This window comes from Variovorax sp. MPBD4-3, from assembly GCF_058809745.1.
The window spans coordinates 1-54212 of sequence record NZ_JBXASW010000032.1 but is presented as its reverse complement, the minus strand read 5'-3'; the positions used below and the strand labels follow the sequence as shown (position 1 = coordinate 54212).

Annotated in this window: 55 protein-coding genes (1 of these 55 running past the window's edge); 31 read left to right on the top strand and 24 right to left on the bottom strand. The window is 68.2% G+C overall.

Translation table 11 applies throughout. The features are described 5' to 3' along the window. The 4 genes from holA to AC1RVW_RS18690 all read left to right on the top strand — a co-directional run. On the top strand, window positions 1–896 hold the 3' portion of the coding sequence (gene holA, locus AC1RVW_RS18705) for a DNA polymerase III subunit delta (RefSeq protein ID WP_493201694.1). Its footprint begins 178 nt before the window's first position; the window shows 896 of its 1074 coding nt (coding positions 179–1074); its start codon lies beyond the left edge, outside the window; the stop codon is at window positions 894–896. Window positions 897–988: 92 nt separating this feature from the next. Further along, on the top strand, window positions 989–2281 hold the full coding sequence (locus tag AC1RVW_RS18700) for a glutamate-5-semialdehyde dehydrogenase (protein ID WP_493201692.1): 1293 nt from the start codon (window positions 989–991) through the stop codon (window positions 2279–2281). Window positions 2282–2404: 123 nt separating this feature from the next. Continuing rightward, window positions 2405–3733 (top strand): glutamate--cysteine ligase, encoded by a 1329-nt coding sequence (gene gshA / locus AC1RVW_RS18695; protein WP_106935969.1) that lies wholly within the window; start codon window positions 2405–2407, stop codon window positions 3731–3733. Window positions 3734–3898: 165 nt separating this feature from the next. Further along, the gene (locus AC1RVW_RS18690) at window positions 3899–5767 is read left to right on the top strand and encodes a potassium transporter Kup (protein ID WP_493201690.1); all 1869 of its coding nucleotides are present in this window, start codon (window positions 3899–3901) and stop codon (window positions 5765–5767) included. A 17-nt stretch (window positions 5768–5784) separates the two neighbouring features. Here the strand turns inward: AC1RVW_RS18690 and AC1RVW_RS18685 are convergent, their stop codons facing one another. Together AC1RVW_RS18685 and AC1RVW_RS18680 are read right to left on the bottom strand one after the other, a co-directional pair. Continuing rightward, window positions 5785–6711, bottom strand: a complete 927-nt coding sequence (locus AC1RVW_RS18685; RefSeq protein WP_493201688.1) for a polysaccharide deacetylase family protein — start codon at window positions 6709–6711, stop codon at window positions 5785–5787. Between the two features lie 13 nt (window positions 6712–6724). Continuing rightward, on the bottom strand, window positions 6725–7156 hold the full coding sequence (locus tag AC1RVW_RS18680) for a hypothetical protein (RefSeq protein WP_081270099.1): 432 nt from the start codon (window positions 7154–7156) through the stop codon (window positions 6725–6727). 144 nt (window positions 7157–7300) lie between these two features. Between AC1RVW_RS18680 and AC1RVW_RS18675 the strand changes: the two genes are divergently transcribed. Beyond that, the gene (locus AC1RVW_RS18675) at window positions 7301–7435 is read left to right on the top strand and encodes a hypothetical protein (protein WP_301335862.1); all 135 of its coding nucleotides are present in this window, start codon (window positions 7301–7303) and stop codon (window positions 7433–7435) included. Further along, on the top strand, window positions 7435–8394 hold the full coding sequence (gene gshB / locus AC1RVW_RS18670) for a glutathione synthase (RefSeq protein ID WP_081270082.1): 960 nt from the start codon (window positions 7435–7437) through the stop codon (window positions 8392–8394). The genes AC1RVW_RS18675 and gshB overlap by 1 nt, the downstream gene beginning before the upstream one ends. A 9-nt stretch (window positions 8395–8403) precedes the next feature. On the opposite strand, the gene AC1RVW_RS18665 is transcribed toward gshB, so the two are convergent. The 4 genes from AC1RVW_RS18665 to AC1RVW_RS18650 all read right to left on the bottom strand — a co-directional run bounded on the left by AC1RVW_RS18665 (window position 8404) and on the right by AC1RVW_RS18650 (window position 14275). Next, window positions 8404–10623: a TonB-dependent receptor gene (locus AC1RVW_RS18665; protein WP_493201685.1), complete on the bottom strand. Its 2220-nt coding sequence runs from the start codon at window positions 10621–10623 to the stop codon at window positions 8404–8406. A 115-nt stretch (window positions 10624–10738) separates the two neighbouring features. Continuing rightward, window positions 10739–11506, bottom strand: a complete 768-nt coding sequence (locus AC1RVW_RS18660) for a class II glutamine amidotransferase (protein WP_493201683.1) — start codon at window positions 11504–11506, stop codon at window positions 10739–10741. A 39-nt stretch (window positions 11507–11545) separates the two neighbouring features. Next, entirely contained in the window at window positions 11546–12691 is a 1146-nt protein-coding gene (locus tag AC1RVW_RS18655; protein WP_493201681.1) for an ABC transporter substrate-binding protein, read from the bottom strand. A 78-nt stretch (window positions 12692–12769) separates the two neighbouring features. Continuing rightward, complete coding sequence (locus AC1RVW_RS18650) at window positions 12770–14275, bottom strand: MFS transporter (RefSeq protein WP_081270078.1); 1506 nt, start codon at window positions 14273–14275, stop codon at window positions 12770–12772. 145 nt (window positions 14276–14420) lie between these two features. On the opposite strand from AC1RVW_RS18650, the gene AC1RVW_RS18645 reads away from it, so the two are divergent. Continuing rightward, on the top strand, window positions 14421–15758 hold the full coding sequence (locus AC1RVW_RS18645; RefSeq protein ID WP_493201680.1) for a zinc-binding metallopeptidase family protein: 1338 nt from the start codon (window positions 14421–14423) through the stop codon (window positions 15756–15758). Here AC1RVW_RS18645 and AC1RVW_RS18640 read toward each other — a convergent pair. From AC1RVW_RS18640 to AC1RVW_RS18620, 5 genes are all read right to left on the bottom strand, one after another. Then, window positions 15749–15979 (bottom strand): cysteine-rich CWC family protein, encoded by a 231-nt coding sequence (locus AC1RVW_RS18640; RefSeq protein ID WP_493201679.1) that lies wholly within the window; start codon window positions 15977–15979, stop codon window positions 15749–15751. The two genes, AC1RVW_RS18645 and AC1RVW_RS18640, sit on opposite strands and share 10 nt — an antisense overlap. Next, window positions 15979–17235 carry a 6-phosphofructokinase gene (locus AC1RVW_RS18635; RefSeq protein WP_493201678.1) on the bottom strand — a complete coding sequence of 419 codons (1257 nt, stop codon included), beginning with the start codon at window positions 17233–17235 and terminating at the stop codon, window positions 15979–15981. Before AC1RVW_RS18635 ends, AC1RVW_RS18640 begins: the two co-directional genes overlap by 1 nt. A gap of 57 nt (window positions 17236–17292) precedes the next feature. Next, window positions 17293–18096, bottom strand: coding sequence for an enoyl-CoA hydratase-related protein (locus AC1RVW_RS18630; RefSeq protein WP_493201676.1), 804 nt, complete (start codon window positions 18094–18096; stop codon window positions 17293–17295). 5 nt (window positions 18097–18101) lie between these two features. Then, window positions 18102–19280 carry an acetyl-CoA C-acetyltransferase gene (locus tag AC1RVW_RS18625; protein ID WP_493201674.1) on the bottom strand — a complete coding sequence of 393 codons (1179 nt, stop codon included), beginning with the start codon at window positions 19278–19280 and terminating at the stop codon, window positions 18102–18104. 134 nt (window positions 19281–19414) lie between these two features. Beyond that, complete coding sequence (locus AC1RVW_RS18620) at window positions 19415–19747, bottom strand: DUF2917 domain-containing protein (RefSeq protein ID WP_493201672.1); 333 nt, start codon at window positions 19745–19747, stop codon at window positions 19415–19417. Window positions 19748–19829: 82 nt separating this feature from the next. On the opposite strand from AC1RVW_RS18620, the gene AC1RVW_RS18615 reads away from it, so the two are divergent. Then, the gene (locus AC1RVW_RS18615; RefSeq protein ID WP_285411501.1) at window positions 19830–20756 is read left to right on the top strand and encodes a LysR substrate-binding domain-containing protein; all 927 of its coding nucleotides are present in this window, start codon (window positions 19830–19832) and stop codon (window positions 20754–20756) included. Window positions 20757–20763: 7 nt separating this feature from the next. Here AC1RVW_RS18615 and AC1RVW_RS18610 read toward each other — a convergent pair whose 3' ends face one another. Next, a complete protein-coding gene (locus AC1RVW_RS18610) occupies window positions 20764–21342 on the bottom strand; it encodes a fasciclin domain-containing protein (protein WP_106935962.1) in 579 nt (192 codons plus the stop codon). On the opposite strand from AC1RVW_RS18610, the gene AC1RVW_RS18605 reads away from it, so the two are divergent. Both AC1RVW_RS18605 and AC1RVW_RS18600 read left to right on the top strand, forming a co-directional pair. Beyond that, a complete protein-coding gene (locus AC1RVW_RS18605) occupies window positions 21329–21586 on the top strand; it encodes a hypothetical protein (RefSeq protein ID WP_409194728.1) in 258 nt (85 codons plus the stop codon). The genes AC1RVW_RS18610 and AC1RVW_RS18605 overlap by 14 nt on opposite strands. A 168-nt stretch (window positions 21587–21754) precedes the next feature. Next, complete coding sequence (locus AC1RVW_RS18600; RefSeq protein WP_106935961.1) at window positions 21755–21970, top strand: hypothetical protein; 216 nt, start codon at window positions 21755–21757, stop codon at window positions 21968–21970. On the opposite strand, the gene AC1RVW_RS18595 is transcribed toward AC1RVW_RS18600, so the two are convergent. Further along, complete coding sequence (locus AC1RVW_RS18595; protein ID WP_493201669.1) at window positions 21949–23259, bottom strand: MFS transporter; 1311 nt, start codon at window positions 23257–23259, stop codon at window positions 21949–21951. The genes AC1RVW_RS18600 and AC1RVW_RS18595 overlap by 22 nt on opposite strands. A gap of 162 nt (window positions 23260–23421) precedes the next feature. Between AC1RVW_RS18595 and AC1RVW_RS18590 the strand changes: the two genes are divergently transcribed. After that, window positions 23422–24624 carry a PDDEXK nuclease domain-containing protein gene (locus tag AC1RVW_RS18590; protein ID WP_493201667.1) on the top strand — a complete coding sequence of 401 codons (1203 nt, stop codon included), beginning with the start codon at window positions 23422–23424 and terminating at the stop codon, window positions 24622–24624. A 48-nt stretch (window positions 24625–24672) separates the two neighbouring features. Here the strand turns inward: AC1RVW_RS18590 and AC1RVW_RS18585 are convergent, their stop codons facing one another. Continuing rightward, window positions 24673–26847: a malate synthase G gene (locus tag AC1RVW_RS18585; protein ID WP_493201665.1), complete on the bottom strand. Its 2175-nt coding sequence runs from the start codon at window positions 26845–26847 to the stop codon at window positions 24673–24675. A gap of 204 nt (window positions 26848–27051) precedes the next feature. Here AC1RVW_RS18585 and hisC point away from each other — a divergent pair, with 204 nt between their 5' ends. Then, on the top strand, window positions 27052–28029 hold the full coding sequence (gene hisC / locus AC1RVW_RS18580; RefSeq protein ID WP_493201663.1) for a histidinol-phosphate transaminase: 978 nt from the start codon (window positions 27052–27054) through the stop codon (window positions 28027–28029). 44 nt (window positions 28030–28073) lie between these two features. On the opposite strand, the gene AC1RVW_RS18575 is transcribed toward hisC, so the two are convergent. After that, window positions 28074–28814 (bottom strand): IclR family transcriptional regulator, encoded by a 741-nt coding sequence (locus tag AC1RVW_RS18575; RefSeq protein WP_081270067.1) that lies wholly within the window; start codon window positions 28812–28814, stop codon window positions 28074–28076. Between the two features lie 116 nt (window positions 28815–28930). Between AC1RVW_RS18575 and AC1RVW_RS18570 the strand changes: the two genes are divergently transcribed. The 5 genes from AC1RVW_RS18570 to AC1RVW_RS18550 all read left to right on the top strand — a co-directional run bounded on the left by AC1RVW_RS18570 (window position 28931) and on the right by AC1RVW_RS18550 (window position 33661). Beyond that, a complete protein-coding gene (locus AC1RVW_RS18570; protein ID WP_493201661.1) occupies window positions 28931–29869 on the top strand; it encodes a hydroxymethylglutaryl-CoA lyase in 939 nt (312 codons plus the stop codon). Beyond that, window positions 29862–31052, top strand: a complete 1191-nt coding sequence (locus AC1RVW_RS18565; RefSeq protein ID WP_493201660.1) for a CaiB/BaiF CoA transferase family protein — start codon at window positions 29862–29864, stop codon at window positions 31050–31052. The genes AC1RVW_RS18570 and AC1RVW_RS18565 overlap by 8 nt, the downstream gene beginning before the upstream one ends. A 4-nt stretch (window positions 31053–31056) precedes the next feature. Next, window positions 31057–32037: a Bug family tripartite tricarboxylate transporter substrate binding protein gene (locus tag AC1RVW_RS18560; RefSeq protein WP_493201658.1), complete on the top strand. Its 981-nt coding sequence runs from the start codon at window positions 31057–31059 to the stop codon at window positions 32035–32037. 43 nt (window positions 32038–32080) lie between these two features. Next, a complete protein-coding gene (locus AC1RVW_RS18555) occupies window positions 32081–33007 on the top strand; it encodes a LysR family transcriptional regulator (RefSeq protein ID WP_081270063.1) in 927 nt (308 codons plus the stop codon). 201 nt (window positions 33008–33208) lie between these two features. Continuing rightward, on the top strand, window positions 33209–33661 hold the full coding sequence (locus AC1RVW_RS18550; RefSeq protein WP_106935953.1) for a DUF2214 family protein: 453 nt from the start codon (window positions 33209–33211) through the stop codon (window positions 33659–33661). Window positions 33662–33719: 58 nt separating this feature from the next. Here AC1RVW_RS18550 and AC1RVW_RS18545 read toward each other — a convergent pair whose 3' ends face one another. Then, window positions 33720–34052 (bottom strand): hypothetical protein, encoded by a 333-nt coding sequence (locus AC1RVW_RS18545; protein ID WP_106935952.1) that lies wholly within the window; start codon window positions 34050–34052, stop codon window positions 33720–33722. A 130-nt stretch (window positions 34053–34182) separates the two neighbouring features. Between AC1RVW_RS18545 and argS the strand changes: the two genes are divergently transcribed. The 7 genes from argS (at window position 34183) to AC1RVW_RS18510 (ending at window position 42307) form a co-directional block, all read left to right on the top strand. Beyond that, complete coding sequence (gene argS / locus AC1RVW_RS18540; RefSeq protein WP_081270061.1) at window positions 34183–35868, top strand: arginine--tRNA ligase; 1686 nt, start codon at window positions 34183–34185, stop codon at window positions 35866–35868. An 11-nt stretch (window positions 35869–35879) separates the two neighbouring features. After that, on the top strand, window positions 35880–36644 hold the full coding sequence (locus AC1RVW_RS18535; RefSeq protein ID WP_285411492.1) for an SPOR domain-containing protein: 765 nt from the start codon (window positions 35880–35882) through the stop codon (window positions 36642–36644). A 149-nt stretch (window positions 36645–36793) separates the two neighbouring features. Beyond that, on the top strand, window positions 36794–37441 hold the full coding sequence (locus AC1RVW_RS18530; protein WP_106935950.1) for a thiol:disulfide interchange protein DsbA/DsbL: 648 nt from the start codon (window positions 36794–36796) through the stop codon (window positions 37439–37441). A 124-nt stretch (window positions 37442–37565) separates the two neighbouring features. Continuing rightward, window positions 37566–38276 carry a lipopolysaccharide transport periplasmic protein LptA gene (gene lptA, locus AC1RVW_RS18525; protein WP_106935949.1) on the top strand — a complete coding sequence of 237 codons (711 nt, stop codon included), beginning with the start codon at window positions 37566–37568 and terminating at the stop codon, window positions 38274–38276. Continuing rightward, a complete protein-coding gene (gene lptB, locus AC1RVW_RS18520; protein ID WP_106935948.1) occupies window positions 38273–39067 on the top strand; it encodes an LPS export ABC transporter ATP-binding protein in 795 nt (264 codons plus the stop codon). The genes lptA and lptB overlap by 4 nt, the downstream gene beginning before the upstream one ends. Window positions 39068–39087: 20 nt before the next feature. Then, window positions 39088–40695: an RNA polymerase factor sigma-54 gene (locus AC1RVW_RS18515; RefSeq protein WP_493201654.1), complete on the top strand. Its 1608-nt coding sequence runs from the start codon at window positions 39088–39090 to the stop codon at window positions 40693–40695. 10 nt (window positions 40696–40705) lie between these two features. Next, window positions 40706–42307, top strand: a complete 1602-nt coding sequence (locus AC1RVW_RS18510; protein WP_493201652.1) for a phospholipase D family protein — start codon at window positions 40706–40708, stop codon at window positions 42305–42307. 28 nt (window positions 42308–42335) lie between these two features. On the opposite strand, the gene AC1RVW_RS18505 is transcribed toward AC1RVW_RS18510, so the two are convergent. Continuing rightward, a complete protein-coding gene (locus tag AC1RVW_RS18505; protein WP_493201650.1) occupies window positions 42336–42980 on the bottom strand; it encodes a LysE family translocator in 645 nt (214 codons plus the stop codon). Window positions 42981–43125: 145 nt separating this feature from the next. Here AC1RVW_RS18505 and AC1RVW_RS18500 point away from each other — a divergent pair, with 145 nt between their 5' ends. After that, window positions 43126–43383, top strand: a complete 258-nt coding sequence (locus AC1RVW_RS18500; RefSeq protein WP_081267820.1) for a hypothetical protein — start codon at window positions 43126–43128, stop codon at window positions 43381–43383. A gap of 38 nt (window positions 43384–43421) precedes the next feature. Here AC1RVW_RS18500 and AC1RVW_RS18495 read toward each other — a convergent pair whose 3' ends face one another. The 4 genes from AC1RVW_RS18495 to AC1RVW_RS18480 form a co-directional block, all read right to left on the bottom strand. After that, window positions 43422–44078, bottom strand: coding sequence for a YceI family protein (locus tag AC1RVW_RS18495; RefSeq protein WP_493201648.1), 657 nt, complete (start codon window positions 44076–44078; stop codon window positions 43422–43424). 43 nt (window positions 44079–44121) lie between these two features. Continuing rightward, window positions 44122–44703: a YceI family protein gene (locus AC1RVW_RS18490; protein ID WP_493201646.1), complete on the bottom strand. Its 582-nt coding sequence runs from the start codon at window positions 44701–44703 to the stop codon at window positions 44122–44124. After that, a complete protein-coding gene (locus tag AC1RVW_RS18485; RefSeq protein ID WP_081267823.1) occupies window positions 44700–45293 on the bottom strand; it encodes a cytochrome b in 594 nt (197 codons plus the stop codon). The genes AC1RVW_RS18490 and AC1RVW_RS18485 overlap by 4 nt, the downstream gene beginning before the upstream one ends. A 113-nt stretch (window positions 45294–45406) precedes the next feature. Continuing rightward, window positions 45407–47206, bottom strand: coding sequence for an ATP-binding response regulator (locus tag AC1RVW_RS18480; RefSeq protein ID WP_493201644.1), 1800 nt, complete (start codon window positions 47204–47206; stop codon window positions 45407–45409). Between the two features lie 82 nt (window positions 47207–47288). On the opposite strand from AC1RVW_RS18480, the gene AC1RVW_RS18475 reads away from it, so the two are divergent. After that, entirely contained in the window at window positions 47289–48518 is a 1230-nt protein-coding gene (locus AC1RVW_RS18475; RefSeq protein ID WP_106935941.1) for a THUMP domain-containing class I SAM-dependent RNA methyltransferase, read from the top strand. On the opposite strand, the gene AC1RVW_RS18470 is transcribed toward AC1RVW_RS18475, so the two are convergent. Next, the gene (locus AC1RVW_RS18470; RefSeq protein WP_493201642.1) at window positions 48504–48968 is read right to left on the bottom strand and encodes a surface-adhesin E family protein; all 465 of its coding nucleotides are present in this window, start codon (window positions 48966–48968) and stop codon (window positions 48504–48506) included. The two genes, AC1RVW_RS18475 and AC1RVW_RS18470, sit on opposite strands and share 15 nt — an antisense overlap. A 117-nt stretch (window positions 48969–49085) precedes the next feature. Here AC1RVW_RS18470 and AC1RVW_RS18465 point away from each other — a divergent pair, with 117 nt between their 5' ends. The 4 genes from AC1RVW_RS18465 (at window position 49086) to AC1RVW_RS18450 (ending at window position 50625) form a co-directional block, all read left to right on the top strand. Then, entirely contained in the window at window positions 49086–49514 is a 429-nt protein-coding gene (locus tag AC1RVW_RS18465) for a PIN domain-containing protein (protein WP_493201640.1), read from the top strand. A 116-nt stretch (window positions 49515–49630) separates the two neighbouring features. Continuing rightward, on the top strand, window positions 49631–50113 hold the full coding sequence (locus AC1RVW_RS18460) for a type VI secretion system amidase effector protein Tae4 (protein WP_493201639.1): 483 nt from the start codon (window positions 49631–49633) through the stop codon (window positions 50111–50113). Continuing rightward, entirely contained in the window at window positions 50110–50355 is a 246-nt protein-coding gene (locus AC1RVW_RS18455) for a hypothetical protein (RefSeq protein WP_081267829.1), read from the top strand. The genes AC1RVW_RS18460 and AC1RVW_RS18455 overlap by 4 nt, the downstream gene beginning before the upstream one ends. A gap of 18 nt (window positions 50356–50373) precedes the next feature. Then, complete coding sequence (locus AC1RVW_RS18450) at window positions 50374–50625, top strand: hypothetical protein (protein ID WP_493201637.1); 252 nt, start codon at window positions 50374–50376, stop codon at window positions 50623–50625. 16 nt (window positions 50626–50641) lie between these two features. Here AC1RVW_RS18450 and AC1RVW_RS18445 read toward each other — a convergent pair whose 3' ends face one another. Next, a complete protein-coding gene (locus AC1RVW_RS18445) occupies window positions 50642–51559 on the bottom strand; it encodes a BUD32 family EKC/KEOPS complex subunit (RefSeq protein WP_081267831.1) in 918 nt (305 codons plus the stop codon). Next, window positions 51556–53253: an FMN-binding glutamate synthase family protein gene (locus AC1RVW_RS18440; RefSeq protein ID WP_285411475.1), complete on the bottom strand. Its 1698-nt coding sequence runs from the start codon at window positions 53251–53253 to the stop codon at window positions 51556–51558. The genes AC1RVW_RS18445 and AC1RVW_RS18440 overlap by 4 nt, the downstream gene beginning before the upstream one ends. A gap of 56 nt (window positions 53254–53309) precedes the next feature. Between AC1RVW_RS18440 and AC1RVW_RS18435 the strand changes: the two genes are divergently transcribed. After that, window positions 53310–54092 carry a YecA/YgfB family protein gene (locus AC1RVW_RS18435; RefSeq protein ID WP_493201636.1) on the top strand — a complete coding sequence of 261 codons (783 nt, stop codon included), beginning with the start codon at window positions 53310–53312 and terminating at the stop codon, window positions 54090–54092. The last annotated feature ends 120 nt before the right edge of the window (window positions 54093–54212 follow it).

The following is a 54212-nucleotide window of genomic DNA, read 5'->3' as shown; positions in this document are numbered from 1 at the left end:
ACTGGAGCGCGGTGCTCGCGGCCGGCGGCTCGCTCTCGCTGTTCGCCGACAAGCAGATCGTGGAGATCCGCATTCCGTCGGGCAAGCCCGGCAAGGACGGCAGCGCGGCGCTGCAGCAGCTGGCCGAGTCGGCGCCCGGCAACGACAGCACGCTCACGCTGGTGATGCTTCCGCGGCTGGACAAGGCCACGCGCACCGGCGCCTGGTTCTCGGCGCTGGAGAATAACGGCGCGAGCATCCAGGTCGACCCGATCGAGCGCAATGCGCTGCCGCAGTGGATCGCGCAGCGACTGGGCCAGCAGGGCCAGCGCGTGATGCCCGGCGACGAAGGCCAGCGCACGCTGCAGTTCTTTGCCGACCGCGTCGAGGGCAACCTGCTCGCGGCGCACCAGGAAATCCAGAAGCTCGCGTTGCTGCACCCGGCGGGCGAACTCAGCTGGGAACAGGTGGAGGGCGCGGTCAACAACGTGGCGCGCTACGACGTGTTCAAGCTGTCCGAAGCCGTGCTGGCCGGCAACCCGCAGCGCGTGGCGCGCATGCTCGACGGCCTGCAGGCCGAGGGCGAGGCCGAGGTGCTGGTGCACTACACGATCGCCGAGGACATCCGCGCACTCAAGCGCGTGAAGGACGCGATGGCCTCGGGCCGTCCGCTGCCGATGGCGCTGCGCGAGAACCGCATCTGGGGTCCGCGCGAGCGTGCCTTCGAGCGCGTGCTGCCCCGGCTGGACGACCGCATGCTGACCCGCCTGCTGCGCGCCGCGCACGTGGTCGACGGCATCGTGAAGGGCCTGAAGCAGCCCGACTGGCCCGCCAGCGGCTGGCAGGCGCTGCAGCGGCTGGCGTTGATGCTGTGCCGCGCCTGCAGCAGCGCAGCGGCAGGCGCCAGGCGCGCTTGACCGGCACTTGATCCGCGCCTGATCCGCGATGGCTCCAGCCATCAAAAAGCCCGCCGCAGCCCGGCCGCGGATCGGCGTGGGAAAATAGGGGCATGAACGCGTTCAACGTCAGCGAGCACATGCAGACCCTGGGTCTGCAAGCCAAAGCCGCTGCATTCCTCATGGCCCGTGCGGATGCAGCTACCAAAAACATAGCACTGAAGGCGCTGGCCCGGCGCCTGCGCGAAGCCGGCCCGGTGCTGGCCACGGCCAACCAGAAAGACCTGGAGCGCGCCACGGCCGCCGGCCTCTCGGCGCCGATGGTCGACCGCCTCAAGCTCACGCCCAAGGTCATCGAGACCGTCGCCCAGGGCTGCGAGCAGCTGGCCGGCATGGCCGACGTGATCGGCGAAATCATCGGCATGAAGCAGCAGCCCAGCGGCATCCGCGTGGGCCAGATGCGCGTGCCGATCGGCGTCTTCGGCATGATCTACGAGAGCCGGCCCAACGTGACCATCGAGGCCGCGAGCCTGGCCATCAAGAGCGGCAACGCGGCCATCCTGCGCGGCGGCTCGGAAGCCATCGAATCGAACAAGGCGCTGGCGCTGCTGGTGTCCGAGGCGCTGGCCGAAGCCGGCCTGCCGGTCGAGGCGGTGCAGCTGGTGCAGACCACCGACCGCGAAGCCGTCGGCCAGCTGATCGCCATGCCGGAGTTCGTGGACGTGATCATCCCGCGCGGCGGCAAGGGCCTGATCGAGCGCATCAGCCGCGACGCCAAGGTGCCGGTCATCAAGCACCTGGACGGCAACTGCCACGTGTACGTGGACGACACGGCCGAGTTCGACATGGCGCTGCGCATCGTCGACAACGCCAAGACCCAGAAGTACAGCCCCTGCAACGCCGCCGAAGGCCTGCTGGTGTCGGCCACGGTCGCCGAAGACTTCCTGCCCGAGATCGCCGCCATCTTCGCGGCCAAGGGCGTGGAAATGCGTTGCGACCCGGAAGCCGCCCGCATCCTGCGCGCCGACGGCGCCATCGATCCGCAGGCCCGGGTGGTCGATGCTGTCGAGTCGGACTGGTCCGAGGAATACCTGGCCGCCGTGATCAGCATCAAGGTGGTGGCCGGCGTGGACGAGGCCATCGCCCACATCAACCGCTATTCGAGCCATCACACCGACGCCATCGTCACGCGCGACCATGTGCATGCGCAGCGCTTCCTGCGCGAGGTCGACTCGGCCAGCGTCATGGTCAATGCGAGCACCCGCTTCGCGGACGGGTTCGAGTTCGGGCTGGGTGCCGAAATCGGCATCAGCACCGACAAGTTCCACGCCCGCGGACCGGTCGGCATCGAAGGACTGACCTCGCTCAAGTACGTCGTGCTCGGGCAGGGCGAAGTCCGGAGTTGAGAAGCCGTGGAGAGCGGATCGGCTGAGGCAAGTCCGCTTACTCCCGTCTTGTCATTGGGGCGGCCATCCCCAAATCCTACAATTCCGCTCTACCTTTAAGCACAAAACCAACAAGGCCGCCGCATGGTTCCGCATCTCGTCACCGCCCTGACCGGCCCGATCAACGAACTGGAGCAGCGGGTGCTCGACTCGATGCCCGCCATCGAGCGCTGGTTCAGGCTCGAATGGATGGAACACACGCCGCCGTTCTACAGCGCCGTGGACATCCGCAACGCCGGCTTCAAGCTCGCCCCGGTCGACACCAACCTGTTCCCCGGCGGCTGGAACAACCTGACCAAGGAAATGCTGCCGCTGGCCGTGCAGGCGGCGCAGGCAGCCATCGAGAAGATCTGTCCGGAGGCGCGCAACCTGCTCGTCATTCCGGAAAATCACTCGAAGAACACGTTTTATCTTGCCAACGTCGCGCAACTGGTGCGCATCTTCCACATGGCGGGGCTCAACGTGCGCGTAGGGTCGATCGACCCGGCCATCAAGTCGCCCAAGAAGATCGAATTGCCCGGCGGCGACGTCGTCACGCTGGAGCCGGTGGTGCGCACCAAGCGCCGCCTGGGGCTGAAGAACTTCGATCCCTGCACAATTCTGCTCAACAACGAGCTTTCTGCGGGAACGCCCGGCATCCTCGAGGATCTGCACGAGCAATACCTGCTGCCGCCGCTGCACGCGGGCTGGTCGGTTCGCCGCAAGAGCAATCACCTGCACAGCTACGAAGAGCTTTCCAAGCGCTTCGGCAAGCTGCTGGGCATCGACCCGTGGCTCATCAACCCGATCTACGCGCGCGCCGAGGGCGTCGACGTGGCCGAGGGCCGCGGCATCGACGTGCTGACCAGCCACGTGGACGCGGTGCTGACCAAGGTGCGCCGCAAATACAAGGAGTACGGCATCAACGAGAAGCCGTTCGTGGTCGTCAAGGGCGGCCACAGCGACAGCGGCAGCCCGGGCGTGGTGACGGTGCGCGACGTGAAAGACGTCGAGGCGCTGATCGGCAAGCCGCGCGGCGCGTCGGCCGCCAAGGCCGCCAACAGCCGGGAAGCACGCGAGTTGCGCGAGCTGCGCGAACCCACCGAGCTGATCGTCCAGGAAGGCGTGCTCACCAACGAGCGCGTGCACAACGGCGTGGCCGAACCGGTCGTCTACATGATGGACCGCTACGTGGTCGGGGGCTTCTACCGCGTGCATGCCGAGCAGGCGCCCGACGAGAACCTCAAGCTGCCGGGCGCGAGCTTCGTGCCGCTGGCCTTCTCCGAGAGCGCACACCTGCCGCAGCCCGGCGCCAAGCCCGGCGCCAGTGCGCCGAACCGCTTCTACATGTACGGCGTGGTCGGCCGGCTGGCCATGGTGGCCGCCAGCTACGAGATGGAAGCCACCAACCCGGACGCCGAAATCTACGAATGATTGCGGGGGCCGGCTTGCGGCGGCGGCGGGCGGCGGCAAAATAGCGGCCCCACATCAACGGAACCCAAAGGGCGGAGGGGATGCATGGCGCGGAATCCGCCGCCATCGCTCCCCCGCGTGTCTGACACGTCGATTGATACAGCCAGCCCTTTTCCCATCGACTTCGTGTCAGCCCCCAAAACCATCTCCGCCGGCCTGATCGTCGGCGCCATCGGCGTCGTCTACGGCGACATCGGCACCAGCGTCCTGTATGCCGTCAAGGAAGTCTTCGGCCACGGCCACGTGCCGTTCACGGTCGAGAACGTCTACGGCATCCTGTCGATGTTCTTCTGGACGCTCACCGTCATCGTCTCCATCAAGTACGTGGTGCTGGTGCTGCGCGCCGACAACGAAGGCGAGGGCGGGCTGGTCGCGATGCTCGCGCTGGCCTCGCGCGCGGTGGCGGACAAGCCCAGGCTGCGCCAGCTGCTGCTGGTGGTGGGCATCTTCGGCACATCGCTGTTCTATGGCGACGGGGTCATCACGCCGGCCATCTCCGTGCTGTCGGCCGTGGAAGGCCTGGAAGTGGTGTCGCCGCACTTCACGCACTACGTCATTCCGCTGACGCTGGTCGTGCTGTTCTGCCTGTTCGTGGTGCAGAAGCGCGGCACGGCGGGCATCGGCAAGTTCTTCGGGCCGGTCACGCTGGTGTGGTTCCTGTCGATCGCGGTGCTGGGTGTGTCGCAGATCGTGCACCACCCTGAAATCCTGAAGGCGCTGAACCCGTTCTACGCGCTCAAGTTCATCTGGGACAACCCCGGCACCAGCTTCATCCTGCTGGGCGCCACCGTGCTGTGCGTGACCGGTGCCGAGGCGCTCTATGCCGACCTGGGCCACTTCGGCAAGAGCCCGATCCGCATCGCGTGGTTCTCGGTGGTGATGCCGGCGCTCACGCTCAACTACTTCGGCCAGGGCGCGCTGCTGCTGGAGAACCCCGAGGCGGTGAAGAACCCGTTCTTCATGATGGCACCCGAATGGGCGCTCATTCCGCTGGTGCTGCTGGCCACGCTGGCCACGGTGATCGCGTCGCAGGCGCTCATCACCGGTGCCTTCAGCGTCACGCGCCAGGTCATCCAGCTGGGCTACCTGCCGCGCCTGAACATCGAGCACACCAGCGTGCGCACGGCCGGGCAGATCTACATTCCGCTGGTCAACTGGGGCCTGTTCGTGGCCATCGTGCTGGCGGTGGTCATGTTCCGCTCGTCGAGCAGCCTGGCCGCGGCCTACGGCATTGCCGTGACCACCGACATGCTGATCACCACGGTGCTGACCTTCTTCGTGATCCGCTATGCGTGGAAGCTGCCGCTGCTGCTGTGCATCGGCTCGACGGCGGTGTTCTTCTTCGTCGACTTCATGTTCTTCGCCTCGAACCTGCTCAAGCTGTTCGAGGGCGGCTGGTTCCCGCTGATGATCGGCGGCTTCGTCTTCACGCTGATGATCACCTGGAAGGAAGGCCGCCGCCTCATGGGCGAGGCGCAGCATGCCGACGCCATCGACCTGAAGTCCTTCCTCGACTCGGTGTTCGTGAGCCCGCCGGTGCGCGTGGACGGCACGGCGGTGTTCCTCACGGCCGAGCCGGGCGTGGTGCCCAATGCGCTGCTGCACAACCTCAAGCACAACAAGGTGCTGCACGAGCAGAACATGTTCGTCACGGTGCGCAACCACGAGGTGCCCTGGATCCCCATGGACAAGCGCATCGAGATCGAGCCGCTGGGCCACCACTGCTGGCAGATCATCGTGCACTACGGTTTCAAGAACGACATCGACCTGCCGCGTGCGCTAGAGAACGCGCGCATGCGCGGCTGCCAGCTGGAGGCGATGACGACCAGCTACTTCCTGTCGCGCGACGTGGTGATTCCCACGCTCGGCAGCGGCATGGCGCCGTGGCGCGAGAAGCTGTTCGCGCAGATGCACCACAACGCGAGCGGGGCGGCGGCGTTCCTGGGGCTGCCGAACAACGCGGTGGTGGAGCTGGGCTCGAAGATCGAGATCTGAGGCCTGGGCGGAGCGCCTCAGGCGAACTCCCCCGGCCGTTCCTTCGCAATCTGTTCCACGTGCGAGGCGATCGCGCCCGGCGTGGTGAACCAGATGCCGCCCCGGTCGCGCGCACGCGCCAGATGCGCGAGCGCGGTGCGCAGATGCCGCAGCCGGTAGGGCTGCCCCACGATGTAGGGGTGCAGCGCCAGGCCCATCACCAGCGGCTGCGTGCGCGACTGTTCGAGCATTTCCTCGAAGTTGTCGATCACCATCGCGCTGAAGTCCTTCGCGTCCATCAGGCGGCCGACGATCATCGGGATGTCGTTGAGCTCCTGCGGGTACGGCACCGACCACAGCGAGCCTTCTCCACCGCGCGTGCGCATGCGCAGCGGCTGGTCGTCGTGGCACCAATTGAGCGTGTAGCGGTAGCCGGTCTCGGCCAGCAGGTCGGGCGTCACGGCGCTTTCCGAGATCCATGGCGAGAGCCACCCGGCCGGCGCCTGCCCGCTCTCGCGCAGCATGCGTTCGCGGCAGCGCTGCAGCAGCGCGCGTTCGTGCGCCTCGTCGAGCACGCCCTGGCGTTCGGCGTTGCTGTGGCCGTGGCCGATCAGTTCGTCGCCGCGCGCCACCAGCGCCTGGACCAGTTCGGGGCAGTGGTCGTACAGCGCGGTGTTGACGAGCGCGCCTGTGGGCAGCGCGAGCGCGTCGAACAGCTCGAGGCAGCGCCAGGCGCCGACGCGGTTGCCGTATTCGCGCCAGCCGTGGTTGAGCACGTCGGGCTGCGGCGAGGCGGGGCCGATGCATGCGCCCAGCCCGTCGCCGAAGGCGAAGTGCTCGACATTGAAGCCGATGTACACCGCCAGCCGCGCGCCGTTCGGCCACACGTAGCCGGGCCGCCGCGTGATGGGCAGGTAGTCGAAGCGGTCGTGCGTGGGGAGCCGGTCGGGCCAGCGCGTCGTCATGCCGGCGGCCTCGTCACAGCACGGCGAGGCCGGCGCGCACCAGCAGCCATTCGGCGCTGTCGTTCCACACGTCCATCTGCACGATCAGGCCGTGGCGCACCACGTAGCGGTCGACGTATCGATTGCCTTCGAAGGCCGTGCCGTCGGGCCATGCGCCGTAGAGCGTGCCGAGGCTGTAGACCACCGTTTCCTCGGGCGTGCCGCCGGCCACCGTCTCGGTGCGCTCGATCTTCTTCTTGACCCAGGCATAGCGCTTCGCATTGAAGGCCGAGGTGTCGCCGGGTGCCTGCATCGGCCGGTTGCCGGTGAAGCGGATGCGGATGTCCGGTGCGGTGAAGCGGGAGGCCGACTGCGGGTCGGGAATCATCACCAGGCGAAGGAACTCGTCCACCACGGCGGCGGGGTCGAGCGCGGGATGGCTCTGCTGCGAAACGGATGCTTCCACGGGGTTCTCCAATCTTGCTGGGCCATGGCGGTGCACGGCGGGATGTCGCAAGCGGGTTCGTGCAAGTCCCGTGCCCGATGGTTGACATTGTGTCGATCAGATTGTTGACAATCTGGCGCTGACGGCTCCCGGCACAATCGCGCGATGCGATTGCTCCAGACCGGCCGCGCGCATGGAGAAAAAGCCCCGGCCGGCAAGGACATCGCCGCTTCCGGCAACATCGCGCCCCGATACCCGGCGGCGCCCGCCGTTCGTGGCACCGCAAGAAAGAACGCCTGATGAAAAACATCCTCTTCGTCGCCGACCCGCTCGATCATTTCAAGATCTACAAGGACACCACCTTCTCGATGATGCGCGAGGCCCAGCGCCGCGGCCACCGCATCGCGGCCTGCCTGCCGCAGGACATCCAGTGGAAGTCGGGCGGTTTCGTCACCGCCACGGTGCAGCAGATCACGCTGACGGGCGACGCGAAGGACTGGTACCGCGTCGACATCACCGAGTCGAAGGCGCTGAAGGACTTCGACGCGGTGCTGATGCGCAAGGACCCGCCCTTCGACGCCGAGTACATCTACGCGACGCACCTGCTGGAGCAGGCCGAGCGCGAGGGCGGCCGGGTGGTCAACTCGCCGCGCGCGCTGCGAGACCACCCCGAGAAGCTCGCGATCATGGAGTTTCCGCAGTTCGTCACGCCAACGCTGGTCACGCGCAGCGCGCAGGCGGTGCGCGACTTCCATGCGGAGCACGGCGACATCATCCTGAAGCCGCTCGACGGCATGGGCGGCATGGGCATCTTCCGCGTGAAGCAGGACGCGCTGAACCTCGGCTCCATCGTCGAGACGCTCAACAAGGACGGCGCCGAGACCATCATGGTGCAGCGCTTCGTGCCCGAAGTCGTCCAGGGCGACAAGCGCATCCTGATCATCGCGGGCGAGCCGGCGCCCTTCGTGCTGGCGCGCATTCCGCAAGGCACCGAGGTGCGCGGCAACCTCGCTGCCGGTGGCAAGGGCGTGGCGCAGCCGCTGACCGCGCGCAACCGCGAGATCGCGGAAACCATCGGCCGTGTGCTCGCGCCGCGCGGGCTGCTGCTGATCGGGCTCGACGTGATCGGCGACTCGGTCACCGAAATCAACGTGACCAGCCCGACCTGCTTCCAGGAAATCACCGAGCAGACCGGCTTCGACGTGCCGGCCATGTTCATCGATGCGCTGGAAGCGACCCTGCAGCCGCAGGGCCGCTGAGCTCCAGCGTCAGAAGTCGATGGTGCCGCTCAGCGAGAAGGTGCGCGGCGCGCCCAGCACCAGGTAGTTGCTGCCCTGCGTGCCGCCCACCGAGGCCCAGTACGACTTGTTGAACAGGTTGTCGATGCGCGCACGCAGCGTGAGCGCACGGCCGTTGCCCAGGTCGACCAGGTAGCGCGCGCCGATGTCGAAGCGCGTCCACGACGGCACCGACTGGGTGTTGGCGGCGTTGGCGTATTGCTTCGAGGTGTAGAGCACGCGGGCGTTCAGCGACAGGTTGCGCAGGCCCGGCACGTCCCATTCGGCGCCCAGGTTGGCTTGCTGCTTGGCCACGCCGATGGCGGTGAGGCCGTCGGTGGCGCCGCCTTGGGTGTTCTTCTGCTTGGCGTCGAGCAGCGTCAGGCCGCCGAGCAGGCGCAGGCCCTTGGTCGGCTGGCCGAACACAGAGAACTCCAGGCCCTGGTTGCGCTGCTTGCCGTACAGGCCGTAGGTCTGGCCCGAGTAGTAGTACGTCGGCTGGTCGGTGGTGAAGAACGCGGCACTGGCGCCGAGCGTGCCGCCGTCGTACTTGACGCCGACTTCCTTCTGCTTGGCCTGGTAGGGCGCGAAGATTTCGCCGGCATTGGTGACGGGGCGGTTGTTCACCGTGGTGCCCGCCACGTTGCCCTTGACCAGGCCTTCGATGTAGTTGGCGTAGGCCGAGACGGTCGGCGTGATCTTGAACACGACGCCGGCCACCGGGGTGGTCTTGCTCTTGTCGTAGTCGCTGGTCTGCTTGAGCGTGTTGTAGGCGTAGCTGGTCTGCTTGATGGTCTGGCGGCGCGCGCCGAGGGTGACGAGCAGGCGGTCGTCCATGAACGCCATGGTGTCGGCGACGGCCACGCTCGATGTTTCGATGCGGTCGGTCAGGCGCGGGTCGTCGAGCGTGTTGGCTGTGACATTGTTCAGGACGGGATAAGGAGATGCGTAAGGCGCATAGATATTGTTAAGCAATGGGGCGCGAGGCGACGAGGTGGTGTACGCGTTGTCGCGGTCGTTGCTGTACTTGGCGGCCGAGGCCACCAGCGTGTGCTTCACCGGGCCGGTGGTGAAGTTGCCGCGCACGCCGATTTCGCCGGTGCCGATGCGGTCTTCGCGGGTGTTGCTGAAGCGCGTGTTGCTGGTGTTGCCGAAGGCGTCGGTGAGCGTCGGGTTCGACAGCACGTTGTCTTCGCTGCTGCGACGCACGCCGCCGGCGGCCCAGGCGGTGATGTTGTCGGTGATGTCGACTTCGCCGCGGAAGGTGGCGAACTTGTCCTTTTCCTTCGAATACGTCCAGGGCTGGGCGAAGTTGGTGCGGGCGTCGGGCGCTCGCGGGATCGGCAGCGTGGACGAGGGCGTCAGGCTCGGGCGGCCGTCTTTCAGGTCGTAGTCCTGGTAGCCGAAGTCGGCCGACAGGCGCACGTTGCGGTTGTGCCAGTCGAGGCCGACGCCGAAGGCGCTGAGCTGCTGGCTTTCCTTGTTCACGCCGGTGCCGCCTTCACGGCGCACCGCGTTCACGCGCACGCCCAGGCTGTCGTCGGGACCGAAGCGGCGGGCCAGGTCGAGATTGACGAAGCCCTGGCCGCCGCTCTGCACGCCGAAGCCGACACGCGTGAGCGCTTCGTTGGGCGCGCGCTTGGGCAGCAGGTTGATCGCGCCGCCGATGCCGCTGCCGCCGGGGGCAGCGCCGTTCAGGAAGGTGTTGGCGCCGCGGAACACTTCCACGCGCTCGAAGAATTCGGAGGCGATGTACTGGCGCGGCAGCATGCCGTAGAGGCCGTTGTACGACACGTCGTCCGAGTACACGGGGAAGCCGCGCACCACGTACAGCTCCTGGAAGTTGCCGAAGCCGCGCGCCTGGCGCACCGACGGGTCGTTCAGCAGCACGTCGGCCACGCTCTTGGCCTGCTGGTCCTGGATCAGCTCGTTGGTGTAGTTGGTGCTGGAGAAGGGCGTGCTCATCATGTCCTGGGTGCCCAGGATGCCGACGCGCCCGCCGCGTGCCACCTGGCCGCCGGCATAGGGCTTGGCCAGGCCCTCGGCCGATGCGTCGGCGCTGGCTTCCACGTTCACCGTGGCCAGCGTGCCGCTCGACGCCGTTGCGGCGGCGGGTTCGGCCGCGTTGTTCTGGGCCAGTGCCGCCACGGCATGGAGCGCGAGCAGCGTTGCGGCCACGACAGGCCGAAGATGGAAATGAGATGCGGGCATGGACGGTTCGAAAGATGCAAATGAGAACAGTTATTGTTCTCGCACTTTCGTCCGTCCGCTGATACTTTATTGCACTGTTGCGAAAATGTGTCAGTAGAAAGGTTGCAACCTCGGCTCAGTACCCCGAAAGCCGTCCATCCACGAACACATGAAGCTCGCCGGGCGCGAACTGCGTCCAGGTTTCGTTGGTCGTGAGCGGCGCCGTCACCACCACCGCCACGCAGTCGCTGGGGGTGGTGTGCTGCGCGAAGTCGATCGCCAGGTCTTCGTCGGAGAGCTGCGCGGTGACGAACGGATGCTGCCGCTCCACGTACCAGAGGTTGGTCGACGCGTGGGCCCACAGCGCCTGCCCGTTGGACAGCATGAAGTTGAAGGTGCCGTGGCTCGCCAGTTGCGGCGCCAGTTCGCGCAGCGTGAGCGTCAGCTCCTCGATGCTCGGCACTCCCGCGTGCGACTTGGCCAGCTCCTGCATGATCCAGCAGAAGGCATGCTCGCTGTCGGTATTGCCCACCGGGTGGAAGTTGCCGTGCAGGCGCGGGCGGAATTCCTTCAGGTCGCCGTTATGGGCGAACACCCAGTAGCGCCCCCACAGCTCGCGCACGAACGGGTGGCAGTTCTGCAGGTTGACCTCGCCCTGCGTCGCCTTGCGGATGTGCGCGATGACGTTGCGGCTCTGGATGGGATAGCGCCGGATCAGCTCGGCCACCGGCGATTCGCACGCCGGCTGGTGGTCCACGAAGTGGCGCAGCCCGCGGTCCTCGAAGAACGCGATGCCCCAGCCGTCGGCATGGTGATCGGTGCGGCCGCCGCGCTGCGCGAACCCCGTGAAGCTGAAGGTCACGTCGGTCGGCGTGTTGCAGTTCATCCCTAGCAATTGACACATGCCCGCAATTAGACCGCGATTCGCGCGGCCGGGCGTCCGCTAGCGCAGGAACTTGCCTTCCTTCGTCACCCGCACCATCTCGATGAAGCGCGAGCCGGTGTTGCTGGCGCCGGTGAAATCGATCTCCATGTTGTTCACCCGCAGCTTCATCGCCTTGAGCGTGGCATGCAGCCTGGCGCGCGTCAGGTCGCGCCCGGTGCGGCGCAGCGCCTCGATCATCACCAGCGCGTTCACGTAGCCTTCGTAGCTCAGATAGCCCACGTCGACCTTGGCGCGCTCGGCCAGCTGCCGATACTCTCTTGCGCCGGTGTCCACCTCGCTCCACGGGTAGGGCACGATCTGCGAGATGGCCAGCCCGCTGGTCTTGTCGCCCACCAGCCGCGCCGTGACGTCGCCCGGCACGATCGACATGCCATAGAACATCTGGCGCCCGCCCGCGGCCCAGGCGCTCTTCATCACCTCGCCGCCGATGCCGCCGCCCAGGTACATGATGACCGCCTGCGCCTTGCTGTCCGCCAGCGCCTTGCCCGAGGCCTCGTTGGCCGAGCCGTCGCCCTTCACCGGCACGGCGGCCACGGGCTTGAGCTGCAGCGTGGCGAGCGCGGCCTCGACCAGCCTGGCCACTTCGGCGCCGCCGGGGTTGTCGAGGTAGGCCACCGCGATCCGCGAGACTCCGATGGTCGTCAGGTGCTGCACCAGCGCCTGCGCCTCGCGCGCGAAGGTGGCGCGCACGAAGTAGCCGGAGCCCGCCACCTTCTCGCGCGCCGAATCCGACACCGCATACCCGCCGACCATCGGCGCGCCGCTCTGGTTCAGCACCTTGGCCGCCGCCGCGGTGGTGCCCGAGCCCACGCAGCCGAAGAAGGCGAAGGCGCGGTGCTCGGCGAGCAGCTTCTCGTAGTTGGCCACCGCCTTCTCGGGCACCAGTTCGTCGTCGAGCGACACCAGCCGGATCTTGCGGCCCGACAGGCCGCCCTGCGCATTCACCGCGTCGAAAGCCAGCCCCGCGCCGGCCACCACGACCTTGATCGGCGCCCCGAGCGGCCCGCTCAGGATGCCGGTGAGGCCGAGCACGATTTCGGTGTCCGCCGCGCCGCTTTCGGCGGCCTGGGCGGAAGACATGAGCCCGAGCGCGGGCACGGCGACGGCCGCCGCCGAAGCGGCAATGAAATTTCTGCGATGCATGGGAAATGGGGCTCGCTGGCGAGTTCGATACAACTGATAACAATTGAAATCGAAAGCCCCGTCTTCCGCCGCCGGGGTTTACCCAGGCTTGCGCACAGTCTCCGCCGGCCCCTGCCGCAGCTGCCAAGCCGCGCAGATCGCCAGCGCGCACAGCCCCGCGAGCATCGCGAACACCTCGTCGAAGGCCGCCAGCCGCGCCGGGCTGCTCATCGGGTTGGCGAGCGAATCGCCGTGCGCCGCCAGCCGCCACTCGAGCACGATGGCGCACAGGCTCACGCCGGCCGCGCCGCCCAGCATGCGCACGAAGTTGATGGCGCTGGCGCCCTGCGGAATCAGCGGCTTGGCCAGCGGCCGCATCGAGCCCAGGTTGAGCGAGGGCAGGATGAAACCCAGCCCGATGCGCCCGATGATCGCGAACGCCACCAGCAGCCACAGCGCGCTGTCCAGCCGCAGCACCATCATCAGCGCGAACGACGCGGCCAGCAGCGCCAGCCCGATGGTCACCAGCACCCAGGTCGGATGCCTGTCGGCCAGCCGGCCCACGCCGGCGATGGTCAGCGCCAGCACGATGCCCGCCGGCAGCAGGATGGTGCCCACGTGCGAGGCCGACAGGTGCAGCCCGACCTGCATGTAAACCGGCAGCAGGTAGGTCGAGCCGAACAGCGCCGTGCCGTAGATGAACGCCACCACGCTGCCCATCGCGAACTGCCGGTACTGGAACAGCGCCAGGTTCATCAGCGGTGTGCCGCCCGAAGCCGCCAGCCGCCGCTGCCACCACACGAAGGCGCCGAACGCCGCCAGCGCGCCGGCCAGCAGCAGCCCTGCCTGCAGGGGCGAATCGCCGCGCAGCGCCACCAGCCCGTTGAGCAGGCACAGCGTGCCGATGGTGCCCAGCGCCAGCCCGCGCCCGTCGAGCCCGCCGCCGCGCACCGCCGCCACGCCGCCGGGCGCCGTGGTCGGCACGAACTTGTAGGCCAGCCAGAGCGAGGCCAGGCAGAACGGCACCACCATGAAGAAGATCGAGCGCCAGCCGAACAGGTCGACCAGCACACCGCCGATGCTCGGCCCGATGGCCGGCGCCAGCACCACGCCCATGCCGAAGATGCCGCTCGCGCGCCCCTGCTCGTGCGGCTCGAAGGCGCGCAGGATGATGATGGCCGGAATCGGCTGCACCACCCCCGCCGCCAGCCCTTCGGCCACGCGCGCGAACAGCACCAGCGAGAAGTCGTTGGCCACCCCGCCCACGATGCCGCCCAGCAGGAGCAGCACCATCGTGCCGACATAGGTGCGCCGGTAGCCGTAGCGCGACAGCAGCCACGGCGTGGTGAGCATCGAGACCGTCATCGCCACCATGAAGCCCGAGCTCACCCACTGCGCGCGCTCCTGCCCGAGCGAAAAGTGATGGCTCATGCCCGGAATGGCCACGTTGACGATGGTCGAGGACATGATCGACGCCATCGTCCCCACCATGACCGACAGCAGGAGGTACCAGCGATAGCGTTCGCCATAGCGCTGGCGCAGCGTGCCGATGGAGGGCGGGGCCGGCGTGCTCGCGGCTTCTTCGGGTGTCTGTGGGGAGGTCATGGGGCGGCGGAATGTCTCGGGGTCCGTCGTCCTACAAGCATATCGGTGTTTGCGCGATGAGGGCCGTGCCCGCGGGTCGCACAATGGCCCGGCTGTCCCCTCCGCGTCTTCCAGAAGACGTCTTCCAGAAGATCAAGACAACCACATGGATTCCCTGACCGAAGCCCAAGATCCGCAAGGCGGCGCCCCGGCCGCCGCCGAACCCGAAGGCGCGTCCACGCTCGCCACCGAACTCGCCGCGCCCACCGTGAGCCGGGCCTACCGCTGCCAGTGCGGGCGCCCCGTGTTCCTGCGCAACAGCGAATGCCTGGCCTGCCACACGCCGCTGGGCTACGTGGTCGACCGCCTCGGCGTCGTGCCGCTCGCGCCGGCGCAAGGCGAAGGCGCGCAGCCCGACACCTTCACCGTGTTCGGCGACCCGCACGGCCCCACCTACCACCGCTGCGCCAACCTCATGACGCCCGCCGCCTGCAGCTGGATGGTGCCGGCCGCGCGCGAAGGCGAGCAGCCGCCCGCCGACCCGCACGGCCTGGCGCCGGGCTACTGCCTGGCGTGCAGCGTCACCCGCACCATTCCCGACCTGTCGGTGGAGAGCAACGGCGAGCTCTGGCGCAAGCTGGAAACCGCCAAGCGCCGGCTCATTTCGCAGCTGCTCGCGCTCGGCCTGCCCGTGGTGAGCCGCCACGTCGATCCGGTGCACGGCATGACCTTCGACTTCCTGAGCAACGTGCCGGGCGGCCCGCACGTCATGACCGGCCACGACAACGGCGTGATCACCCTCAACGCCGAAGAGGCCGAGGACGCCGTGCGCGAGCGCATCCGCGCCGAGATGCGCGAGCCCTACCGCACGCTGCTCGGCCATTTCCGCCACGAGATCGGCCACTACTACTGGGACCTGCTGGTGCAGCCCACGCCGTGGATCGACGACTTCCGCGCGCTCTTCGGCGACGAGCGCGCCGACTACGCGGCCGCGCTCCAGACCCACTACGAACAGGGCCCGCCGCCCGACTGGACCGACCGCTACGTCAGCAGCTACGCCAGCACGCACCCGTGGGAAGACTGGGCCGAGACCTGGGCGCACTACCTGCACATGGCCGACACGGCGGACACCGCGATGAGCTTCGGCGTGGATGCGGCCAACGTCGAGCTCACGAACGACCTGTTCACCCTCGACGACCTGTGGCAGCCGGACCACCCCGATGCCGGCCAGTTCCTCGACTTCATCAACGGCTGGGTGCTGCTCACCAACGTGCTCAACGAGCTGTCGCGCAGCATGGGCCAGCCCGACTACTACCCCTTCGTGCTGCCGCGCACGGCCGTGGGCAAGCTGCAGTTCATCCACCAGGTGATCACGCAGCAGCGGCAGGGCGATACGCCGTCGATGGTGATGTCGGGCGAGGTGGCCGCGCCGGAGGCTGTGCAGTCCCAGACGCAATCACAGACGCAGGCCCAGTCGCAGTCCCAGGACGCCGCTCAGTCCTGACGCTGCGGCGCGGCGCCCGTCGCGCAGCGCATGCAGATGCACGCCAGCCCGCGCATTTCTTCCGGCAGGTTGGTCAGCGGCGCATTGCTGAAGTCGACCTGCATGCACCAGCAGGGCGGCTGCGCCTGGCCGGTCTCGCGTTCGATCTCCATCGCGCAGCGGTTCGGCCCGCCGCACAGCGGGCAGCGCGTGGCGTCGATGACCGCCGTGCCGGTTGCCATCATGCGATCTCGAAGGCCGGCAGCTTCTTCGGCACGGCCAGGTTGCGCAGCGTGGTGTACACCGGCAGGCCGCCGCTGTAGGCGGGGTAGTCCTCGCCCTCGATCAGCGGCAGCAGGTAGCGGCGGCACTTCTCGGTGATGCCGTAGCCGTCGTCCGAGATGAAGTCGCGCGGCATCGGCTTCTCGACATTCGCCACCGCCTCCAGCGGTGCGCTGCCGATGCGGTAGGTGTACGGCACGTCGGACATGCGCTCGATGGTCGGCATCACCGCGTTGCGGCCTTCCAGCGCAAGCTCCACCGCGCGCTGGCCCAGTTCGTAGGCCTGCTTCACGTCGGTGGCCGAGGCGATGTGGCGCGCCGCGCGCTGCAGGTAGTCGGCCACGGCCCAGTGGAACTTGTGGCCCAGCGCGTCCTTGACCATCTGCGCCACCACCGGCGCCGCGCCGCCGAGCTGCGCATGGCCGAAGGCATCGCGCGTGCCCTGTTCGGCGAGGAAGGTGCCGTCGGGGTGGTGGCAGCCCTCGGACACCACCACCGAGCAATAGCCGTGCTGCTTCACCAGTTCGTCGACACGCGCCAGGAAGCGCACCTTGTCGAACTCGATCTCCGGGAACAGCACCACCACCGGAATGCCCTGGTCCGCGGCGAGCCCGCCGGCCGCGGCGATCCATCCCGCGTGCCGCCCCATCACTTCGAGCACGAATACCTTGGTCGATGTCGCCGCCATCGAGCGCACGTCGAACGAGGCCTCGATGGTCGACACCGCCACGTATTTCGCGACCGAGCCGAAGCCCGGGCAGCAGTCGGTCAGCGGCAGGTCGTTGTCGATGGTCTTGGGCACGTGGATGGCCTGCAGCGCATAGCCCATCGACTGCGACAGCTGGCTCACCTTGAAGCAGGTGTCGGCCGAATCGCCGCCGCCGTTGTAGAAGAAGTAGCCGATGCCGTGCGCCTTGAACACCTCGATCAGCCGCTCGTACTCGCGCCGGTTCTTCTCCAGCGACTTGAGCTTGTAGCGGCACGAGCCGAAGGCGCCGGAAGGCGTGGTGCGCAGCGCCGCGATGGCTTCGGCCGGTTCGGCGCCGGTGTCGATCAGGTCCTCGGTCAGCGCGCCGATGATGCCGTTGCGCCCGGCGTAGAGCTTGCCGATGCGTTCCGGGTGCCGGCGCGCCGTCTCGATCACGCCGCAGGCCGACGCATTGATGACCGAGGTGACGCCGCCTGATTGGGCGTAGAAGGCATTGGGGATGGGCATGCGCGGCATTGTCACGCAGCCCCCGGGCCGGCGCCAGCGGGCGCCGGTGTCGGAATGTCAGCGGCTCTCGAAGACCGGCGGGCGCTTCTGCAGGAACGCGCTCACGCCTTCGCGGAAGCTGGGCCGGTCGATCAGATCGCGCTGGCGTTCGCTCTCGTAGTGCAGCTGTTCCCCCAGCGAGTGGCGCTCCGCGGCGTCGAAAGCCTCGCGCGCCTCGACCACCGCATGCGCCGGCAGCCGGGCGAGGCGCTGCGCGACGCCGGTGGCTTCTTCCATCAGCTGCGCGTCGTCCACGCAGGACCAGATCAGGCCCCACTGCACCGCGCGCTCCGCCTCCACGCGCTCGTCGAGCAGCGCCATGCCCATGGCGCGCGCCCGTCCGGCGCGGCGCGGAATGGCCCAGGTGCAACCGAGGTCGGGCACGATGCCGAGCTTGGGCAGGAAGGGCAGGTAGAAGTAGGCGCTGCGCGCCGCGATGGTCACGTCGGCCGCGAGCGCCAGGCCCACGCCCGCGCCGGCCGCCGGGCCGTTCACTGCGGCCACCACCGGCACCGGCAGGGTGCGCAGCGTCTCGATCAGCGGATTGCTGAGTTCCTGCATCCACTCGGCGGTTTGCGTGCCGAGCGACTTGCCGGTTTCGCCGGGCGCCATCGCGCTCAGGTCCGCGCCCACGCAGAAAGCCTTGCCGGCGCCGGTGAGGATCACGGCGCGCACCGCGCGGTCGTCGCGGATGCGCTCCAGCGCGTCGCGCAGCTCGACCTGCAGCTCGCGCGCGATCGGGTTCAGCTTGGCCGGCAGGTTCAGCGTGAGCGTGGCGATGCCGTCGTTCAGCGCGTGGAGGATGAAAGCCTGGTCGCTCATTGCCGTCAAAGCCTTTCCACGATGGTCACGTTGGCCATGCCGCCGCCTTCGCACATGGTCTGCAGGCCGTAGCGCTTGCCGCGCTTCGCCAGCGCGTGGATCAGCGTGGTCATGAGCTTGGTGCCCGAGGCGCCCAGCGGATGCCCCAGCGCGATGGCGCCGCCGTTCACGTTGAGCCGCGCCGGGTCGGCGTCGAGCGCCTGCAGCCATGCGATGGGCACCGGCGCGAAGGCTTCGTTCACTTCGTACAGGTCGATGTCGCCGATCTTCATGCCGGCCTTCTTCAGCGCGCGCTGCGTCGCGGGCAGCGGGGCTTCCAGCATGATGACCGGGTCGTGCCCCATCACGCTCATGTGGTGGATGCGCGCCAGCGGCTTCACGCCCAGCGCCTTCAGGCCGCGCTCGTTCACCACCAGCACGCCGCTCGCGCCGTCGCAGATCTGGCTCGCGGTGGCGGCGGTGCAGCGCCCGCCCTCGGCGATCAGCTTCACGCCTGCGATGCCTTCGAGCGTCGCATCGAAGCGGATGCCTTCGTCCACCGTGTGCGCCTCGCCGCTGCGGGTGCCGTCGGCCAGCAGCACGTCGACCGGCACGATCTCGTCGTCGAACGCGCCCACGCGGGTCGCGGCGATCGCGCGGTGGTGGCTCTCCAGCGCATAGCGGTCGAGCGCGCTTTTCTCGATGCCGTAGTTCCTGGCGATCATTTCCGCGCCGGTGAACTGGCTGAATTCAACCCCGGGGTAGCGCGCCTTCATCGCGGGGCTCATGTAGGTGCCCAGCCCCGCCTTCGCGGGCAGCACGTTGGGCGTGAACATCGGCACGCGCGTCATGCTCTCGACGCCGCCCGCGATCACCGCGTCCATGCTGCCCGACATCACGGCCTGTGCCGCGAAGTGCAGCGCCTGCTGCGACGAGCCGCATTGCCGGTCGACCGATGTGCCCGGCACCGATTCAGGCAGCTTCGACGCCAGCACCGCATTGCGCGCGATGTTGGTGGCCTGCTCGCCCACCTGGCTCACGCAGCCGAGGATCACGTCCTCCACCGCCGCCGGGTCGATGCCGCTGCGCGCCACCAGCGCGTTTATCACCTGCGCCGCCAGGTCCGCCGGGTGCCAGCCCGCGAGCTTGCCGCCGCGCCGGCCGCCGGCCGTGCGCGCCGCGGCAACGATGTATGCCTCTGCCATGTCATGTCCTTCGTTCAGGAAGCCTGTGGAATGCCGGACGCCCCAAAGCAAAAAAGCCGCCCGTCAGACAGCGGCGGCAATCGGGATGCATCGGGGCTCATGGGCATCGATGGTTCGACGCCCATGGTGCCCGGTCAAGCCGGGGACAACCCGTGGGGCAGGAGTCGCCAAGGCGACCGCGCGCCGGTGCGCTTGGCGAGGGGAATCGCGGCCGGCTGCGCATCCGACACGGTGATGCACGACGGCTCCAGCGCCGACACCAGCACGCGCCGGTGTTCGGTGCTCTCGAAGCGCTCGCCGGGCGCGAGCACGATGTCGCGCGTGTCGCGGTCCAACGTGACCCAGACCGAGCCGCTGCGGCATTCGATGCCCACGCCGGCGCCGTCGGGCACGGCAAAGACGGAACGCGTCGGCAGGCTGACGTGAAAGCGCGGGGTGGCGCCGGATTTGGTGGGAGAGGTGCTCATGGCAAGCTCCATTGCATTCGTGATACGAATGAATATAGTGAGCCGGCCCCGCACTTACACGCGGTCATTCGGAACTCGTTGCATGCATCCAGAGAATGCGAAAGCCCCGGCCGGCGAGCTGCCGCCACTGGAGTTGCTCCGTACCTTCGAGGCCGCGGCGCGGCGCCTGAGCTTCACGCTCGCGGCCGGCGAACTGCACCTGACGCAATCGGCGGTGAGCCGGCAGATCCAGCAGCTGGAGGCCAGCCTGGGCGTGCTGCTGTTCGAGCGGCGCCACCGCGCGCTGTCGCTCACCGAGGCCGGCGGCGTCATGCAGCGCGCCGTCACCGACAGCCTTGAGCGCCTGCGCGACGCCACCGCGCGCGTGCGCGCCAACTCCGCGCCGCGCCAGGTGGCGATCACCACCACGCCGGGTTTCGCGTCGCTCTGGCTCATTCCCAAGCTGGCGCGCTTCACCGGCACCCATCCGCAGGTGGACGTGCGCGTGTCGGCCACGCTCGATGTGCTCGACCTGGAAAGCAGCCGCATCGACATCGCCGTGCGCTTCGCGCCGATCAGCCGTGGCGTGGGGCCGGCGCTGTTCGAGGAATCGGTGGTGCCGCTGTGCGCGCCCAGGCTCGCCGATGCGCTGCATGCGCCGTCGGACCTGTCGGGCCTCACGCTGCTCACGGTCGACTACGCCGACCCCAGCGAAACGGCGACGACCGACTGGGAACCCTGGCTGCGCGTGATGGGCCTGGCCGACCTGCGCATGAAGAGCACGCTGCGCTTCACCCACTATGCCGACGCGGTGGCGGCGGCGGTGGCGGGGCAGGGCGTGGTGATCGGCCGGATGCCGCTGCTGCGCGAACTCGTGAGAGACGGCCGCCTGGTGGCGCCGCTGGGCGAAGGCGCCGTGTCGCGCCGCGCCTACTTCGTCGAGATGTCGAAGCGCGCCGCGGGCAACCGCGACGCGCAGGACTTCGCCCAATGGCTGCGCGACGAGGCGGACGCCGCGCAGCGGACCTGAAGGAGGATCAACCCGGCAGCAGCACCTTGTTGATCACGTGGATCACGCCGTTCGACTGGTACACGTTGGCGATGGTGACCATCGCGGTGCCGCCCTTGGCATCGGTCACCCAGATGTTGCCGCCGTTCATCGTCGCGGTCAGCGTGCCGCCGCTGGCGGTCTTCAGCACGGCCTTGCCGCCGCCCGCGTTGATCGCGCTCATCAGCGCGGGGCCGTCCATGCGGCCGGGCACCACGTGGTACGTCAGCACCTTGGTCAGCGTGGGCTTGTTCTCGGGCTTGAGCAGCGTGTCGACGGTGCCTGCCGGCAGCGCGGCGAAGGCCTGGTTGGTGGGCGCGAACACGGTGAACGGGCCGGGGCTCTTCAGCGTGTCGACCAGGCCTGCGGCCTTGACAGCGGCGACCAGGGTCGTGTGATCCTTCGAGTTGACGGCGTTGTCGACGATGTCCTTCGTCGGGTACATCGCGGCGCCGCCGACCATCGGGTTCGACGACATGCCGCTGCTGCCACTGCCGCTCATGCCCATGCCGCCAGCGCAAGCGCCGAGCAGGACCGAAACGCCGACTGCAATCATGAGTTTTTTCATTGAAGGCTCCTGGAAAGAATGGTTCTTGAAGGTGTCTGTGGAAACCGCCAACAGCTCGGAGGCGCGATGCGCTTGGATCGGATACGGGGCCGCTTCGCTTTTGGATTCGCACCCGGTTGCAGATTTGTGCCGCGTCGGCTTTGCGCCACAGCCGCGCATGCCGGCCTTGCGGTTCGTGCAGGCGCTCGCCAGAATCCGCCCTTCGTTTTTCGGCAACAGTTTCTTTTCTCACCGCGCCCGGTGACGACCGACCTCCCGGGCGACAACACCAATCAATGAAGCTTTTCCTGAACACCTGACACGCACACCGACCGCCCCGGCCGGACGTGCATCCATGAACCCGCCGAGGCCCATCGACAAAGGCCCCGCGCAGCCATTCGCCGGGGCTTTCTGTTTTTCGGAGTGTGCGCACATGAGTGCTCAACGAAAGGCCCGTGACGACGACAAGCGTCTGGGCCGGTTCTACTTTTCGGTGCCGGCGACGGCACCTCGCAATCCCGTGGTGGCCGCGATGGCGCGCGGCGAATCCAACCAGAAGGCCGGGCGCCACCTGCGCACGCATCGCGCGGAACGGCGCGCGCAGAAGGTGGCCCTGCGGAAGGCCGACTATCGCTTCACGGAGGACTGACCGCCATGCGAGCGCGGCAGCACGAGGAACGCGAGCGTTCCCAGAGCCAGCATGCCGGCCACCGTGAGGAACACCGCGCGGAACGGCTCCGCGCCGTGCGCCACCGCCCACGATGCGGCCACGCCGGTGGTCCACTGCATCAGCGACACGCCGAGGAACATCGCCATGTTCAGCAGCGCCATCGCGCGGCCGGTCATCTCCGCCGGGTAGGCGTTCTTGGTATACGCGTACTGCAGCACGCTGTAGCCCGAGAGCAGGCCGTAGATGACCGGCAGGCCGATGTCGACGACCGCCGAATGCGTCAGCGCCATCGCACCGAACATCAGCGCGCCGGCGACGGCGCAGCTCATCATCCAGCGGCCGCGCCGCGCGCCGCCCGGGTCCATGCGGCCGAACAGCGCGGGGCTGATCATGCCGGCCACCGTCATCACCAGCGCCACGTTGCCGCTGGCCACCAGCGACAGGCCGTGCCGTTCATGCAGCACCGGCCCGAGCCACAAGCCGCGCAGCGTGATGAATGCCGCGTAAGACACGCAGGCAAAGCACAGCAGCCCCAGCGTGTGCGGCATGGCGAACAGCGGCAGCAGTTCGCGCACCGCCTTGCGCAACGACTGGCGTTCAGCCGGCACTTGCTGCCCGCCGCCATGCACTACCGCCGCGCGCGCGGGCTCGCGCACGCGCCAGAAGATGACCAGCCACGAGAGCACCGCGAACCCGGCCAGCGCCGCGTAGCCGGCACGCCAGGATGCGGCTTCGATCAGCAATGCCAGCGGCGTGCCGGTGAACAGAATGCCCATGCCGGCCATGCTCATCACCAGCCCCGACATGGCGGTGAAGCGCGCCGCATCGAAGTGCCGCGCGATGAACACCGTGCACGCCAGGAACGCGGGCGCGCAGCCCACGCCGATCAGCGCCTGCCCCAGCAGCAGCGCATGGAAGCTCGGCGCCATCGCGCACAGCACCGCGCCCGCAATGGCCAGCGGAAAGGCGCTCAGCACCGTGCGGCGCACGCCGAACATGTCGATCGACACGCCCATGCCGAGCTGCATCACGCCGAACGTGAAATGGAAGGTGCCGGCCCACATGCCGAGCTGCTGCGGCGTCAGCCCAAAGTTCTGGGAGAGCGGCGTGGCCATCATCGCGCCCACGGTGCGGAAGGCCTGGCTCAGGGCGAAGGCCGTGGCAAGCGCGACCAACATCGCTGTCGTGGAGGCGGACCAGTGTGAGAAGCGTGCGATGCGGGAGAGGCGTGAGCGCTCCGCGGGCTGGGGTGCCGCGTTCGGATTCATGAGGAGAGAAGGGCCGGAAGGATGAGGCGGCCTGAATGCTAATGGATCGCCATGCAGGCGCGGTCACCGCCGCGACGCGGCTTTCCATGCGGCGCATGATGGAAGGCGCTATAGCGTCGACCATGCCCCCATAATTTCTCACCACCCCTCCAGAGCAGCGCATTGCCCACCCCACCTACCACCCACGCCCGTGCGGCCAAGCCTCCTGGAGCAAAAGCCGTTTCGATTTTCAGCCGCGTTCGCGGGATCCTGGAGGCTGCGCGTGTCGGCGTGACGCGTACGGTCAATACGACGCAGGTTGCGGCCAACTGGTTGATCGGCCGCGAGATCGTCGAAGAAGAGCAGCGTGGGCAGCGCAGGGCAGGCTACGGCGTCAAGCTTCTTGCCGATCTGTCGGCACGGTTGAATGCCGAGTTCGGCCGAGGCTATTCCGTGGACAACCTCGAGGCGTTTCGGCAGTTCTATTTGAATTACCCCATGCTGATTTCCGAGACGGTGTATCGGAAATCGGCCGAGCCCATGGTGCTGCCTCCGGAGGCAAGTTCCGAGGCGACGTCTCGGAAATCCAAGGGCGACAAGGGATGGCAGCCCGGAGCTTTGCATTCGTCTCTGTCATGGAGCCACTATCGGCAGCTCCTGGGTGTGTCGAGGCCGCAGGCGCGTGCCTTCTACGAAATTGAGGCAATCCGCAACGCTTGGTCAGTGCGTGAACTGCAGCGGCAGACATCCAGCCTGCTCTACGACCGCCTGGCGAAGAGCAAGGACAAGAAGGGATTGATGCGGCTGGCGACGCACGGCCAGGAGGTGACACAGCCGCTGGACGCATTCAAGGATCCCATGGTGATCGAGTTTCTCGGACTGCCGGAGTCACCGAAGCTGGTGGAGTCCAGGCTGGAACAGGCACTCATCGACAACCTGCAGACCTTTCTGCTCGAACTGGGCAAGGGCTTCGCGTTCGTGTCGCGGCAGGAGCGAATCACGATCGATGGCGATCACTTCTACGTCGACCTGGTTTTCTATCACGCCGTGCTCAAGTGCTACGTGCTGATCGACCTCAAGGTTGGCAAGTTGACCCATGGCTACCTCGGCCAGATCCAGTTCTATGTGAACTACTATGACCGCGAACGTCGCACCGAAGGCGACAACCCCACGCTGGGTGTGATCCTGTGTCCTGACAAGAACGATGCCGTGGTGAAGTACACGCTCGGCGAGCAACAGGAGCGCAACATCTTCGCAAGCCGCTATCAGCTTCATTTGCCGACGGAGCAGGAACTCGAACGCGAATTGCGCCGTGAACTGAGGCAACTCTCCATGGGGTCGCCCGACGATGCGAAGCCCAAGAGAAAGGCAAAGCCGGGCGCATGAAAAACGGCACCTGAGGTGCCGTTCGCGTCAGTCGGGGCCGAGCAGGTTTCAGGCTTCGCCCTTGACCTTCAGTCGCCACGCATGCAGCAGCGGCTCGGTGTAGCCGCTGGGCTGCTCGATGCCCTTGAACACCAGGTCCTGCGCGGCCTTGTACGCGGCGGAGGTCGCGAAGTTGCCGGCCATCGGCTGGTAGAGCGGGTCGCCGGCGTTCTGCTCGTCGACCACCTTGGCCATGCGCTGGAAGGTCTCGTCGACCTGCGCCTTGGTGACCACGCCGTGCAGCAGCCAGTTGGCGATGTGCTGGCTGGAGATGCGCAGCGTGGCGCGGTCTTCCATCAGGCCGACGTTGTGGATGTCGGGCACCTTCGAGCAGCCCACGCCCTGGTCGATCCAGCGCACCACGTAGCCGAGGATGCCCTGCACGTTGTTGTCGATTTCCTGCTGGCGCTCTTCGGCGGTCCACTTGGCTTCGGCCGCGATCGGCACCTGCAGCAGCGCGTCGAGGATGTTGTCGCGCTCTGCGTCGGCGTCGATCTTTTCCAGCTCCTGCTGCACCGCGGTCACGCTGACCTGGTGGTAGTGCAGCGCATGCAGCGTGGCGGCGGTGGGCGAGGGCACCCAGGCGGTGTTGGCGCCGGCCTTGGGATGCGCGATCTTCTGCTCGAGCATCGCGGCCATCAGGTCGGGCATGGCCCACATGCCTTTGCCGATCTGTGCCTTGCCGCGCAGGCCGCACGACAGGCCGACCAGCACGTTGTTCTTTTCGTAGGCGCCGATCCACGCGCTGGACTTCATGTCGCCCTTGCGGATCATCGGGCCGCCCTGCATGGCGGTGTGCATCTCGTCGCCGGTGCGGTCGAGGAAGCCGGTGTTGATGAAGGCCACGCGCGCGGCGGCCTCGGCGATGCAGGCCTTCAGGTTGACGCTGGTGCGGCGCTCTTCGTCCATGATGCCGAGCTTCACGGTGTTGGCGGGCAGGCCGAGCAGTTGTTCGACGCGGCCGAACAGCTCGCTGGCAAAGGCCACTTCGGCCGGGCCGTGCATCTTCGGCTTGACGATGTAGATGCTGCCGGTGCGCGAGTTGCCCTTGCGCTTCAGGTCGATGGTGGCGATGGTGGTGGTGACCACGGCGTCGAGGATGCCTTCCGGAATCTCCTTGCCGTCCGCGTACAGGATGGCCGGGTTGGTCATCAGGTGGCCGACGTTGCGCAGGAACATGAGCGAGCGGCCGTGCAGCTTCACGGGATTGCCGTCGGCGCCGGTGTATTCGCGGTCGGGGTTCAGGCCGCGCGTGAAGGTCTTGCCGCCCTTGGCGACTTCTTCGGTCAGCGTGCCTTCGACGATGCCCAGCCAGTTCGAATACGCGACCACCTTGTCGGCCGCGTCGACCACGGCCACCGAGTCTTCGAGGTCGAGGATGGTCGAGAGCGCGGCTTCGAGCACCAGGTCGCTCACGCCGGCCGCGTCGCTCTTGCCGATGGGCGTGGAGCGGTCGATGCGGATGTCGAGGTGGATGCCGTTGTGCTTGAGCAGCACCGACGACGGCGAGGCGGCGTCGCCCTGGTAGCCGATGAACTGCGATGCGTCGGCCAGGCCGGTGCTGCTGCTCTGCAGTGCGACGACGAGCTTGCCGTCCTTCACGCTGTAGCCCGTGGCCTGCTTGTGCGAGCCGTTGGCCAGAGGCGCGGCCTGGTCGAGCACGTTGCGCGCGAATTCGATGACCTTGGCGCCGCGCACCGGGTTGTAGCCGGAGCCCTTTTCGGCGCCGCCGGTTTCGGGAATGGCGTCGGTGCCGTAGAGCGCGTCGTACAGCGAGCCCCAGCGTGCGTTGGCGGCGTTCAGTGCGTAGCGCGCATTGAGGATGGGCACCACCAGCTGCGGGCCTGCCTGCAGCGCGAGTTCGGAGTCGACGTTGGCCGTGGTGGCCTTCGCGCCCTTGGGCTGCGGCAGCAGGTAGCCGATCTTCTCGAGGAAGGCGCGGTAGGCCGGCATGTCGGTAATGGGGCCGGGGTTCTTCTTGTGCCAGGCGTCGAGCTCGCTCTGCAGGCGGTCGCGTTCGGCGAGCAGGGCGATGTTCTTCGGCGCGAGGTCGCTGACGATGGCGTCGAAGCCTTTCCAGAAGACGTCGCTGGCCACGCCGCTGGCGGGCAGGACCTTGTCCTCGATGAAGCGGTGGAGCTCGGTCGCGACCTGGAGTCCGTGGGCGGTGGTGCGGGCGGTCATGGGGTTCTCCTTGAGAAAGATGCAGTCTTGGGATGAACTTTATTCGATACTTTGCTGGCCAGTAAGAGCCGCAAGCGGGATTTATCCGTGACAAAAATAGAGGTAATCGAACGAGCGAGCTGCGGCGCGCAAAGGGTAGGCACTGACAAGAATGCCGTGACCGCCGGATATATTTAACTTCTTAAATAAATCCCGACCTGTTCCATGATTCTGCTGGCCTCCAACGAAAACCCCCTCGGCATGCCCGAATCGGCCCGTCGCGCCGCCGCCGCCGCGCTCGAGGGCGCGGGCAACTACCCCGACAGCAACGGCACGGCCCTGAAGAACGCGCTGGCCGCCCGGCTCGACGTGCCGGCCGACTGGCTCACGCTGGGCAGCGGGTCGAGCGAGATCCTCGAGCTGGCGGCCCAGGTGAGCCTGAAGCCGGGCGAGGGCGTCGTCTATTCGCAGTACGGCTTCATCGTCTATGCCGCGGCCACGGCGCATGCCCACGCGCACGCAACCGTCGTGCCGGCGCGCGAGTTCGGCCACGACCTCGACGCCATGCGCGCCGCCATCGGCGACGACACCAGACTGGTGTTCGTGGCCAACCCCAACAATCCGACCGGCACCTTCATCGACGCCGCGCCGCTGCTGGCCTTCTTGCAGTCGGTGCCCGCGCATGTGACGGTGCTGCTGGACGAGGCCTACACCGAATACCTCTCGCCCGCGCAGCGCTACGACAGCATCGAGTGGGTGCGCCGCCTGCCGAACCTGATCGTGGCGCGCACTTTCTCCAAGGCCTTCGGCCTGGCCGGGCTGCGCATCGGCTACGGCGTGTCGCAGCCGGCGCTCACGGCGCGCATGAACGCACAACGCCCGCGCTTCAACGTGACGACGCCCGCACAGGCCGCCGCGGTGGCCGCGCTCGGCGACACGGACTTCCTGGCGCGCACCTACGCGCTCAACACCGCGGGGCGCGACCAGCTCGCGGCCGGCTTCAAGGAGCTTGGCCTGCCCTGCGTTCCTTCTTCCGGCAACTTCCTGATGGTGCAGGTCGGCGATGCGCAGGCGGTGCATGCGCGCCTGCTGGCCGCCGGCATCGAGGTGTCGCTGCTCGGCCCCTACGGCCTGCCGCAATGGCTGCGCATCAGCGTGGGGCTGCCCGAGCAGAACCGCGCGGTGCTCGCCGCGCTGCACTGACTGACTGACTGACTGACTGACTGACTGACTGACGCCGGGCGGCGTCAGACCTGCCCGCTCAGCTCCTTCGCCGCGGCGCGCACCGGCTCGATGTAGCGCTCGTCGTACCGGTGCGTGGGCATCGTCAGCGTCACGGCCGCCGCGAGGCTGCCGTCCGCATGGAACACCGGCGCCGAGATTCCCGCCAGTTCGGCGGTGCGGTCGCCCACCAGCGCGCAGTAGCCCCGCGCGCGAATGTCCTCGTAGAGCTTGCGTTCTCCGGCGCCGAGCGGCAGGTCGCGCTCCGGGCCGAAGGCGATGAGCACGCGCGCACCCGCGCCCCGGTCGTTGGGCAGCAGGTCGCCGGCGCGCACGTGGTCGCGCACCACGTGCGATGAATCGATCCGAAACTGGCACAGCCGCACCCAGCTGCCGCCCTGCGCCTGCCGCACGTGATACGCCGCGCTTTCGCCGGTGGTCGCCGCGAGCGCGCGCAGCACCGGCAGCACGATGCGGTCGACCGAAAGCGACGCCGCATACAGCCCATGCAGCCGCGCGATCTCCATGCCCAGCGCATAGCGGCCGTCGTCCTGGCGGCGGATCAGCCGCGCGTGTTCGAGCGAGGCCAGCAGCCGCAGCACGGTGCTCTTGTAGAGCTGCGTGCGTTCGGCGAACTGCGCAAGCGACAGCGCCTCGTCGCCCGGGCGGAACGCCGAGAGCAGGCTCAGCGCGCGGTCGACCGCGGCGGCGCCGCCGGGGGCGGCATTCAGGTCGGAGGCGGATTGAGTCTGGGCTTTGCGTGGCATGGGCGGGAACGGCTCGGCTTGACAGCCAGGGCGGATCGGCGGTCTAATTCTGTTTAACGGAATATAGTTCTATAAGACAGAACGGTCAAGAGATTCCAGCACAGGAGACAGATTCGATGACAGCCCCAGACGTCCTCATCAGCGAGGTCGGCCCGCGCGACGGCCTGCAGTCGGTCAAGGCCACCATGCCCACCGACAGCAAGCTGCGCTGGATCGACGCGCTCTACGCCGCCGGCGTGCGCGAGATCGAGGTCGCTTCCTTCGTGCCCGCGAAGCTGCTGCCGCAGATGGCCGACGCCGCCGAGGTGGTGCGCCATGCCATCACGCTGCCCGGGCTGGTGGTGATGGCGCTGGTGCCCAACCGCAAGGGCGCGCAGGCCGCGCTGGAGGCCGGCGTGCAGAAGCTCACCATGCCGGTGTCTGCGAGCGTGGCGCATTCGCTGGCCAACGTGCGCAAGACGCCGACGGAAATGGTGGAGGAAGTGCGCGCCATCTCCGAGCTGCGCGACGCCATCGCGCCGCGCGTGAAGCTGGAGGCGGGCATCTCCACCGCCTTCGGCTGCACCCTGCAGGGCCTGGTGCCGGAAGACGACGTGATCCGCCTGGCCGCGCAATGCATCGAGGCCGGCGCGGACGAATCGGGCCTGTCGGACACCGTCGGCTATGCCAACCCCGCGCAGGTGCGCCGGCTGTTCAGGCGGCTGCGCGCGGAGATCGGCGTGCACGCGGGCGCCGCCCACATGCACAACACGCGCGGCCTGGGCATCGCCAACTGCCTGGCGGCGTGGGACGAGGGCGTGCGCACCTTCGACGCTTCGCTCGGCGGCCTGGGCGGCTGCCCCTATGCACCGGGCGCCTCGGGCAATGCCGTCACCGAAGACCTCGTCTTCATGTTCGAGGCCATGGGCGTGCGCACCGGCATCGACATCCAGAAACTCATCGCGGCGCGCGCGCCGCTCATGGCCGGCCTGCCGGGCGAGCCGGTCTACGGCATGACGCCGGAAGCCGGATTGCCCAAGGGCTTCGTCCAGGAACACATCGCACAACATGTCTGAAGCCAATCCCCTGCCGTACGCCGGCGTTCGCGTCGTCGAGTTCACCCACATGGTCATGGGCCCGACCTGCGGGCTGCTGCTGGCCGACCTCGGCGCCGAGGTCATCAAGGTCGAGCCCATCGAGGGCGACAACACGCGCCGCCTGCTGGGCTCCGGCGCGGGCTTCTTCCCGACCTTCAACCGCAACAAGAAGAGCATCGCGCTCGACCTGAAGAAGCCCGAGGGCGTGGAGGCCGCGTTGCGCCTGATCGCCACCGCCGACATCGTCAGCGAGAACTTCAAGCCCGGCACCATGAAGAAGCTGGGGCTGGACTACGACACACTGGCCAGGCTCAACCCGCGTCTCATCTACGTGAGCCACAAGGGCTTCTTGCCCGGCCCCTACGACCACCGCACCGCGCTCGACGAGGTGGTGCAGATGATGGGCGGCCTGGCCTACATGACCGGCCGCGCCGGTGACCCGCTGCGCGCCGGCACCAGCGTGAACGACATCATGGGCGGCATGTTCGGCGCCATCGGAGCGATGGCCGCGCTGCGCCAGCGCGAGCTCACCGGCAAGGGCTGCGAGGTGCAGTCCGCGCTGTTCGAGAACAACGTGTTCCTGGTGGCGCAGCACATGATGCAGTTCGCCGCCACCGGCAAGGCGGCCGACCCGATGCCCAGCCGCATCTCGGCCTGGGCGGTGTACGACGTGTTCACCGTGAAAGACGGCGAGCAGATCTTCCTGGCGGCCGTCAGCGACAAGCAGTGGGCCATCTTCTGCAAGGCCTTCGGCCTGGAGGACATGCTGGCCGATCCGCGCCTGAAGACCAACAACGACCGCGTGCTGGCGCGCGACTGGATGATGCCCATCCTGCGCTCGCACCTGGCGCACCGCAGCGCCGCCGAGCTGGCCGCCGTGTTCGAGCAGAACGAGCTGCCCTTCGCGCCCATCACCAAGCCGCAGGCGCTGTTCGACGACCCGCACCTCAACGCCACCGGCGGCCTCGCGCCGGTGCGCATGAACGACGGCAGCACGGCCAAGGTGCCGCTGATGCCGTTCACGCTGGACGGCGAACGCCCCGGCATCCGGCTGCAGCCGCCGCACATCGGCGAACACAGCCGCGAACTCCTCAAAGAAGTGGGCTACAGCGACGAACAGATCGCCGCGCTCGCAATGCACAACATCACCCTCGGAGACTGACCCCATGCAATCGATCACACGGCGCGCACTGCTCGCCTGCGCCGCGGCCGCGGCATGCCTGAGCGCCGCACCCGCCCTCGCCGACACGGCCTGGCCCGACAAGCCGGTGCGCCTCGTCGTGCCCTACACGCCCGGCGGCGCCACCGACATCGTGGCGCGGCTGATCGCGCAGAAGGTCATGGACGACACCAAGTGGACCTTCATCGTCGACAACCGCGCGGGCGGCAACGGCAACATCGGCATGGACGTGGTGGCCAAGGCCAAGCCCGACGGCTACACCATCGGCCTGGGCCAGACCGCCAACCTCGCGATCAACCCGACGCTGTTCCCCAAGATGCCCTACGACGCGCTGAAGGACCTGCTGCCGGTTGCCGTGGTGGCCTCGCAGCCGGTGGTGCTGGTGGTGCGCACGGAGGCGCCGTACAAGTCGCTGGCCGAACTGGTCGCGGCCGCCAAGGCCAGGCCGGGCGAGATCAAGCAGGCGCTCGCGGGCACCGGCACGCTGGGCCACATGGCCGGCGAGGTGCTCGCCAAGCGCGCGGGCTTCAAGGTGCTCAACGTGCCCTACAAGGGCGCCGCGCCCGCCATCACCGACCTGCTCGGCGGGCAGACCGACTACATGTTCGCCACGCCGCAGGGCGCGCTTTCGATGGTGAAGGGCGGCAAGCTGCGCGCGCTGGCCGTCACCTCGGCCAAGCGCCTGCCGGTGATGCCCGACGTGCCGACGGTGGGCGAGAGCTACCAAGGCTTCGAGGCGGTGGACTGGAAGGCCATCGTCGTGCCCGCCGGCACGCCCGCCGACATCGTGAAGAAGCTCAACGCCGCCATCGGCAAGGCGCTGGCCAGGCCGGCGACCATCTCGCAACTGCTGGCCGAAGGCAGCACGCCCGGCGGCGGCAGCCCGGAACAGGCGGCGCAGTACATCAAGGCCGAGCATGCGCGCTGGGGCGCGGCGGTGCGCGAGGCGGGCGTGCGGCCCGAATAAGGCCGCTTCCTTCGCGGGGCGGGGGGATATAGTTCCGCCCGCCATGGACCGCCTCAAGCAGCTCGAATCCTTCGTTTCCGTCGCGACCCGGGGCGGCCTCACCGCCGCGGCCAAGGCCGAGGGCGTGGCCCCGGCCATCATGGGCCGCCGGCTCGACGCGCTCGAAGAGCGGCTGGGCGTCAAGCTGCTGGTGCGCACCACGCGCCGCATCACGCTCACGCACGAGGGCAGCGCCTTCCTCGAAGACTGCCAGCGCCTGCTGACCGAATTCGCCAACGCCGAGGCCAGCGTGAGTGCCGGCGGCGTCAAGGCGAGCGGCCACCTGCGGGTGACGGCGCCGGCCGGCTTCGGCCGACGCCACGTCGCGCCGCTGGTGCCGCGCTTTCATGCGCTGCATCCGGAGGTGACGATTTCGCTGAACCTCAGCGACCGGGTGGTCGACGTCACCGGCGAGAGCTTCGACTGCGCGGTGCGCGTGGGCGACCTGCCCGATTCGTCGCTGGTGAGCGTGCGGCTGGCCGACAACCGCCGCCGCTGCGTCGCCACGCCCGACTTCGTGCGCCGGCACGGCAAGCCGAAGCATCCGGGCGAGCTTTCGCGCTTTGCCTGCCTCACGCTGTCGAGCGACGCCTCGCAGACGCGCGGCTGGGCCTTTCGCGTGACCACCGAGGCCGGCGCCCAGGAACTGATCCACCTGCGGCCCAGCGGCCCGCTCGATTGCTCCGACGGCCAGGTGCTGCACGACTGGTGCCTGGCCGGCCACGGCATCGCCTGGCGCAGCACCTGGGAGGTAGAGGCCGAGATCGACGCCGGCCTGCTCGTGCCGCTGCTCGACGAATTCGCCGCGCCGCCCAACGGCATCTACGCGGTGTTCGCGGGCGCCAAGCACCTGCCGCTGCGGGTGCGGCTGTGGCTTGATTTCCTCAAGGAGCAATACGGGAACCCGGAATTCTGGGGCGGAAGGGCCTGAGGGCAGGGGTGCGGCGGCACAATCTCTTCACATTTGAAATTCTGTTGACACGCTCCCCACGTTGACAGCGATCGAGGCTCCTTCGCGAAACACCGAGGAACCGGCTTTGCCGGGCCTCAGGTGTTGCCCCCGGTAAGGGGTTGGCGAAGCGACACGAAGTGCGCGCAGCCTGGGGGCGAGCCACATCCTTGAAAGTCACCGATGACGCTCGAAGCCATCCTCGCCTACCTGCACATATTGGCCATCCTGACGATGGTCGTGTTCATCTCCAGCGAAGCGGCGCTGTGCCGGGTGCAGTGGCTCAACGCAGCGGTGGTGGAGCGGCTGGCCAAGGTCGACATGGTCTACGGCATCGCGGCCATCGCCGTGCTCGCCACCGGCATCGCGCGCACCTGGTGGGGCATGAAGGGCACGGCTTGGTACTGGACCAACCCGCTGCTGCACGTGAAGCTGGGGCTGTTCATCATCGTCGGCGTGCTTTCGATCTTCCCGACGCTCACCTATTTCCGCTGGCGCAAGACGCTGCGCGCCACCGGCAAGCTGCCGGACGAGGCCGACATCAGGAAGACGCGCAAGCTGGTGATGGTGCAGGCGCACCTGATCGCGCTGATTCCGCTGGTGGCGGTGTTCCTGGCGCGCGGCTTCGGCAAATAGGAAGCCGGGACGAAAAAAAAGCCCGCGCGAGGCGGGCTTCTTCAGCGTCGGCGGTGAATCAGCCCTTGGCTGCGTCCGCTTCGCACTTCTTCATGAAACTGTTCTTGGCGGCGCCGGCCAGGGCCTTGCCGTTCTTGTCCACAGCCTTGGTGGCGCAGGCGGGAGCGGCGGCGGCCTTGGCGTCCTTTTCGCACTTCTTGACGAAGCTGGCCTTGGCGGCGCCGGCCAGGGCCTTGCCGTTCTTGTCGACAGCCTTGGCGTCGCAGCTGGCGCCGGCGGCCGGCGCGGCCATGGCGGCGGGGGCAGCCGCCGGTGCGGCGGCCTTGTCTTGCGCGTAGGCGCCGAAGGAGAGACAGGCGCCCAGGGCTACCAGGGAAAGGAACTTCTTCATGGTGATATGTCCTTGCAAGGTTGGTTGTGACGGTTGCCCCGCCCCGGGGCCGACCATCGTAACGGGCCAGGTTCACGATTGGATGACCATCGTCAACAGCTCCCGGGTTTGCCCCCGGTAAAATTCGCAGATGCTATTGGTCAAACAGGAGCTGCTCGCGGCGCTCGCGAACACGCTCGAATCCCTCTCGCCCGGCGCTGGCTCCAAAGCCGCGTTCGAGTCGCCCAAGGTGGCCGCCCATGGCGATTTCGCCAGCACGGCAGCCATGCAGCTCGCCAAACCGCTAGCGCGCAAGCCGCGCGAGCTGGCCGAACAGCTCAGCGCCGCCTTGCTCGCAACCCCCGCTTTCGGCCAATGGGTCGAGGCCATCGAGATCGCCGGCCCCGGCTTCCTCAACATCCGCCTGAAGACGGCGGCCAAGCAGCAGATCGTGCGCGAGGTGCTGTCGGCCGGCGAAAGCTTCGGCCAGCAGCCCGCAACCGGCGAGAAGGTGCTGGTCGAGTTCGTCTCCGCCAACCCGACCGGCCCGCTGCACGTCGGCCACGGCCGCCAGGCCGCGCTGGGCGACGCCATCTGCAACCTGCGCGCCTCGCAGGGCGAGAGCGTGTGGCGCGAGTACTACTACAACGACGCCGGCGTGCAGATCCAGACGCTGGCCAACAGCACGCAGCTGCGCGCGCGCGGCTTCAAGCCCGGCGACGCCGAGTGGCCCAGCGGCGAAAAGGCGCCGGCCTACAACGGCGACTACATCGCCGACATCGCCGAAGACTTCAAGGCCAGGAAGACCGTCAAGTCGGAAGACCGCGAAGTCACCGCCACCGGCGACATCGAGGACATCGACGCCATCCGCGAGTTCGCCGTGGCCTACCTGCGCCGCGAGCAGGACCTCGACCTGCAGGCCTTCCGCGTGCACTTCGACCAGTACTACCTGGAGTCGAGCCTCTACACCAGCGGCCGCGTCGAGGCCGCCGTGCAGAAGCTGGTGGCCGCCGGCAAGACCTACGAGCAGGACGGCGCGCTGTGGCTGAAGTCGACCGACTACGGCGACGACAAAGACCGCGTCATGAAGAAGCAGGACGGCACGTACACCTACTTCGTGCCCGACGTGGCGTACCACATCGCCAAGTGGGAGCGCGGCTTCCACAAGGTCGTCAACATACAGGGCACCGATCACCACGGCACCATCGCCCGGGTGCGCGCCGGCCTGCAGGCCGTGGGCGAGGGCATCCCCGAGGGCTACCCCGACTACGTGCTGCACACCATGGTGCGCGTGGTCAAGGGCGGCGAGGAGGTCAAGATCAGCAAGCGCGCCGGCAGCTACGTCACCCTGCGCGACCTGATCGAATGGACCAGCACCGACGCCGTGCGCTTCTTCCTGCTGAGCCGCAAGCCGGACACCGAGTACACCTTCGACGTCGACCTCGCGGTCACCAAGAACAACGACAACCCGGTGTACTACGTGCAGTACGCGCATGCGCGCATCTGCTCGGTGCTGGCGGGCTGGGGCGGCGACCGCGCCACGCTGGCGGGCGTCGACCTGTCGCCGCTGGAAAGCCCGGCGGCCCAGGCGCTGATGCTGCTGCTGGCCAAGTACCCGGCCATGCTCACCGCCGCCGCGCGCGATTTCGCCCCGCACGACGTCACTTTCTACCTGCGCGAGCTGGCCGCCAGCTACCACAGCTACTACGACGCCGAGCGCATCCTGGTGGACGACGAGAAGGTCAAGCTGGCCCGCCTGGCGCTGGTCGCCGCGACCGCGCAGGTGCTGCACAATGGCCTCGCGATTCTCGGCGTCAGTGCGCCGAGCAAGATGTGAACCACCCCACCATGAAGAAGACAACCAGACAACGCGGCAACATCGTCATCGGCCTGATCATCGGGCTGGTGCTCGGCCTGGGCGTCGCGCTGGGCATCGCGGTCTACGTGACCAAGGTGCCGATTCCTTTCGTGACCAAGACGCAGCGCGGCGGCGCCGAGCAGGACGAGGCCGAAGCCCGCAAGAACCGCGACTGGGACCCTAACGCGCCGCTGGCAGGCAAGGCTGGCGCGCCCAAGCCGGCGCCGGCCGCGGGCGGTCCGGTCAATCCCGTCACCGGCGAGCCGGCCACCACCGCCGTCGCGCCTGCCACCGCGCCGGCGACCACCGCGCCGCCCGTGCCCGTGGTGGTGCCCCCCACCGCCGCCAAGCCGCGCACCGCCCCCGCGCCCGCCGAGGCCAACGCGCTGCCGCCGTCGAACGACCCGCTGGGCGACCTGGCGCGCGCCCGCTCGGGCGGCGGCTCCGGCAGCACGACCACCGCGTCGGCCGCGCCCAGCAGCAACAGCAGCGCCGCCAGCAGCAGCTCGGGCGCCGACCCGTTCATGTACTTCGTGCAGGCCGGCGCCTTCCGCACCACCGACGACGCCGAGGCCCAGCGCGCCAAGCTGTCGCTGATGGGCGTCGAGGCCAAGGTCACCGAGCGCGAGCAGGCGGGCCGCACCGTCTACCGCGTGCGGGCCGGCCCCTTCAACAAGAAGGAAGACGCCGACCGGCTCAAGGAGCGCCTGGACGGCGGCGGTCTCGATTCGGCGCTCGTGCGGGTGCAGCGCTGAAGCCGCGGCGATCGATTGCCACCAATAGCCCTTAAGCTTCGCCGCGCGGTATCTGCCGCCACCATTCATCGCCTTGGGCGCGCCGCGGGCGGGGGAACTCCCCGCCGCGTGCCGGCTCAGTCTGCCGTACCAACTGGAGAACCCTTTCAATGAAACGTCGTGACTTTTCGCTGGCCGCCACCTCGCTCGGGCTGCTGTCCCTGGCCGCCAACCCGGCCCATGCCCAGGCGCGTGCGCCCAAGGCCGGCACCGAGTACCTGGTGCTCGACAAGCGCGTGCCCGTCGACGCGCCGGCCGGCAAGGTCGAAGTGGTCGAGTTCTTCTCGTACAACTGCCCCCATTGCAACGACTTCGAGCCGTCGCTCGAAGCCTGGGTCAAGTCGGCCCCCAAGGAAGTGGCGTTCCGCCGCATCCCGGTGCCTTTCGTGGGCAACGACGTCGAAGCCAAGCAGCGCCTGTACTACACGCTCGAGGCCATGGGCAAGGTCGACGAATACCAGCCGAAGGTGTTCAACGCGATCCACGCGCAGCGCCAGAACGTGAACGGCGACGCCAACATCATTGCCTGGGCCGCCGCCAACGGCCTCGACGCCGCGAAGTTCAAGGAACTGTTCACCTCGTTCGGCGTGGCCAGCAAGGCCAAGCGGGCTTCGCAGATGACCGATGCCTACAAGGTGGCTGGGGTGCCGGCGATGGCCGTGGCCGGCCGCTGGTACGTGGACGGCGAAACCGCCGGCAGCATGACCAAGGTGCTGCAGGTCGTGAACTACCTCGTGGGCGAAGCCAGGAAGGGCTGACCCGGGCTTTGCGCACCTCGTGGCGCCGCGCCTCATCCCCGGCCCGCTTCGGCGGGCTTTTTCATCTGTGCGTGCGGGTTGTCGCAATCAGCCGCATACAATGCCGAGCAAGTTTCGTGCCTCTATGACATTGCATTCTTACTCCACCACTCCCTTCCTGCGTCGCGTCGGCCGCCTGGCCGCCGCCGCGTTGCTGCTGGCCGGCCTTGCCTCGGGCGCCCTGGCCGAGACCGCCGACCGCAGCAAGCCGATGAACATCGAGTCGGATGCCATGCGCTACGACGACCTCAAGCAGACCAGCGTGTTCACGGGCAACGTGCTGGTAACAAAAGGCACGATCATCATCCGCGGCGCGCGGCTCGATGTCCGCCAGGACGCCGAGGGCTACCAGTACGGCGTGGTCACGGCGGCACCCGGCAAGCGGGCCTACTACAAGCAGAAGCGCAACGCCCCCGACGAGTGGATCGAGGGCGAGTCCGAAGTCATCGAGTACGACAGCCGTGCCGACAACGTCAAGTTCATCCGCAACGCGGAAATGCGCCGCCTGCTCGGTTCCACGCCGAACGACGTGAGCACCGGCGCCCTGATCGTCTACGACCAGAGCAACGACACCTACACGGTCAACGGTTCCACCGTGCCGCCGAACACCGCGGTCAACGCGTCGTCCCCGAGCGGCCGCGTCAAGACCATCCTGACACCCAAGGCCGCCACGGCGCCCGCGCCCGGCGCACCGGCCGGGGCCAAGCCGGCCGCGCCGGCAGCGTCCACGCCCGCGCCCGGCACGGGCCTGCGCTCGACCACCACGCTCGGTGGCGATGGAGAAACCCGCAAGTGATCGAAACCGCTGGAACCCAGGAAGCCAACGGCGCACCGGGCAGCCGCCTGGTGGCGCGCGGCCTGAAGAAGAGCTACGGCAGCCGCACGGTCGTGAAGGACGTCTCGCTCGACGTGCAGAAGGGTGAAGTCGTCGGGCTGCTCGGCCCCAACGGCGCCGGCAAGACCACCTCGTTCTACATGATCGTCGGGCTGGTGCGCGCCGACGCGGGCGAGATCACCATCGACGGCGAGCCCATCGCCCACATGCCCATCCACCGCCGCGCGCGCATGGGCCTGAGCTACCTGCCGCAGGAAGCCTCGATCTTCCGCAAGCTCACGGTGGAGGAAAACGTGCGCGCCGTGCTCGAACTGCAGCATGAGCCCGACGCGAGCGGCAAGCTCGCGCCGCTGTCCAAGCAGCACATGGAAGAGCGCCTGTCCGAACTGCTGGCCGACCTGCGCGTCGACCACCTGCGCGATTCGCCGGCGCTGGCGCTGTCGGGCGGCGAGCGCCGCCGCGTCGAGATCGCACGCGCCCTGGCCACCCAGCCGCGCTTCATCCTGCTGGACGAGCCCTTCGCCGGCATCGACCCGATCGCCGTCATCGAAATCCAGCGGATCATCAGCTTCCTGAAGGAGCGCGGCATCGGCGTGCTCATCACCGACCACAACGTGCGCGAAACGCTGGGCATCTGCGATCACGCGTTCATCATCAGCGACGGGCATGTGCTGGCACAAGGTACGCCCTCGGAGATCGTCGACAACGCCGAGGTACGCAGGGTGTACCTGGGCGAACACTTCCGCATGTAAGGAAGGGTCGGGTTCTCCACATGAAGCAAGGGCTGTCCCTTCGCGTCTCGCAGCACTTGGCGTTGACGCCCCAGCTGCAGCAGTCGATCAGGCTGCTCCAACTCTCCACGCTCGAACTGAGCCAGGAAGTGGAGCAGATGCTCGACGAGAACCCCTTCCTCGAGCGCACCGCGGAAGAAGCGGCGCGCGAGGAGTTCGGGCTCGACACCGCCGACGCGCCCGCGGCGCGCGATGACGGCAGTGACGGTGGCGACGGCGAGAGCGACTTCACCCCGCCGCCTGCCAGCACCTCCACCGTCTCGACCGAGACCAGCACCACCACCACGGCCGACTCCGACGGCCCCGCCGCCGAGATCGCCGAGCGCGAGCCCGACTGGGAAGGCGACGGCACCGTCGACATGGCGCCCGACGACAGCGAGTGGGGCAGCGACGCTCCCGCGCGCCAGAACAACCTGGGCGACGACGAGCGCGCCGACGCCACCGAACTCGCGCGCAGCCAGGAATCGCTGCAGTCGTTCCTGCACCGCCAGGCGCTGAGCCTGCGCCTGAGCGAGAACGACAGCGCCGCGCTGCGCTTCCTGATCGAGTCGCTCAACGACGACGGCTACCTCGAAGATTCCCTGCCCGCGCTGGCCTCGGGCCTGGCCGGCGACGACAACGACCAGTTCGACGACCTGGTGCACCACTTCCAGGTGGCGCTCGGCCTGCTGCAGAGCCTGGAGCCGGTGGGCGTGGGCGCGCGCGACCTCGGCGAATGCCTGAGCATCCAGCTGCGGGCGCTGGCCGCCGAGGACGACGACGAGGACGAAGAGCAGGCACAGGTCTACAAGACCGCCATCGCCATCTGCAAGCAGCCGATGGAACTGCTCGCGCGGCGCGACTTCAAGCGCCTGGCCACGCTCACCCGTAGCAGCGAAGAGCTGGTGCGCTCGGCGCTGCAGGTCATTGCGCGGCTGGAGCCCAAGCCGGGGCGCCGTTTCGTCGACGTCGAGCGCAACATCGTCATTCCCGACGTGATCGTCACCAAGACCGGACGCGGCACCAACGTCAAGTTCCGCGTCATGCTGAATCCCGAGGTCATGCCGCGCCTGCGCGTGCACGACATCTATGCCGGCGCGCTCAAGTCGCACAAGGGCGAGGGCAGCCAGGCGCTGTCGCAGCGGCTGCAGGAGGCGCGCTGGTTCATCAAGAACATCCAGCAGCGCTTCGACACCATCCTGCGCGTGAGCAACGCCATCGTCGAGCGCCAGAAGAGCTACTTCGTGCACGGCGAACTGGCCATGCGCCCGCTGGTGCTGCGCGAAATTGCCGACGAACTGGGCCTGCACGAATCCACCATCTCGCGCGTGACCACCGCCAAGTACATGGCCACGCCGTTCGGCACGGTCGAGCTGAAGTATTTCTTCGGCTCGGCGCTGGGCACCGAGACCGGCGGCAACGCGTCGAGCACGGCGGTGCGCGCGCTGATCAAGCAGTTCGTGAGCTCCGAGAGCATCAAGAAGCCGCTGTCGGACAGCCAGATCTCCGAGATGCTGAAGGAGCAGGGCATCGAGTGCGCGCGCCGCACCGTGGCCAAGTACCGCGAAGCCTTGCGCATCGCGCCCGCCAATCTGCGCAAGGCCCTGTAGAAAGCCTTCGATGAGCCGTCTCCCGATGTCGCGCTGGGGCCATTGGGTGATCGCTTTGCTGGCCGTGCTGCTGTTCAGCGGCTGCGCCACCCTGCCCGACGAGGCGCCGCGCCCGCCCACCAAGGCCATGGCCGTGTCGCCCGACACCGCGCTCGGCAAGCTCGCGATCGCGGCCCAGCCCGACCCCGACCTGAGCGGCTTTCGCCTGATGCCCGGCGGCGACTTCGCCTTCGCCACCCGCATAGAGCTCGCGCGCCGCGCCCAGCGCACGCTGGACGTGCAGTACTACCAGATCGAGAACGACGAGACCGGCCGCTACCTGCTGCGCACCCTGCGCGACGCCGCCCTGCGCGGCGTGCGCGTGCGGGTGCTCATGGACGACCTCTACACCTCGGGCGAAGACGAACTGCTGCTCGGCTTTGCCGCCACGCCGAATGTGGAGCTGCGGCTGTTCAACCCGTTCCCGGCCGGGCGCAGCAGCCTGGTCAGGCGCTTCGCGGCTTCGCTGTTCGACTTCAGCCGCGTGAACCGCCGCATGCACAACAAGCTGTTCGTCGCCGACGGCGCGATGGCGGTGGCGGGCGGGCGCAACATCGGCAACCAGTACTTCACGCGCACGGCGGGCGAGAACTTTCTCGACCTCGACACCTTCGTGACCGGCGCGCTCATTCCCCGGCTCGGCAGCCTGTTCGACCAATACTGGAACAGCACCTATGTGCGCCCCGTGCAGTCGGTGGTGGCGAGCAGCCTTTCGCGCGAGGAACTGCAGCGCCGCTTCGACGCCGCCACCGGCGCCGACACCACCCCGCCGCCGCCGCCGCCCGCGCCCAACGACCTGCTGGGCTACAGCCCGATCGCCGACGACCTGAACGCCGGCAGGCTGGGCCTGATCTGGACCCTGGCCGAGGCCTATGCCGACTCGCCCGACCGCGTGATCGGCAAGACCGCGTCGTACGGCGGCGTGCCGCTGCTGGACGTCGACAGCGTGCGCTACAACGTGGTCGAGCAGATGCGCCGCGCGCGCGCCGAGGTGACCATCGTCTCGCCCTACCTGATTCCGGGCGCCACGGGGCTCGAGGTGATGCGCGAGATCCGCGGGCGCGGCGTGAAGATCAGCGTGGTCACCAATTCGCTGGCCGCCACCGACGAGCCGCTGGTGCACACCGCCTACCGCCGCTACCGGCCCGACATGCTCAAGCTCGGCGCCGACCTGTACGAGCTGAGCTCCACGCGCACCCGGCGCAGCGTGCGGCTGGGGCTTTTCGGCACCACGGTCGGGCGGCTGCATGCGAAGTCGGCGGTGATCGACCGGCGCACGCTGTTCGTGGGTTCGATGAATTTCGATCCGCGCTCGGAATCGCAGAACACCGAGATCGGCCTGATCATCCACAGCCCCGAAATGGCGCAGCAGATGCTCAAGCTGCTCGACGTGCTCAAGCAGCAGGGCGCCTACCGGCTGCGCTTTGCCGAAGGCAGCAACGACGGGCGCATCGAATGGGTCAGCGACGACGCCGGCCAGATCACGGTGCTGCACGAGGAGCCCGATTCGGGCTTCTGGGACCGCACCATGCTCGAACTGCTGGCGCCGCTGACGCCCGAGAGCCTGCTCTAGGCCTGCTCCAGGCGCGGCCGGTGCCCGGTCAGTGGCCGCCGCGCAAGGCCGACCAGACCAGCCGCACCCCCAGCAGCCCCATCACGCCGCCGGCCGCGCGGTCGATCCAGGCCTTGTAGCGCAGGTAGGCCGAGCGCGGAGCCGCCGAGGAAAGCGCCAGCGCCACGATGGCGTACCAGCCGGTCTCGATGCAGAAGATCACGGCCGGCACTGCCAGCGCCAGCACCAGCGGCACCTCGCGCGGCAGGAAGGCGGCGAAGATGCTGGCGTAGACCACGGCCGTCTTCGGGTTGCTGACCTGGGTCGCCAGGCCCAGCAGGAAGGTGCGGCCGCCACGCCCCTGACGGACGGGGGAGTTACCCACATCGGGTGTCACGGCCAGTGGCTGGCGCGCGCCGCGCCAGATGCGAAAGCCCAGGTAGACGAGGTAGGCGCCGCCGAAGCCTTTTATCGCCAGGTAGAGCCCCGGCACTGCCAGGAACGCCGCCTGCAGTCCCGCAAGCGCCGCGATGGCGAAGACCAGTCCGCCAGCCCCCATGCCCAGCGCCGCAGCCAGCCCGTCGCCGCGCGAGGCCACGGCCGTGCGCGCCACCATCACGAAACTCGGGCCCGGGCTCATCGCGCCCACCGCCATCGCGCCGGCGATACCTAGCAAGGAAAGGGTGTTGTCCATCGGGGCTGCCTCTTGGTGGAAATTTGAAATGGGTGAATAGCGTGGAGAAAGTCACGCTGATCAACGACTGAAAAGTAAACTTTAAGTAGTACTCAAATTATGTTTTCGTTTACATTTTGTGTACCGACTTCCGCGGTGCACAAAAATGAAAAATCTTTACCTCCTGGCCATCTGGGCATTGATCCTGTCCTGTTTGCTGAGCTTCTTCTACTGGAGCGATGCGCCGCTGGCCGAGCAACTGCTGTTCGGTGCGGTGATGGCGGTGGCGATGGGTGCCTGGATGCTGGTCTTGCTGAATCTTCCGCGTGCCCTGATGGCCGCCCGCGACTGGCTGAAGTCCCCGAAGGACGACGGCGACGAACCGCTGGCCGCGAGCCGCCCCGGCAAGACCATCGTCAGGTAGGCGGGCCGGCAGGCCGCCAGCCACGGCGCCGGAAGCGCCTACGGCTGGACGTTGACCGCTTCCACCTGCACCAGCAGCTTCACCTTGTTCTCGAAGCCGAAGTTCAGTCCCCAGGTAATTCCCCAGTCGCTGCGTTCCACCGTGGTCTCGAAGTCGCCGCCGCACACCTGGCGGTTGATCAGCGGGCTCAGGTAGCAGTTGAAGCGCACCGCCTTCAGCGTCACGGGCTTCGTTTGCCCCATCAGCGTGAGCGTGCCCGGCACGTCGACCACCTTGTCGCCGCTGATGTCGATCCGGTCGGCCACGAAGCGGCCGGTCGGGAATTCCGCCACGTTGAAGAAATCCTTGCTCTGCACGTGGCGGTTGAGCAGGTCGACGCCGGTGTTGATGGAGCTGATGTCCATCGTGATGTCGACCTTGCCGCTGGTTCCGGTGCCGTCGATCTGCACCGAGCCGTCCTTGGTGCTGAAGCGCCCGCGGTTGGTGGTGGTGCCGTAGTGGCCCATCTCGTACATGACGAAGGTGTGCGTCGGGTCGACCACGTAGTTCGCGTTCTTCTTGGGCCCGCCCGCGGGCTTCACGGCCACGGGCGGCGCCGTGTAGTCCTGCGCCGCGGCGCTGCCGCAGAAGGCCGCGGCCGACAGCAGCGCGGCAAGGATGAGCTTTTTCTTCACGGCGGTGGCTGGGTGTTTCATGAAAGAGTGGGGTGAGTGAGCAGCGGCGCGGCCTGGCGGTTCTTCACAGCGGGCCCAGGCCCGCGATGGTGAGCTTGAAGCGCACCTGCACCTCGTTGGCGACCATCGAGGTGTCCGTCCATTCGCCGTCGCCGACCTTGTAGTCGAGGCGCTGGATCGTAAAGCTTCCGGTCGCCACCGCCTGGTTGCCGCCGGCGGGGGCGATGCCGACCGGCACCGTCACCGTTTTCGCGGTGCCCTTGATGGTGAGCTTGCCCGTCATCTCGAACTTGCCGTCGCCCAGCGCCTTGATCGCGCTCGACTGGAAGGTGGCCTGCGGAAAGTGCGCCGCGTCGAACCACGGCGCCTTGGGCAGTTCGGCGTCGCTCATCGGAATGCCGAAGCCGGCGCTGGCCGTGTCGATGCGCAGCGCCACGCTGCCGCCCTCGGGCTTCTTCGGGTCGAACGCGACCTGGGCGTCGAATTTCCTGAACGTGCCTTCCACCGGCACGCCCATCTGCTTGCTGACGAACACGATCTGGCTCTTGTCGGCGACCAGCTTCGCGGCCGGCGGCTCGGCGAAGGCGGCCATGCCCGGCGCAAGCGCCAGCAAGGCCAGGGGAACGAAAAGGTAACGGCGCTTCATCCGGCGGATTCCTTGCGTGGCGCGGGCCACATGCGTTTCAACAGACCGTCCCGGTCGATCCAGTGGTGCTTGAGCGCCGCCGCCACGTGCAGCAGCGTGACGCCCGCGAGCGTGAAGGCGCAGCCCTTGTGCAGCGGCTGCAGCACCGCCTCGGCGAAGGGCTGGTCGACCGGCATGAAATCGGGCAGCGGCAGCGCGCCGAACCACACCACCGGCACGCCCATTGCCGAGCTGTAGGCCCAGCCCGAGAGCGGCACCGCGAAGAACAGCAGGTACATCAGCGCATGGCCCGCGCGGTAGGCCGAGAGCTGCCACGGCGACATGGTGGCCGGCAACGCCGGCGGCCGGTGCCCGAGCCGCCAGGCCAGCCGCAGCGCCGACAGCAGCAGGATGGTGACGCCGGCCCACTTGTGCCAGCTGTAGAGCTTCAGGCGCAGGGGGGAGAACGGCAGCCCCGTCATGTAGAGGCCGACGCCGAGCGAGCCCGCGATCAGTGCCGCGAGCAGCCAGTGCAAGGCGATGGCGACGCCACCGTAGCGCAGGTTGCGCGGATCGGCGGGGAGGGAAGAAAGAGGAGTGGCGGTGGACATCGGGGCAGGTCCGGCGGCCTGTGCGCGGAGCATATATCGGAAGCCGTGACGCTGTTGCACGGCCCGTGCCAGCGCTGCAACGGCAGCGGCACCGCAGGCCGAGCCGGACGCCTTCAGCCCGGCGGCAGCGCCTTCAGCAGCACCCCGTGCAGCTCGTCCGGCTGCACCGGCTTGCGCAGCGCATGCCAGCCGCGCTCCAGCGCCAGGCGCTGGGTGGCCTCGTTGATGTCGGCCGAGATCAGCGCGATGGTGAGCGACGGCTTCTGCCGCTGCAGCCGTTCGGCCAGCGCGATGCCGTCGAGCGTGCCCGGCAGGCGGATGTCGCACAGCGCCGCGTCCAGCGCGCGCAGGTCGGCCAGCGCCAGCGCCTCGGCCGCGCTGGCGTAGACGCGCGGCGCCACGCCCCATTGCCGCAGCAGCGCCAGCAGGCTGTCGGCCACGACCGCGTTGTCTTCCACCACGAGCACGGCCAGCCCGGGCGGCAACGCGTTGTGTGCCGCCGCGCCGTTGCCGGCCTGCGGCGAGGGCAGGGCGCGCGTCACCGCCGCGCCGTCCGGCGCCGCCGGCAGCTCGAAGCTGAACACCGAGCCCCGGCCCGGCGCCGAGCGCAGCGCCACCTCGATGCCGAGCTGCGCCGCCAGCCGCCGAACGATCGCCAGGCCCAGCCCGTGGCCGCGCTGCAGGTTGCGCTCCACGTTGCCGATCTGCTCGAAGTCGTCGAACACCCGCTCCTGCGCTTCCGCCGGAATGCCGATGCCGCTGTCGCGCACCTCGATGCGCCAGGCGGGGCCGGCCTCGCGCCGGCGCGCCCGCACCGCCAGCAGCACGCGCCCGCGCGGCGTGAACTTGACCGCGTTGTCCACCAGATTGGCCAGCACGCGGCGCAGCGACACGGTGTCGGTCCAGGCAGCCGCGCCGGCCGGGCAGCGCACGCCCACGCGCCCGTTGCCCGCCTGCCGCGCCAGTTCCTGCAGCAGCGGGGCCAGCGCCACCGCCTCGGGCCGCAGCGGATCGACAGCGGCCTCGATGCGGCCGATTTCGAGCAGCTGGTTGGTCAGCCCCTCGAGCGCCTGCTGCGCGCGCGCCAGCGAGGCCACGGTGTGCTGCACCGCCGGCGTGTCGGCGCCGCTTTCCAGCTGCTGGCGCAGCACCTCGGCCTGCAGGCCGATGGCCATCACCGGCTGGCGCAGGTCGTGGTTGGCGGCAGAGAAGAAGCGCAGCCGCTCGGCCTGCGCCTGTTCGGAAGCGCGCAGCCCTGCCAGTGCCTGTTCGCGCAGGGTGCGTTCGTTGAGCCGCAGCCCGATGTTTTCCTCGAGCTGGCGGGAGCGCTCGGCCACCAGCTTCCACATCATCGCGATCAGGCCGATGCCGATGACGGCCACGGCCATCATTTCCGGCGAGCCCATCCACAAGCCCGTGACGATCACCGGCGCCAGCAGCAGCGTGATCGCCAGCTGCGTGGCCGGCGTATAGAACGACACCGAGAAGGCCGACGACAGCGTCATGCCCATGAGGATGAGGCCCAGCAGCAGCTGCTGGTCGGCGCGCCCGGGGTTGAACAGCAGGACGCCGGCCATGCCGTGCGCCAGCTCCCAGATGCCGGTGCGCAGCGTGTGCAGGCGCTGCGCCGCGCGCAGCGTGGCCGGGGTGAACGGCTCCGGCAGCCGCTGCGGGAAGAAACCGCGCAGTACCGTCACCATGGTGATCAGGCCGATCCACACCAGCGCGCGCGCCAGCGAGTACTGCCAGGCGAAGAGCGCCGCCACGCCGCAGTTGAGCAGGTACTGCACCAGCAGCACCGGGCCGATGGGCCGCACCGAGAGCCGCAGCACCTCGCATTCGATGGCGAAGCGGTCGCTTCCGGCGGCGATCGGGGCGGCGGATGCCGCCGGTGGAACGAGGATGGGGTTCATCGGCGAATCGACTATATAGAGAAGGGCTGTGACAAGGCGACAATGGAGTCCCCTAGTCGGGCTTCCCGATGGCCAACTTTCAGTGAACGATCTCTCCTTTTTCCTGCCTTGCGCCGCCGGCGTCGAGGAATTCCTCGCTCAGGAGGTGCACGCCCTGACCGGCCGTGCCGGGCAAGACCTGCTCACGCTGCGCGGCGGCGTGCGGGTACGCGCCGACTGGCGCGACGCCCTCAAGCTCAACCTGCACAGCCGGCTGGCGCAGCGCGTGCTGGTCGAGCTGGCCCATGCGCCCTACCGCAATGAAAACGATCTCTACGCCATCGCCAACGGCGTGGCCTGGGAGATCTGGTTCACCCCCAGGCAGACTTTCAAGATCGAGACCACGGCCCAGCACAGCCCGCTGCAGAGCCTGAATTTCGCCACCCTGCGCATCAAGGACGCCATTGCCGACCGCTTCCGCGCCAAGGCCAACGGCGTGCGCCCGAGCATCGAGACCCAGTGGCCCGACTGCCGCGTGTTCGCCCACCTGACCACCGACACCTGCACGCTGTACATCGACACCTCGGGCGAGCCGCTGTTCAAGCGCGGCTGGCGCCAGGACAAGGGCGACGCCCCGCTGAAGGAAACCCTGGCCGCCGCCATGCTGGCCGCCAGCGGCTGGTGGAACCCCGAGACCGGCGAAGTGTCGGCCCAGCCGCTCTACGACCCTTGCTGCGGCAGCGGCACCATCGCCATCGAGGCGGCGCAGATCGCGCGCGGCATCGCGGCCGGGTCGCTGCGGCGCTTCGGCTTCGAGAAGCTGCTGCCGTTCCAGGCGCATGTCTGGACCGCCATCAGGAAAGAAGCCGAGGCCGGCGCGCGGGACCACGGCGTCGCCATCTTCGGCTCGGACGTGTCGCACCGCATGGTCGACTTTGCCGAGCGCAACGCGGAACGCGCGGGCGTGGCGCAGGCCGTCGAGTTCCGCGGCGGCGACGCGCTGCAGCGCATGCCGCCGGTCGAGGCCGGCGTCATCATGCTCAACCCGCCGTACGGCGAGCGCATCGAGGTGGGCGGCGTGGCCGGCACCGGCCGCTTCGGCGCCCGCGAATCGGCGCAGACCGAGCAGGGCGACGGCGGTGAGTTCTTTCCCCAGCTCGCGGCCCACTGGAAGAAAAACTACGCCGGCTGGACCGCCTGGGTGCTCACGCCCGACCTGAAGCTGCCCAGGCAGATGCGCCTGAAGGAGTCGCGCCGCGTGCCGATGTGGAACGGCCCCATCGAATGCCGGCTGTTCCGCTTCGACATGGTCGCGGGCTCAGCGCGGAAGTGATTCTCCGGTGCCCTCGGGCCTGGGCGCCTGCTTCGGCCGAACGGCGCAGGCTGCATTGACCGTGCGCGCGGCCAGCTCGGGCGGCGCGCCGGGCAAGGTCACCGGGCGAACGTCGCCCGCCTCGAAATGCTTCACCTGGGCCGGTTCGCCCACGAAATTGGGCTGCGAGAAGTAGCTTGCGCTCACATAGCGGGCGCTGCGGGCGTCGCAATCGACCGTGGCGATGCCCTGGAAAGAGCGGAACCTCACGCCGTCGCGGTTCAGGCGCTCTGCCTGCAGGTTCATGCGCAGCGCCACGGTGCGGTGCGCGCCGTCGACCTCGATGCTGGCGGGATCGACCTGCACATAACTGCTGTCGGCGTCCCCGGGCGTGCCTGTGAGGGTCAGCCACTCGGCCCTGACACCCGCCGAGGCGAGCAGGACAAGGCAGAGCAGCGGTATTCGTTTCATGAAGGAGGCGTTGTCCGAGGAAGCGTTTGGCAAGACGGTATTCTCGCGTACCGACCCGACGCGGACCTGACACCGACCCCGCATGGTGCAACATCGCCCGCATTTGCTGAACATTCCATGACGTTGACAGAACCCGGCCCCGTGGTCATCGACACCAACATCGCGCTCGATCTGCTCGTCTTCGAAGACCCCGCCTGGGTCCCCCTGACCGAGCGGCTGGCCGCGGGCGAGCTGCGCTGGCTGGCCACGGCCGCCATGCGCGTGGAGCTCGAACGCGTGCTGGGCTACCCGCTCATCGCCAGGCGCATGGCGCAGCGGGAACTGCAGGTGCCGGCGGTGCTGGCCGATTTCGACGCGCGCGTGCGCATGGTGGAGGGCGTTCCGCCGCGCGCGCCCTGCGTGTGCAGCGACCCCGACGACCAGGTGTTCATCGACCTGGCCGTGGCGCACGGCGCCCTGCTGCTGAGCAAGGACAAGGCGGTGCTGTCCATGAAGAAGCGGCTGGCGCTGCGCGGCGTGGCGGTGCGGGCGGCGTTCACGGGCTAGCGGCGGGTGTCGCGAAGTTTCTGCGCCGGGTATCAATTGACAACCTTCCGGCTGTCGAAAGTCGCAGGAGGCGCGGTAGATTTTGGGCTCCCGCCTTTGCCATTGCCCGGAACCCCATGCAGCCATCTTTTGCGACTCTCTGGTCGAACCATCCGACGATCAAGGGTGACGACGCCTTACTCGACAGGGACGCCTACAAGGATCAATGTGCCATCAACGTGGGTGCTGCCTTCATCCGGTCGAGCCTGCGCATGGAGAGCTTCCGAGGTGTCTACTCCTGGCAGAAGGACAGTCCGAAGTACCCGATCAGGGCGCAGGAGTTGGCGAATTGGCTGGACTCTGGCAAGTCGGGCCTCATGGCCCGTACAGAGAAATACACGGGCAAGGAAGGCTTCGACAAAATTGCAAAGCGCACCGGGATCGTGTTCATCCAGAACTACTGGGGCGAAGGGAGGCAGGGTGATCACATCGATCTTTGGAATGGGGCGCGGCTAACCAAACGGTCGTCTTGGTTCTTTATTCAGTGGCACATTTCTTGGGAAGGAGTCATCACCGATATGCGTCGAGCAGAAGCCATATGGTTTTGGCCAGTCCTATGAAACTATTGCTACGACTGCTCAGCGTTGTGGCTGGCGCACTGGCACTCAGTTTTCTGGTTGCAGCGGGCCTGCTGATGCCCATCGGGCAGTGGTACGAAGCGAACCAAGCCCGGAGTTTCGACGACGTGGCCGATGCTTATGTTCTCTCTCTTGCGGTGCAAGCGATTGCCGCTGTCGTGGGCGGGTGGCTCGGCGACTGGATGTTCCGCAAGTGGCAGCGGCGGAAGCTCGAGCGTCGATAGCTTCTTCGGGTTCTTGTTATGAGCTTGGTCATCCGCATCCTCTCCATCGTTGTCGGAGCGATCGCGCTCGGCTCAGTCTTCTACAAACTCATTGGCCTCGCAGGCCATTGGTACGAACTCAAATTTGCGAAGAACGATGACGATCTGGGGCAAGCCTATATAGCTGCGCTCGCCGTTCAGCTTGTTGCTTTGCTGGCGGGCGGCTTGCTTGGGGATTGGGCATTCCGCAAATGGCAGCACAAGCGGCCCGACCGCGAGCAGCTTCCCTGACTGACGACGACTTCGGCTAGTTCTGCAGTACAGCCGGGGCCGCCAGATGCCACCGCCCCAGCAGCCGCGCCACAGCCCGCACCCGCTGCGTATCCCGCCCCCAGCGCCGGCTGGCCGGCAGCTTCTGCGCCCACTTCATGCGCCGTGCCGCGTTCGCGATGCGCTCGCGCACTTCCTCGCTCACGCCGGCCAGCGCCGCATGCCAGTGCTGGCCCGCGGCCTGCGGTGCGGCGGCCTCCAGCATCATGGCCGTCGAGTGCAGGTAGCTCAGCCAGTCGCGGGCCTGGCATTCCGCCAGCGTCATGACTTCGGCCGGGTCGTCCTCGAAGTCGATGTAGCCGATCACGCCATCGGGGCACTGCACGAGGTTGCGGTCGAAGGCCTGGCTCAGGTGCTGGCCGCGCACGTGCACGGCGGCGATGGCGGCCAGGCCCTCGCGCCATACCGCCAGCAGCGCGGCGGGGCCGGCGGCGGCGGCCTGGTCGAGCCGCTCCTGCAGCACCACGGTCGCGCGGCCGCTTTCGCCGAGGTCGGAGATCAGCAGGCCGTCCGCCTGCTGCGCCAGCACGGTCGGCACGCGCAGGCCCGCGGCCGCCAGCGTCTTCAGGCGCCGGGCCTCGGTTGCGATGGCCGCTTCGCCGCCCGGGTTGGGCACCGGCTTGATGATGTCCAGCCGCGCCATGCGGGCCACGGCGGCCATCACGCGGTAGCCCCACTTGCCGTGCCGGGGGCCGGCCTTCTTGAGCCACACGCGTTCGCTGCCGAAGCGGTGGCTGGCCACGTTCTTTTCCTGCCGGGGCAGGGTGACGCGCAGGAACTCCGCGTAGTCGCCGGGAGCCGGCGTGCGCGCAAGCGCGTCGAGGGGCGCGGGCGCCGAAGCTGCGCCCTTGCGCGATTGCAGGCGCGCGTTCGCGCCTCGTTTCAGTGGATTCATGCGGCCATTGCGAAGCCCGACACCAGCCCTTGCGGGCCCTGCGTCACGGGCTGGAAACTCTCTGCACTGGCCAGCGGCCAGTAGGTGCGGAAAACATTGTGCTGCGCGTCGAGCGGGCCGAGCAGGGCGCCCGGCTGCACCTGCATCACCAGGTTGCTCAACAGGCGCACTTCGGTGTCGGAAATGCGGCGCACGATGTGGTGCGCGGTGATCTGCTGCGGATGGTCGAGGCCCGCGGCCTGCACCAGTTCCTGCAGCGCATGCAGCGTGCTGCGGTGGAAGTTGCGCACGCGGTCGGCCTTGGTCGGCACCACCAGCGCCTGCTGGCGCAGCGGGTCCTGCGTGGTCACGCCGGTGGGGCAGTGGCCGGTGTGGCAGCTCTGCGCCTGGATGCAGCCCAGCGCCATCATGAAGCCGCGCGCCGCATTGCACCAGTCGGCGCCCAGCGCCATCATGCGGGCCACGTCGAAGGCGGTGATCACCTTGGCGGCGCAGCCGATCTTGATGCGGTGGCGCAGGTTGACGCCCACCAGCGTGTTGTGCACCAGCAGCAGGCCTTCCTGCAGCGGCGCGCCCACGTGGTCGCTGAACTCGACCGGCGCCGCGCCGGTGCCGCCCTCGGCGCCGTCGACCACGATGAAGTCGGGCGTGATGCCGGTGGCCTGCATCGCCTTGACGATGCCGAACCACTCCCACGGATGGCCCAGGCAGAACTTGAAGCCGGTCGGCTTGCCGCCCGACAGTTCGCGCAGCCGGGCGACGAAATGCATCATTTCGGTCGGCGTGGAGAACGCGCTGTGCGAGGCGGGCGAAATGCAGTCCACGCCCACCGGCACGCCGCGCGCCGCCGCGATCTCGGGCGTGACCTTGGGCGCCGGCAGCACCCCGCCGTGCCCGGGCTTGGCGCCCTGGCTCAGCTTGATCTCGATCATCTTCACCTGCGGGTCGCGCGCGTTGGCGGTGAAGCGCTCTTCGCTGAAGGTGCCGTCGTCGTTGCGGCAGCCGAAGTAGCCCGAGCCGATTTCCCAGATCAGGTCGCCGCCGTGCACGCGGTGGTGCTGCGAGATGGAGCCTTCGCCGGTGTCGTGCGCGAAGCCGCCCATCTTGGCGCCCTGGTTGAGCGCGAGGATGGCGTTGGCCGACAGCGCGCCGAAGCTCATGGCCGATATGTTGAACACGCTGGCGCTGTAGGGCTGCGTGCAGACCTGTGCCGGATCGGCGTCGGCCGGCTGCGGCGTGCCGCCGATCACGATGCGGAAATCGTGGTTCGCGAGCTTGGTGGGCTGCATCGAGTGGTTGATCCACTCGTAGCCCGCGGCGGTCACGTCGAGCTGGGTGCCGAAGGGGCGGTTGTCGGGGTCGCCCTTGGCGCGCTGGTAGACCAGCGAGCGCTGGGCGCGCGAGAAGGGCGCGGCCTCCGAGTCGCTCTCGATGAAGTACTGCCGCATCTCCGGCCGGATGAACTCCAGCAGGAAGCGCAGGTGGCCGATGACCGGGTAGTTGCGCAGGATGGCGTGGCGCGTCTGCCGCAGGTCGTGTACGCCGGTACCGGAAAGTACCGCAAAGATGGCCACGCCGACCCAGGCGAGCCACAGATGCGGCGAAACCAGCACGAAGGCGAGGCACGCCACGAGACCGGCCACACACAGGGCGAAGGCGCTGTAGCGCGCCGGAAACGGAATGATCGTGGGCATAGAAATTAGTGTCGGCCGGAGCCTGCTGCATCATAGAGGGCTGTTTCCACCTTGCCATGACGACCATTCCCGACCCCACACCGGCCGCTTCGGCCACTCCCGCACCCCTCGGCCCCGACGATTTCGACGCGCTCGACCAGGCGCTCGACGCCATGCGCGAACACGACGAGGAAATTCCCCAGTGGGAGTTCTGCGAGGGCTTCATGGCCGCGCTGATCTGCACCCGCCGCCCCATCATGCCTTCCGAGTACTGGCCCGTGCTGCTGGGCGACAGCTTCTCGTCGGCCAAGCACATGGAGTTCGTCTGGAACTGGAAGCGCCGCTGGATCGAGATCGAGGAAGGCCTCGACGCCCCCGTCGAGACGCTCGACGACGAACGCAGCTGGCAGCCCGAGGTGCTCGACACCCGCGGCGCCATCGCCTCGCTGCCCGAGGCAGAGCGCGCCGAAGTCGCCGGCGAAGCCATTCCGTCGTTCGCCCAGGTGTGGGCGCTCGGCTTCATGTACGCGGTGGAGAACTGGCCCGAAGACTGGGCCGCGCCGCGTGACAAGGAAGCCGCGCAAATGCTGAACGACGCGCTCGACAACATCGTCGCGCTGACCGAGGACGACAACGCCAAGCCCACGGTTTCCATGTACAGCGAAGACGGCCCGCCCAGCGTGAGCCAGCAGCGCCTGGACGATTTCGGCGCCGCCATCTGGGCCGTCTACGACCTGCGCCAGCTCTGGAAGAGCCTGGGCCCGAAGGCCGAGACGATCCGCAAGGAAGCCACGCCGGGCCGCAACGACCCGTGCCCCTGCGGCAGCGGAAAAAAATACAAGAAGTGCCACGGTGAGTGAGCGGGGCGTTTTCGAGGGGCGTTGTTCTTCGTGGCGCGATCGCGCCGACGGGGTACCTTGCTCCGCGAATGTCCCCCGGCCTTCGGCCTCCTCCTTTATTTCGCTGCGCAAGGCACCCCA

Excerpts from the sequence above, each read along its gene's own strand:
- AC1RVW_RS18665 (WP_493201685.1), bottom strand. The coding sequence starts at position 10,623 with ATGCCCGCATCTCATTTCCATCTTCGGCCTGTCGTGGCCGCAACGCTG.
- AC1RVW_RS18575 (WP_081270067.1), bottom strand. The coding sequence starts at position 28,814 with ATGCCACGCAAAGCCCAGACTCAATCCGCCTCCGACCTGAATGCCGCC.
- AC1RVW_RS18620 (WP_493201672.1), bottom strand. The coding sequence starts at position 19,747 with ATGAGCACCTCTCCCACCAAATCCGGCGCCACCCCGCGCTTTCACGTC.
- AC1RVW_RS18450 (WP_493201637.1), top strand. The coding sequence starts at position 50,374 with ATGAGCTTGGTCATCCGCATCCTCTCCATCGTTGTCGGAGCGATCGCG.
- AC1RVW_RS18615 (WP_285411501.1), top strand. The coding sequence starts at position 19,830 with ATGCATCCAGAGAATGCGAAAGCCCCGGCCGGCGAGCTGCCGCCACTG.
- AC1RVW_RS18515 (WP_493201654.1), top strand. The coding sequence starts at position 39,088 with ATGAAGCAAGGGCTGTCCCTTCGCGTCTCGCAGCACTTGGCGTTGACG.
- AC1RVW_RS18545 (WP_106935952.1), bottom strand. The coding sequence starts at position 34,052 with ATGAAGAAGTTCCTTTCCCTGGTAGCCCTGGGCGCCTGTCTCTCCTTC.
- lptA (WP_106935949.1), top strand. The coding sequence starts at position 37,566 with ATGACATTGCATTCTTACTCCACCACTCCCTTCCTGCGTCGCGTCGGC.
- AC1RVW_RS18560 (WP_493201658.1), top strand. The coding sequence starts at position 31,057 with ATGCAATCGATCACACGGCGCGCACTGCTCGCCTGCGCCGCGGCCGCG.
- argS (WP_081270061.1), top strand. The coding sequence starts at position 34,183 with ATGCTATTGGTCAAACAGGAGCTGCTCGCGGCGCTCGCGAACACGCTC.
- AC1RVW_RS18625 (WP_493201674.1), bottom strand. The coding sequence starts at position 19,280 with ATGGCAGAGGCATACATCGTTGCCGCGGCGCGCACGGCCGGCGGCCGG.
- AC1RVW_RS18635 (WP_493201678.1), bottom strand. The coding sequence starts at position 17,235 with ATGCCCATCCCCAATGCCTTCTACGCCCAATCAGGCGGCGTCACCTCG.
- AC1RVW_RS18490 (WP_493201646.1), bottom strand. The coding sequence starts at position 44,703 with ATGAAGCGCCGTTACCTTTTCGTTCCCCTGGCCTTGCTGGCGCTTGCG.
- AC1RVW_RS18630 (WP_493201676.1), bottom strand. The coding sequence starts at position 18,096 with ATGAGCGACCAGGCTTTCATCCTCCACGCGCTGAACGACGGCATCGCC.
- AC1RVW_RS18570 (WP_493201661.1), top strand. The coding sequence starts at position 28,931 with ATGACAGCCCCAGACGTCCTCATCAGCGAGGTCGGCCCGCGCGACGGC.
- AC1RVW_RS18595 (WP_493201669.1), bottom strand. The coding sequence starts at position 23,259 with ATGAATCCGAACGCGGCACCCCAGCCCGCGGAGCGCTCACGCCTCTCC.
- AC1RVW_RS18500 (WP_081267820.1), top strand. The coding sequence starts at position 43,126 with ATGAAAAATCTTTACCTCCTGGCCATCTGGGCATTGATCCTGTCCTGT.
- gshA (WP_106935969.1), top strand. The coding sequence starts at position 2,405 with ATGGTTCCGCATCTCGTCACCGCCCTGACCGGCCCGATCAACGAACTG.
- AC1RVW_RS18440 (WP_285411475.1), bottom strand. The coding sequence starts at position 53,253 with ATGCCCACGATCATTCCGTTTCCGGCGCGCTACAGCGCCTTCGCCCTG.
- AC1RVW_RS18585 (WP_493201665.1), bottom strand. The coding sequence starts at position 26,847 with ATGACCGCCCGCACCACCGCCCACGGACTCCAGGTCGCGACCGAGCTC.
- AC1RVW_RS18600 (WP_106935961.1), top strand. The coding sequence starts at position 21,755 with ATGAGTGCTCAACGAAAGGCCCGTGACGACGACAAGCGTCTGGGCCGG.
- gshB (WP_081270082.1), top strand. The coding sequence starts at position 7,435 with ATGAAAAACATCCTCTTCGTCGCCGACCCGCTCGATCATTTCAAGATC.
- AC1RVW_RS18510 (WP_493201652.1), top strand. The coding sequence starts at position 40,706 with ATGAGCCGTCTCCCGATGTCGCGCTGGGGCCATTGGGTGATCGCTTTG.
- AC1RVW_RS18645 (WP_493201680.1), top strand. The coding sequence starts at position 14,421 with ATGGATTCCCTGACCGAAGCCCAAGATCCGCAAGGCGGCGCCCCGGCC.
- AC1RVW_RS18470 (WP_493201642.1), bottom strand. The coding sequence starts at position 48,968 with ATGAAACGAATACCGCTGCTCTGCCTTGTCCTGCTCGCCTCGGCGGGT.
- AC1RVW_RS18530 (WP_106935950.1), top strand. The coding sequence starts at position 36,794 with ATGAAACGTCGTGACTTTTCGCTGGCCGCCACCTCGCTCGGGCTGCTG.
- AC1RVW_RS18640 (WP_493201679.1), bottom strand. The coding sequence starts at position 15,979 with ATGGCAACCGGCACGGCGGTCATCGACGCCACGCGCTGCCCGCTGTGC.
- AC1RVW_RS18685 (WP_493201688.1), bottom strand. The coding sequence starts at position 6,711 with ATGACGACGCGCTGGCCCGACCGGCTCCCCACGCACGACCGCTTCGAC.
- AC1RVW_RS18550 (WP_106935953.1), top strand. The coding sequence starts at position 33,209 with ATGACGCTCGAAGCCATCCTCGCCTACCTGCACATATTGGCCATCCTG.
- AC1RVW_RS18465 (WP_493201640.1), top strand. The coding sequence starts at position 49,086 with ATGACGTTGACAGAACCCGGCCCCGTGGTCATCGACACCAACATCGCG.
- AC1RVW_RS18535 (WP_285411492.1), top strand. The coding sequence starts at position 35,880 with ATGAAGAAGACAACCAGACAACGCGGCAACATCGTCATCGGCCTGATC.
- AC1RVW_RS18480 (WP_493201644.1), bottom strand. The coding sequence starts at position 47,206 with ATGAACCCCATCCTCGTTCCACCGGCGGCATCCGCCGCCCCGATCGCC.
- AC1RVW_RS18555 (WP_081270063.1), top strand. The coding sequence starts at position 32,081 with ATGGACCGCCTCAAGCAGCTCGAATCCTTCGTTTCCGTCGCGACCCGG.
- AC1RVW_RS18495 (WP_493201648.1), bottom strand. The coding sequence starts at position 44,078 with ATGAAACACCCAGCCACCGCCGTGAAGAAAAAGCTCATCCTTGCCGCG.
- AC1RVW_RS18435 (WP_493201636.1), top strand. The coding sequence starts at position 53,310 with ATGACGACCATTCCCGACCCCACACCGGCCGCTTCGGCCACTCCCGCA.
- AC1RVW_RS18610 (WP_106935962.1), bottom strand. The coding sequence starts at position 21,342 with ATGAAAAAACTCATGATTGCAGTCGGCGTTTCGGTCCTGCTCGGCGCT.
- AC1RVW_RS18700 (WP_493201692.1), top strand. The coding sequence starts at position 989 with ATGAACGCGTTCAACGTCAGCGAGCACATGCAGACCCTGGGTCTGCAA.
- AC1RVW_RS18455 (WP_081267829.1), top strand. The coding sequence starts at position 50,110 with ATGAAACTATTGCTACGACTGCTCAGCGTTGTGGCTGGCGCACTGGCA.
- AC1RVW_RS18675 (WP_301335862.1), top strand. The coding sequence starts at position 7,301 with ATGCGATTGCTCCAGACCGGCCGCGCGCATGGAGAAAAAGCCCCGGCC.
- AC1RVW_RS18445 (WP_081267831.1), bottom strand. The coding sequence starts at position 51,559 with ATGAATCCACTGAAACGAGGCGCGAACGCGCGCCTGCAATCGCGCAAG.
- AC1RVW_RS18565 (WP_493201660.1), top strand. The coding sequence starts at position 29,862 with ATGTCTGAAGCCAATCCCCTGCCGTACGCCGGCGTTCGCGTCGTCGAG.
- hisC (WP_493201663.1), top strand. The coding sequence starts at position 27,052 with ATGATTCTGCTGGCCTCCAACGAAAACCCCCTCGGCATGCCCGAATCG.
- AC1RVW_RS18660 (WP_493201683.1), bottom strand. The coding sequence starts at position 11,506 with ATGTGTCAATTGCTAGGGATGAACTGCAACACGCCGACCGACGTGACC.
- AC1RVW_RS18605 (WP_409194728.1), top strand. The coding sequence starts at position 21,329 with ATGAGTTTTTTCATTGAAGGCTCCTGGAAAGAATGGTTCTTGAAGGTG.
- AC1RVW_RS18460 (WP_493201639.1), top strand. The coding sequence starts at position 49,631 with ATGCAGCCATCTTTTGCGACTCTCTGGTCGAACCATCCGACGATCAAG.
- AC1RVW_RS18655 (WP_493201681.1), bottom strand. The coding sequence starts at position 12,691 with ATGCATCGCAGAAATTTCATTGCCGCTTCGGCGGCGGCCGTCGCCGTG.
- AC1RVW_RS18485 (WP_081267823.1), bottom strand. The coding sequence starts at position 45,293 with ATGTCCACCGCCACTCCTCTTTCTTCCCTCCCCGCCGATCCGCGCAAC.
- AC1RVW_RS18650 (WP_081270078.1), bottom strand. The coding sequence starts at position 14,275 with ATGACCTCCCCACAGACACCCGAAGAAGCCGCGAGCACGCCGGCCCCG.
- AC1RVW_RS18505 (WP_493201650.1), bottom strand. The coding sequence starts at position 42,980 with ATGGACAACACCCTTTCCTTGCTAGGTATCGCCGGCGCGATGGCGGTG.